Genomic DNA, 47614 nt, shown 5'->3' with positions numbered 1-47614 from the left:
GGCAGATCACGAATGTGCCCCACGGAGGCTTCGACCAGGTAGTCGTTACCTAAGTAGGGTTGGATCTTTTTTGCTTTGGTTTGTGACTCGACGATAACGAGCGTCTTGCCTGCCACGGGATCACGTCTCTTTCGTGCTTAATTAGCGTGCGGAGTACTAGTGCGCTACTTCGTTTACACAGTAATATATGGTGCTTCTACACTAAAGCAAAAACCCAGCATGCCTTGTGGCAATGCTGGGTGATGTTTTTCTTGCTTATTCGGCAAGATTTACCGAGGCTACATGCCGGGGAATCCCGACGTTATTTTCCCGGTGTTTGCGTGACCTTACAGGCCACCCAAATTAGAGGGCTACAACCTGCTGAGCCTGTGGGCCCTTAGCGCCTTCGCCGACTTCAAATTCAACCTGCTGGTTTTCTTCCAGGCTACGGAATCCGTTGCCCTGAATCTCGGAGTAGTGCACGAAGACATCCTTCGAGCCATCTTCCGGAGCGATGAAGCCGAAACCTTTTTCAGCGTTAAACCATTTAACGGTTCCTTTTGCCATGTTAAAACCTTTTCTTTTGGCGACGGATCTGCAAAGTGTCCGCGAATCTAACCTTGCTGCGAGCACTTCTCGAACTAACCTAGAAACCGCGTTCAGGAATTAGTCTCGCACGATTTCGGCGCAGAAGATACTCTTAAGAAATATATTCAAGAAAACCCCGTCAAGCACACCCACAAGGGGGTAGAAATGGGCGCTTTTGAGCAGCCGGATACAACTTTTGGTCGAGAGCTTCTCGACGAACTCGTATCCGTATTCCCCAATTCCACCCTGACCCACCAGCGTGTGATCCCGGCGCGAACTGCCCGCTATGCGGAATGGCCGGATTGGGTCAGCCCGGCATTGCGCACGGCACTCGAGGATCGGGGTATTACGCGATTATTTAGCCACCAGGCGGAAGCCGCTGAGGCAATTCACTCCAAGCAAAATACAGTGATTGCCACCGGCACATCCTCGGGAAAATCACTCGGCTACCAACTTCCGGTGCTTTCTCGTTTAGGCACCGACCGCACAGCATGTGCACTGTATCTGACCCCAACAAAGGCGCTGGGGTCAGATCAGCTGTTATCGATCCAACGCTTACTTCGTGCAGCGGCGGAGGGATTGCCGTACTTATCGACAATCGCCCCAGCGCCGTATGACGGCGACACCCCCGCAGAATCCAGGGCGGGAATCCGTGAGTCTTCGCGTTTTATCTTTTCCAATCCGGATATGGTGCATGCTTCCTTGTTGGGTGCTCACCAACGCTGGGCGCGGGTATTACGACATTTAGAATTCATCATCATTGACGAATGCCATACCTATCGCGGAGTGTTTGGCTCCCACGTCGCCTTGGTGCTTCGCCGACTTCTGCGGTTATGCGCCCACTACGGTTCAGAACCGACGATTATCTGTGCTTCCGCAACCTCAGCAGATCCAGTCGCCCAGGCTCAGCGTCTCACCGGGCGGGCTATGCAGGGGGTTACGGACGACGGTTCCCCGCAGGGAACGCGCACCGTGGCTTTATGGGAACCGGGTTTCCGCGACGATATCTCGGGCCAGAATGGCGCACCGGTCCGGCGCGCCGCTTCGACGGAGGCCGCGGCGATCATGGCGCATTTGGTCGCCGCGGGTGCCCGCACATTGACGTTCGTGCGTTCTCGAAGACAAGCAGAAACCACCGCTTTGCGTTGTGCTGAAGAACTCAGTGCACGTGGTCGCATGGACTTCGCCGCCCGAATCGCTTCTTATCGCGCCGGTTATTTAGCCGAGGATCGGCGAAAATTGGAACACGATTTAGACAACGGCCAGTTGTTGGGCGTGGCTACAACATCTGCTCTCGAACTAGGCATTGATGTAGGCGGGCTTGATGCGGTAATTGGGGCTGGTTTTCCCGGCACTGTGGCCTCTTTCTGGCAGCAGGCAGGCCGGGCTGGGCGCCGGGGGCAAGGTTCCTTAGTTGTGCTCGTTGCCCGCGATGACCCGATGGATACCTATCTGGTTCATCACCCAGCAGCACTTTTGGAACGTCCAATTGAGACCAGCGTATTTAATCCAACAAATCCCTATGTCCTGGAAGGTCACGTTTATTGCGCGGCCGTGGAAAAGCCTCTTTCCGCCTTCGATATTGAACAGTGGCAAGCCCATGATGTCGTACAGCGTTTAACGGACAGCGGTTTTTTGCGAGCGCGGGCACAAGGTTGGTTTGCCGCGCCGCTTCCGGAAGGCCGATTGCGCCCTGATACTGCACACTCGGCTGTCGATATCCGAGGTGGTTCCGGCCAACAAGTCATGATTGTGGATTCGTCTGACGGACGGTTGTTGGGCACAGTGGATTCCGCACGCGCTGCCAGCCAGCTGCATCCCGGCGCGGTGTATTTGCACCAAGGGGAAAGTTTTCTTATCGACGATTTGGATTTCGACGATTACATCGCTGTTGCCCGTCCAGAGCAACCTGATTATTCCACGCAAGCACTCTCCGATACCCAAATCCGTATTGTCTCCAGCCCACCCAATGATCATGTACGACAATTGTCTCCTGATGTTTCAGTCGCATTGGTGGATGTGGAGGTCATTGACCAAGTCACCGGCTTTATGGTGCGGCTTCCTGATGGTTCCATCGCAGAACAAGTACCTTTAGATTTGCCGCGACAACGCCTGTTTACGCAGGCAGCGGCTTACACCATTAGCCCACGAGCTTTGGCTGCCGCCGGGGTGGAAGAAGCCGATATTCCTGGTAGCTTGCATGCTGCCGAGCATGCCGCTATTGGTTTGTTACCGCTGCTGGCCACGTGCGACCGCTGGGATATTGGCGGTGTTTCCACTGCATTGCATGTTGATACCCAGTTACCAACGGTGTTCGTCTACGACGGCTATCCAGGCGGAGCGGGCTTTGCCGAGGAGGGGTTTCGCCGCTTCCGCAACTGGATTGCCGCTACCTTGCAAGCGGTATCCGCGTGCACTTGTGCCCACGGCTGTCCCTCCTGCGTGCAATCACCGAAATGCGGTAACGGTAATGAGCCGCTCAACAAAGCCGGTGCTATCAAGGTGCTGGATGCACTGCTCATTTCCCTGGATGCCAGTGCAGCCAGTTAACTTAACTCGCAATTTGCACTGCATTACCCGATATTAAACAGGCCCGGCACGCGCTTTCGCATGCACACCCGTGACGGATACGCCTGCGGTAACTTCTAAGAGCACATCGCGGTTATCTGTCCGACAAGAAACCACACTGGCATGGTTTAGCCCTGCGATGCGTTGTGCAACAGGGCACGGCAGATCACCTCGTGACAAACCTTCGGCTGCAGCAACCGCCGCCATATCCGCCGCCAGCTGGGCTTGGTGCCGTGCGACGACATGGCTTGCCACGCCAACCAGTGCCAAGGCCACGGCCGCAATGGCCAGAATGATTCCGATGGCTGCTACGGTCGCATAACCATCATCATCGCGAGCATGCCGGAACCGGCGATAAAGGCTGCTGTCACCGTGGTTGTGCATCGTCATCGCGTCTCCACAGGGTATATTGCGCTAGCGCTGCGAGTTCCGAATACCGCGGGAACCTCCGCAGTTACTGTCACCAACCCGGCTGACTCCTGCACACTGATCTGTGCATTTCCTGACGGTTGGTAATCCACCCCAATCGCGTGCGCACGAGCAGCCGCGCTTGCTGTATCCAGTGCCGAGATGTGTGCACTGACCGTTGCAATCGCTCCAATGATTAGTGCTGTCACAATCACCAGCGCGGCCAATGCAAACGCGGCTTCAATGGTGACTGAACCACGGTCATTGCCGAAAGGCCCTGCCTGCGGCCAGCCTGCGCGTCGTCTCGGATTAGGACGGGGTATCAGACAGCGCATCAGTGATAATCGATTCGATTGCATCAGTCACTCCCCCACTGCTGACCACAAGGTACAGTGCCGCAGCCAGTGCGGCAGCAGCTAACGATCCCATGGCGTATTCAATCGTGCTCATGCCGGAATCGTCGACGAGCATTCGCACTCCGCCCTTCGTTTTCCGTGTCGTCGTGTGTGCTGCGAGATCGTCGTTTCCAGCACACTGAGCGCCTTGGTTAGGCTGCGATGTGGCATCGAGAATGTTATCTGGTTGTTTCGTGTGGGAAGTCCGAAATCGTGTAGTCATTTTGTCTCCTTTGAGTCAGATGAAATGGTCTTCTGAAATGGTCTTTTGCTTCACCCCGGTGTGGTGGCGAGCAGGTCTGTTGCCAAGCTGATAACGACTGGGGCCAGGCCAAGGACAATGAACGCGGGCAAAAAGCACACCGCGAGAGGCAAAGCAATTAACACCCCTGCACGTTCTGCAGCTGCCCGGGCATGATCTGTGGCATCCGCACGCAAGTTGGCAGCTAATTCACGACAACGTGGCGCGATACGCGCCCCGGAATGCCGAGCTGATTCAATAATCGCCGCCAGATCTGCGAACCCCTCATGCGCACGCATCCCACGAAAAGCTTCGCGATCAGCAATGCCCACGGCTTCCAGCTGGCTGACTGCCTGCCATACCGGCGCAGTATCATTGGCTGCAGCTTCTGCTACCACACTGGTAGCAATATGCAGCGCTAACCCGGATTCCACGCAGGCCGCAAACAGTTCGATATCAGCAGCGATGTGCATAGGGTGCAGTTTTTTCGGTGGCTCTCGCGGGTTTTTCGTTGTGCTTGTCCCACATCCCACTCTGCCGGTGACAGGCGCAGCGGGAATGCACAAGGCTGTAGCCAGAATGACGAGCGCTGTAGCGAGGATTACGGGCTCCGTCATGACGTCTCCCCCACCGCTTTCGCGGTAATTTTCCGAGACCAAACGAATCCTGTGCAAGCCAATCCGACACCAGTAACCAGGGCAATACCGCCTAAGTTCGTCGTAAGCAAGAACCTTAGTGGGGCTGCACCCATGGCGATTCCCATGAGGATTCCTGCCAGTGGCAAGCACGTGAGAATTACCGCTGTCGCCTGTGGTCCTTGCAGACTCGCCTCAGTAGCGCTGCGATGCCGGTTGGCACCATCGATACTTCGATGCACAGAATCTAATAACCCGGACAGTGCGATGCCGTGACGTCCTGCCGCGTGCCACAACACCGATAACCTCTGTAATTGCGGTAATTCAGAAGAACTGTGCTGGGCGAAAGCATACGCCGGGCTGTGGCCAAATCTGGCTTGCGCGGCTGCAGATTCTGCCACCGTGCGTACTCGTGGGGAGGCATCTTCCGGTAGCTGGGACGCTGCGGTTTCCACTGCGTGAAAGTGGTGTGCTCCAGAATCAATATCTGCTGCCAATTGGCCAATATAGGCCCCCAATGACTTGGTATCAGCGATAATCCGGCGTCGACGCATGTGCTGTCGCATAGTGATGATCACCGTTGCCGCTGCCATCGCACCGGCAAGCGCCAATGCTATGGTGCCAACTGCCATAAGCACGGTCACTACCAGGAAAACCACAGCGATCATTAGCAAAAATTCTTTCGAAACCAGCGCTGTGGATGTCGTACCGATGCGCGCACTTGCCGAACCAGGATGCAAGGCCACCGCTACTGCGAGCACTATTATTGCTGCGCTCATGCTGGCACCTCAGCAGAAATACTGTCATGAGTATCCACGCCACACGGATCGGCGTCCTGCAGATGATCATCGTTATCCGAATCGTTGTCGCCGTATTCCCAGATAGTCTCGATCCGTAAAGGATCTGCCTGCAATTGACCAATCTGCGCTAGCCGGCGGGTTCCATCGGGGCGGCGCTGCATCACCAGCACCACTTCCACGGCAGCAGTGAGCTGCGAATGCAAAGCCATACGTTCTAACCCACCAAGAGCGCCCAGTGCTTCCAGTCGTGCAGGCACTTCTGTGAGCCGGTTAGCGTGTAAAGTTCCACCGCCACCGTCGTGGCCAGTATTCAGCGCAGCCAACAAATCTACGACCTCAGCCCCACGAATTTCGCCAACGATAATTCGATCTGGCCGCATACGCAGAGCCTGTTTCAACAGGTCAGAAATGCTGATCGCACCACCCCCTTCGCTATTAGCACCTCGTGCAGTCAGGTTGACCACGTGCGGATGGTTGGGAGTCAGTTCTGGGGTATCTTCAATGCAAACCAGACGCTGTTGCGGGGCAATTTCGCTGAGCAAAGCAGAAAGCAAGGTAGTTTTCCCGCTACCGGTTCCACCAACGATAAGAAAAGAACGACGCTGTGCAATAACCTCACGCAGATACTGTCTGGAATATTCGTCCAAGCTGCCGTGCTGAAATAACGAGTCCAAGCTTGCAGAATGCGAACGCAAAACTCGCAAACTAATACAAGTGCCTTGTTGCGCTGGTGGGCTGAGCACTGCATGAAATCGCAGTGCAATACCTTCTTCCCGACGAATCCTGCCGTCCACACACGGTTGGGCATCATCCAATCGCCGACCGCATAGGCTAGCCAATCGTACTGCTAGTCTTCGGACTTCTTCATCGTCGCAAAACTCAATTTCAGCTTTTTCTAGACCGTCGCCTCGATCAAAAAATACGGATTCGGGACCATTCACAACAATGTCGGTCACTCCAGCTAGCGATAATAAAGGTTCCAAAACGCCGATGCCGACGGTGTCATTTTTCAGTTTCCGTAGAATTTCTAATACGTCGAAATCGCTTATCACTCCCGATTCTTTACGGATCAAGCGGGCTAGCTGGGCAGGGTCGTCGACAAGACTGGGTTCGGTAGCAACCCGACGCTGGATTGTCTCGACTATGTGCGGTGCAACGGACATAATTTCACTTTCAGTTCATAGAGGTTTTGGTCTTCGAGAACACTCACGCCTGCAGCCGACGGCTGATGTCTGCGCATCTAATAGATGAGATGTGGAGTTAGTGAGTCTCGGCGGTATTCCACCCGTATTCCGCGAGTACAGCGCGAGCGACGATCGACAGTGGTTTCGGAATTCTGTCTGGCAGCCCACCGCTCTCAGTGCTTTTTGTCAGACGTTTGATGGTGCCAATTTCTGCAATGACCTGGCTTCGTACAAGGTTTTCCATTTCCTCGATACTGAGTGCTGACCACTGGCGGTGCCGGACCACCAGGCTGTGTGGGGTATGCGTTCCAGACAACTGCGTGCTTAAATGTGCTGCTCGGGCCGCGCAGCGTAGCTCTGCCGGGCAGATCAACACTGCCGCATCAATCGAACGCGGAATGTGCCAGGGATTAGCATCGATAACGGAAAGCCCGGGTTCGCTGTGCAGCGTGGAAAGCACAGTTTCAATTTCTTCCCGGTCGCCAAAACTTGCTGTTCCGTCATTAGTGCGTCGTTCGGTCAACACGGCGATACCGTCATCGGTAGTAGGCAAACAGGCACGGAGGTCGCTGGCATTGACGCGGCCGTCACCCAAGTTCAAATCTGGCCACCGCAATCCATCATGTTTTTCAATCCCCAACAGCAGGTCCAAACCGCCAGAATGATCAATTGCATCAATCAGCGTTACTGCACCAACGTTTTCATGTGCAGCCACCCGGGAAATCGCTGCTGCCACCGTCGAAGCTCCAGCTCCGCCGCCGGATGAGAGCACCGCGATGGTCAAGTGTGGGTGGCGTTGTGATGCAGACTGCGGCGGTGCAAACTGTGCTGGATAATGTTGCTCAGAAATGCGGTTGGACAAGGGGCGCTGCAAACGTGCGGAATTGGGCAATGCCGTAGCTGCCCTGGGGCGGGGTGCGGGTGTCTGTGCCTCTGCGGGGCGCGATTGTTCTCCTAAAGTAATGAGAAATTCTTTGTTTTGTGAAGGAATCACGTACCCGACTTCCGCGCCACAATCGCGGACTAGTTGTTCGTCGACCGGCCCCGGATCTAAACACACCAGATAAATAGGGCTGCTCTGCTGGTCGCGGCGTGCAGCAGATTCCGTCAAAAGATCGGCGTAATCAGCATCAAGAATGATTGCTTCGGCCCGTGCACCAAGCCGGTAGATATCGCGTTCATCAGTGGCTGTGACCGCCCGATGACCGGTGGCTGCCGCAATATGAATCGCCTCAGTACGCAGAGTGGGATCTGCAATGGCGATGACGATGGATGAATCTTGTGCGCTCATGGTCTCTAGCCAAGCCGGAATGGAATAGAAGCTCAATGACCTGGGGTGATTCTGTGGACAACCCGCCGAATTTGTGGCCTTATCAACTAGATAACTGTGAATAACCCTCAAAAACCCTGCTGCTTCCCCCTAAAATCCTTCACCCCACCATCCAATCTGTAACAAGCCCAAACATTGCAGAGATAAGCCAACTAAGATAGTTCTTGTAACAGCAGGCAACAATTGTTAACTTTTACCCCAACAATCACATACGTTTTACGGCAGGTCTTCATGGACAATTCTCACAGCACCGCCGCCAGCGACACCGAGGCGCAGCCCGGTCAAGTGGCAGCGTTTTTTGACCTGGACAAAACGATTATTGCCACCTCTTCTGCGTTTGCTTACGGCCGCGAATTCCTGCACAACGGACTGATCACCCCGCAGGATGCACTGAGCCTATCTTTAGCAAAAGCCAGCTATATGCTCGCTGGGCAATCCAGCACGCAAATGGACTCCACCCGCGACCAACTGACCTCCATGATCACCGGTTGGTCAGAAAAACAAGTCCGCGAAATCGTACGCGAGACCATGCACAACGTGCTGACCCCAGCGATTTATAGCGAAGCCCGGGAACTGGTCCAAGCTCACAAAAAAGCAGGCCACGAGGTCATTATCATTTCAGCATCGGCCCGGCAGCTCGTGGAACCGATCGCGGAAGAGCTTGGCATCACCGAGGTCATCAGCACCGAACTGGAAATTGTTGACGGCACGTTCACCGGGGTAGTCGAGTTTTATTGCAAAGGCACGGCAAAAGCCGAAGCGATCACGACGCTTGTCGACAAACACGGCTATGAACTGCAACAAAGCTTTGCTTATTCCGACTCTGTGACGGATGCGCCCATGCTGGAACTAGTGGGTAACCCGGTTGCAGTTAACCCGGACCGCCCACTAAAAAAGCTTGCCCTAGAACGTGGCTGGGAAATCCGCAGTTTCAAAGATCCGGCACCACTGTTCCAAATGCCCGGAGCAAAAGAAATCGGCATCGGCGCTGGCCTGCTCGCTGGAGTCATCGCATTAATCACCGCAGGGACCCTGCTTAGCAAGTGTTATGCACCAAACAAGCAGGAAGCATCTGTCCTGGAGACAGCGCAAGCACTCACAGAAAACACCGGGAGATACCTAAACTCCACAGCTAGAGCCATACGACGTACAATTATTAACCAACACACGATTTCTGCGAATATTCTGCGAAAAGCAAGGGAAGGTATAGCGTGAGCAAGCAAGGACTTTTCACCGATGGCACCGATGATTTTAACCCAAAAGTGGATTCAATCCCTTTAAGTGATGCTGATACCGCCAAACCAGGGGAAACTTCTATCGGCGATTTAGTTTCTAATGCCACTACCCAAATCTCTAGCCTGGTACGCGCAGAGATTGAGCTTGCCAAAACGGAGCTTGCCGGTGAAGCAAAAAAGGGCGCTATCGGCGGTGGCATGTTTGCCGTAGCAGGCACCGTCGCCTTGTATAGCTCGTTTTTCTTGTTCTTCTTCCTCGCAGAACTGCTGGCCCACCTGTGGCTGCAGCGCTGGGCAGCATTTCTCATCGTCTTCCTGGTGATGTTGGTTATTGCAGCCGTCGTCGCGCTGATTGGTGTAAAGAAGGTAAAGAAGATCCAAGCGCCAAAAGCAACCATTGAATCAGTAGGCGAGCTGAAGAAGCTTCGTCCGGGTTCGGCCAGCAAATCGCTGGAAGGCCCATCGGGAATGTACACCTAATCTCATAAACCCCAGCTATGCCACCACCCCAGGCTTAGGTGCCTGGGGTACAGTGTGGGCATGCCCAAACGTTCCGCTAAGCTTTCGCCGTCCATCGTTGAATTAGACGGTCCATTCCAGCACGGACACGTTCATACTCATGGCCTCCGTTTGCACACCGTCAGCGCCGGTTCCACTACTGATCCGCTGATTATGTTGTTACACGGGGCCTTTAGTGGTTGGTTTGAATACCGCCACATCATCGCAGAACTTGCCGACGCCGGCTTCCACGTCGTCGCTGTGGATTTACGTGGCTACGGCATGTCGGACCATCCACCGGTTTCCGCAGGCCAAGATATTCGCAGCGATTCCGGGCAAATTTCTGGCATCATTTCGGCGCTGGGATACGATTCCGCTTATCTCATAGGCTACGACGTTGGCGGTGCTCTAAGCTGGGCGCTTGCTAGCAAATATCCAGACCAGGTCCGTGGTCTCATCGCCATCGCCAGCCCGCACCCGGTCGATCTTCGAAAAACCGTGCAAACCCAACCCTGGAATTTTTTATGGATTCTGCTGCGCGCCGCGATCATGCGTTTGCCATCCTTTTTCTACCTGCCGTTTCCCCAACGATTCGAATGGTTATACCGGCGCAATTTGCGCAGCGAAACCACCGCAGAATTCCACGACACTCCGGAATTTGCTAGCGAATTAAACCTGCGTGTGCGGGCATCTAAGATTGGCCACACCCGTGCGGTGGCTCTACAGCATAACCGGCACTTGCTCAGTTTTGGTTCTGGTAGTTGGCTGGATCAGCCGGTAAAGGTGCCCGTAACCATGGTGCACGCGGATCAAAGCCTGTGGAAAAAACTCACGGCACGCAGCGCACAACGCATGCGCGCTCCTTGGACCGCCGTGACTATGCAGGGAACAAAAAACCTACCGCATATAGAGCGCCCCCAAGCATTCGTGCGGATGGTGCGTGAACAAATTAAACAGTGGCAACAGGCAGAGCTAACCAGTACTGGCAGCAGCCAGGACGGTCGTTAATAAAGCATGAAAACTAAAACGGCATACCTGCCAACCGGCTACTGAGCAACACAAGCACCGGTTTCTACTGGTGCGCGCAAGGCACCGAACTCGCCAACTTGCTGGCGCACTTCTTCAGCGGTCAGGGCATAGCCGGTATCTGAGTTATCCACTGCAGCACCAAAAACCATGCCGATCACGCGCCCGTCATCAGTGGTGACTGGCCCGCCAGAATTTCCCTGTCGAATATTTCCGCGCAGTGTATAAACTTCACGTTCTACCCGGCCTTGAGCATAAATATCAGGGCCGGAAATCCGGATCTGGTCCCGCACACGTGCAGGCGAAGCCTCAAAGGGCCCGGATTGTGGAAAGCCCATCACCACTGCATCGTCACCGCTTAATGCTGGCTGTTCTGCCCATGGCAGAACTGGTAACCCTAGGTTCGGAACATGCAGTACCGCAATATCAATGTCTGGGTTGTAGTAAACCACCTCAGCATCACGGAGCCCGACCACGGTATCAGCGCGTACGCTCTGGGTTCCGGCAACTACATGGGCGTTGGTGAGAATATAATCATCCTGCGCCACAAACCCCGTGCCCATCAACCGCCTGCGGCACTGATCGGATTCTCCCATCACATGAATGACCGAAGGGCGCACAGCATGCACCATCTGTTCATTGTCGACGTTGATACGTGGGGCTTCAACTTCGTGGGGTTCCGGGTGGTTTTCAAACGGAGACACCAGTGGCGGCAGCCCAGATTCGTTGAGCATCGCTGAAATCTGGGCTGGCAGTTGCCCCGCGCGTTCTGGCGCTAGCGAATTCATCGCACTAAGCACCGCAGAGCTACGTAACATCTGGCTAAACGCACCGCTAGTACCGGTCACAAGCGGGATCGACACCAGCCAGATCAAGACTGAAACAGCCACGGCTTGGGCCACCGAACCGATCGCAGAATCCACCGTCTGTAATGATTTCAGGCGCATGCTTTCGCGCAATTTCAGCCCAAGCGAAATACCTACTAAATGGCCAATACCAGCACTCACAACTAGACTGCCGATCGCCAAAACAAAGCGCGCCAATGTGTGCTCAGTCAGTCCCATCAGCATCGGCGCGGCGGCGCCTCCAATGATTAATCCGGAGATCACTCCGATGAAAGACAGGATGGACGCAATTGCGCCTTGCCGCCAACCGATGCCAATACTGGTCACAATGACCAGAAGAATAATAAGGTCAACGAAAATTGATTCTGCCACGGGGAAATCCTACTCGCTTCCTGCGCCAGCCACCGCTAACGAAGCGCTTCATTATTACGCGATTTTGCTAAGCTTTCGCGCAAGTCGAAAACATCTGTCTTATTCCAATCTCGTTCCCACCCCGAATAGTGGAAAACCGCATTCAATAATCCTGCGGTAAACCCCCAGATCACATAATCCCGCACCCGGAAGGCCGGACTGACCCAGTTCCCGTGGCCAATGACAAACCGATTTTCCGGAGTTAATAGTTCGCCGACGTGGACAGTGAAAACATCATCTGCTTCTTCCGGGCTAGTCACGGCGACTTCGGATGGCTTATCCCAGTAGCTCAACACAGGGTGCACCTGGTTTCCTGTCACTGGAATAGCCAGCTCATTAAATTGCTTCAGCGGGGTCACGTTGTTCCGGTTCAACCCCGTTTCTTCCCAGGCTTCCCGCAACGCAGTATCAACCGGCGAAAGATCGGTGTTATCAATCCGGCCACCAGGAAAAGCAATTTGGCCTGAATGGCTACGCATCCCGGGGTGGCGGTGGGTCAATAAGACTGTGGCATCGTCCGGGGCACCACCGTCGCCAGCAGGGGCTTGGGAGCCCCCAAACAGCATTAACACCGCAGCCTTTTTGATGGTTTTCGGCTTTGGCAGATTGAATTCCTCTGCACTTCGGTTTGGCAGATACTTCTGCAGGCTATCTTCGTGCAGCCCGGCGAGTTTCCCTAACCATTGTGGAGCTTGCTCTGGCTGGACTGCAATGTTGCAGCCAGGATGATCAGAGTTCGCTATCACTACAAAACACCTTCTATGCTTTCGATAATTTCCTCTGTTGAGCGGAATGGTTGGACAAACACTTTCCTCTGCTCGTTTCCTACATACACAATGGTAATCGGAATCACGCCAGGTAAACCGAGTTCGGAAGCAAAGGTATTGTGAGAATCCTGGTAACTGACAAAATCTACGCCCATTTCATCCAGCATCCCGGCGCCGTTTTTCGCGTTTTTATCGGCGTGCACGCCGACGACCTGCCATTCAGGGTGCTTATCTTGGACTTCCTGCAGATAAGGTATTTCCTCCCGGCAAGGCTGGCACCACCAAGCCCACACATTCACAACAGTAATTTCGTCGCCAGCCGCACCGGCATCGCCGCCAATGGCCTCGTTCTTCTCATCAGTTGAGAGTTCATCATTTTTGTCAACGTCGGTCACTGCCTGCTCCGATAAACACGGCAGCTGCACTTGCGCACCAGGAATTTCCAAGCTCGGACAGGCCGGGCGTCGTAAGCCCGCCCCCTCATCCTGAGACACGGAACCCTTCATTGCCTCGCCAGCTGGGCTCTCAGCTTTATTACTTACAGCCGTTTCTCCCGCGACGTGACCTGTGGAACTATGCAGCATGGCATAAGCACCAAAGCCCACCGCGACGCTAAGCACAAGGCCAATAACACTAATAAGTGCGATCTGTTTATTCATCATGCACTAGACTAATACAGCCACGTCACACGGGCCCCAGACAAAGCCATAACCTGCCGAAACAACACCCGACCACGAGAATGTGCGATGCGAGCACCACAAAAGTAGGTCGCGTTTACTAGAATGAAGGCATGATTGCTCTCACTATAATCGTTCCCATCGCCTTAGCTGTTTTTGCTATGGCAATGGAAAAGCTAGAAGCGGGGGTTTTGGCTAGCGCAGCGGAGAACCCTAGCGGTGTGACAAAAGCGTAAATATAATCAATCTTCGCATTTGCACCCGCCAATGCAGTCAGCCCACTAAGGTGGGGTATATTACTACAGCTATTTCAGCTAACCGAAGCTAGTCCAAGGAGTCAGAAGTGGAAGAAGTACACGAGATTCTCTCGCGCGCGGGTATTTTCCAGGGTGTCGACCCAGAAGCAGTCGACAACCTCATCGAGCAGATGGAAACCGTCAAATATCCGCGGGGAACCACCATTTTTGAGGAAGGTGAGCCGGGCGATCGCCTGTACATCATCACTTCCGGCAAGATTAAACTCGCGCGCCACGCCCCAGATGGCCGCGAAAATCTACTGACGGTCATGGGGCCTTCCGATATGTTCGGCGAGCTGTCCATCTTCGATCCTGGCCCACGTACTTCTTCCGCAGTTTGTGTTACCGAAGTCCGCGCGGCCACGATGAATTCAGAGATGCTGCAGAAATGGGTCTCTGACCATCCGCTGATTGCACAACAGTTACTGCGCGTACTCGCTCGCCGTCTACGCCGCACTAACGCTTCCTTGGCGGACTTGATCTTCACCGATGTGCCTGGTCGCGTGGCCAAGACCCTATTGCAACTGGCTAACCGTTTCGGTGTCCAGGAAGGTGGAGCACTACGCGTGAACCACGACCTGACCCAGGAAGAGATTGCGCAGCTGGTCGGTGCTTCCCGTGAGACAGTGAACAAAGCTCTCGCGACATTCGCACACCGTGGCTGGATTCGCCTGGAGGGCAAGTCCGTGCTCATCGTCGATACCGAACACCTCGCACGTCGCGCCCGTTAAGCAGAATTCGCTTCCCAAGCCTCGTTAAGCAAGTTCGGGCGGGAAAAACTAAGCACCTAGCACCTAGCCAGAGCTTGCAGAAAAAAGCGCTAGCGGAAACACATCCGACTAGCGCTTTTCTTATTTTTAACTTCAGCAGCCCCGGCATGGCGTGTCCTATGGCCACAGCTGCACTTCCAGGAGTTAAGCCTGCGCCTCGGCGCTCTGCTCATCCAAATACCGCAACGCAACCCTGGTCGACTGTTCTGCTGCATGCCGCAACACCGGATCCACATCCTGGTACATGGCATCAATCAACGTCTGTAATTCCACATCATTACCATGCTCAGCGCGCAGTTCTCGGATTTGTTGCAGACGGTACTGCCGACGTTCCAAATATTTTTCGGCCCACTCAGCCACATTGTCTTGGTCCGGCCCATGCCCTGGCAGAAGTGGCACCCCTTGCCCTCGGTTCTGCAACATACGCAGCGTATCCAGGTATTGTCCGAGGTCGCCATCCGTCTCGGAAATCATCGTAGTGTGGCGCCCAGCGATGGTATCGCCGGTAATGATGCCTTCAAGTTGGGATTCGTGTGGGGTGGACGACCACACAAAAAAGCACACACAATCCGAGGTATGCCCCGGTGTGTGCACAACTTCTACCTGCGGAGTTACTCCCTCAATAGAAATGATTTCGCCGTCTTGCAAGGCTTCGCCGCCAATGCAGTAGCTTGGGTCAAAAGCACGTACTGGCTGGTTGGTCAGCTGCCGAAACCGATCAGCGCTGTCGGCGTGATCGTAATGACGGTGGGTCAGCAACGTCAGCCCCACCTCGCCGGCTTTTCCACGAACCACATTGAGGTGACCTTCATCTTCTGGCCCAGGATCGACAACAATTGCTTTATCGTCTTCACCTGCGCGAATAATCCAGGTGTTAGTGCCTTCCAATGCCGCGTAACTCGGGTTAGCGCATAGCACCACGCCCACCGAAGGGGTTACGGGACGAAGCTGACTATAAGCAGGATGCTTCATGCCTCCTACCGTACTAGAACTTCCAGTTTTCCCGGCTATACGCCACCGTTGCCGGCTGCGCTGTTGGTCACGAAAAGCTAGCGCAGTTCAACAACCATCTCTACTTCAACCGGTGCGTTCTTCGGCAAGACGGCCACGCCGACGGCGGATCGAACGTGTTGGCCTGCATCACCAAAAATCTCACCCACCAGATCGGATGCACCATTGACGACGGCTGGTTGCTCGTAAAACCCCGGCGCGCTGGCAACAAAGCCGACCAGCTTAGAAATGCTAGCGACGTTGTCCAACCCTACTTCTGCATCCACCGCTGCCAATGCATTAAGAGCGCAGATACGCGCCAACCCATAAGCCTCGTCAGCAGAAACTTCGTCACCAACCAGCCCGGTTACCGGCAGCTGACCGTCGACAAGCGGCAGCTGGCCGGAGGTCCAGACTTGCTTTCCGACGCGCTTCGCGGGCACATAGGCAGCCAACGGCTTGGCCACGTTTGGCAGTTCAATACCGAGCTCTGCCAGCCGCTCATTAATGTTCACAGCATCGCCGGCCATGTTAAACCAGCTCGCGCTTGAAGTAAGCGACCAGATTTTCTGGGTTTGGCCCCGGAATGATGGTCACCAGCTCCCAACCGTCTTCACCCCAGCTGTTCAAAATCTGCTGGGTAGCGTGGACAAGGACAGGTGCAGTTGCGTATTCCCATTTCTTCATGGGCCCAATTCTACCGCCTGCTCCGCGCCGACGACTAGGTCACGGGTGCACAGTGTGACGGGTGCACAGTCGGTCCTAAAACTCGCCACCGTTGGAAAGGTAACTCGCCCAATCCGTTACATGCGGGTTTTTGCGCAAAATGGCCCGACGCTGGCGTTCGGTTAGCCCACCCCAGACACCGAATTCCACCTCGTTATCCAGCGCATCGGCGCAACACTCCAAGACCACGGGGCAGTGACGGCAAATCAGCGCAGCTTTGCGTTGTTCTGCTCCGCGCACAAATAATGCGTCAGGGTCACCATTGCGGCACTTGGCCCGGGCTACCCACTCACCACGCTCGACAGTTGCGGAGGAAATTTTCGCCGTTTTCTGGCTGTAGGCGCCACGGTAGCTTGAGTTGTATTGGTGGTTGCCTGGAGTGGCGGGCATGAATCGACTCCTCATTGTTGACAGCGAGGGCGTGATTTTTCGCTGAGGTGTTCCAGATAGTTTAGGGCGCGTGACCAATCTTGTCGAATGCGTCACACTTCCAGGGGGTGTGAGTGCTTTTGCCACACACCTTTACTGCGTAAAGTATCTATCGTGTCTTATTCCAAATCGATGATCACCATGTTGCTGGCGACGCTCGGTGTGTCTGCGGTTTTTGCCGCGGCCATCGCACCGGTTGCCGGCATCACTGGGGCGAGTGCAGCACGTGCCGAAAAGGCTATGGAATCTGATCTCACCGACATTCAGGAGGGCGGCGCCCCGGGCGTGTCCACCATGTATGACAGTGAGGGCAATGTGTTGGCAAATTTTTTCAGCCAACGCCGCCATGAGGTTCCGCCAGAGGAAATCTCACAGGCCATGAAGGATGCCATCGTCGCGATCGAAGACAACCGTTTCTACGAACACGAGGGCGTCGATTTTCAGGGCTACCTGCGTGCGCTGGCCACTAACATTGCAGCCGGCGGCGTACAGCAAGGCGCGTCGACGATCCACCAGCAATATGCCAAGAACTGGGCTTTGCTTGTCGACGCCGACACCGACGAAGAGCGTCGAGAAGCAATTGAACAAACAATTGCGCGTAAATTGCGTGAGATCCGTGTCGCTGCCGATTTGGATGACCGCCTGAGCAAAGAAGATATTCTGGCTGGTTATTTGAACCTGGTACCGTTTGGCAACCACGCATACGGCATTGAATCCGCTGCACGCACCTACTTTGGTATTTCAGCTGCTGAATTGTCGGTGCCCCAGGCCGCCATGCTGGCTGGAATGGTGCAGTCTTCGGAATATTTAAATCCGTACACCAACTCAGACGGTGCAACCGATCGCCGGAATACCGTCTTGCAGGCAATGGTCGATCATGGATATTTGGATCAGGAAGCAGCCGATGGCTTTAAGAATGAGCCTCTTGGGGTGCTAGAAACCCCCGAGACTTTGGCCAACGGTTGCATCGCGGCAGGCGATGCCGGATTTTTCTGTGATTACGCCTTGAAGTATCTAGACGAGCGCGGAATTACTACCGACGAACTGGTTGCCGGAAAATATGACATCCACACCACTCTAGATCCGGGCGTGCAGCATGAAGCGCGGCGGGCGGTCTCCAGCTATACCGACCCGCAGGCGAACGGCGTCGCCGAGGTCATGAATGTCATTGAACCCAGCAAAGATTCTCGTCGCATCCTAGCGATGACGTCGTCACGCAATTACGGCCTGAACCAAGAAGCCGGGGAAACGATTCTCCCACAGCCGTACTCGCTGGTCGGCCACGGCGCAGGTTCTGTCTTCAAAGTTTTTGCTGCTGCCGCTGCTATCGAAGACGGCATGGGCATCGAACAATACATGTCGGTTCCATCGCGCTACGAGGCAGAAGGTTTGGGTCACGGTGGCGCACCAAACTGCCCGGCCAACCGCTACTGCGTGGAAAACTTCGGTGAATTTGCCGATTCCATGACTCTGCGCGACGCACTAGCGCATTCACCAAACACACCGTTCGTCCAGCTGATGGAACGCGTCGGGGTACCTGCCGTGGTAGATCTGTCGGTAAACCTAGGACTGCGCAGCTACGCAGAAGAAGGCACGCACGACGGTGAGCGCTCCATCGCGCAGTTCCAGAAAGACGCCAACCTTGGTTCCTACGTTTTGGGCTCCACCCCGGTCAACGCATTGGAACTGTCCAATGTCGGTGCTTCGTTGGCCTCCGGCGGAACCTGGTGTGAACCGAATCCAATCGACGCCGTCTATGACCGCAATGGGCAGGAAGTCTACCTAGAGCGCACCCCGTGCGAAAACGTCATGGACTCCAACGCAGCCGATGCGTTATCACAGGCAATGACCGAGGACGGTAAATCCGGTACCGCCGCCAACGCTCGTAATGCCGAGGGCTTCCCCGGCACGATGGCAGCCAAAACGGGTACCACCAACGAGAACTATTCCGCTGCTTTCCTGGCCTTCAACTCTGGCATCGCAGCGGCACCGTATATCTTCAACGACAGCACCACCACGATGTCGCTATGCACCAGCCCAGTGCGCCAATGCAGCAACGGAAACCTCTTTGGTGGTACTGAACCGGCGCGTTCGTTCTACAACATGGCCAACAACCTACCACCGGCGCTCAATGGTGGTGTTTCAGAAGACTACGATCCAGCTTTTAATGAAGGCCTCGACGCCGCCAAACTCAACGAAGTGCGCGGATTGCGTGAATCCGTAGCGCGGGATCGTTTGGCCGAGGCCGGTTTAGAAGTGCGTACGGAGCGAGTGGCTGGCAATGGAATGCCCGCCGGCCGAGTAGTCAGTGCGGATTTCGCAGGACCAGCTAATAGCGTGGTAATTTTGCGAATTTCCGATGGCTCAGCCCGCAGCACCCCGCCAACACGCCGCCAGTCAAACCCAGGCACCCAGACAGAAAACAACACCGGTGGCGGCAGCCAACCACCGGCGCTGGAGTTCAACCTAGAACAGGAAATTGAAAACGCCACCGAAGAGTTGCGTAACCTGTTTAACTTTTAGCCCTGCAGGCGGTCTTTTACTGCCTCCGAGATGCGCTTACCATCTGCGCGTCCGGAGGCTTTTGCGTTTGCAGCCTTCATCACTTGGCCCATGTGCTTCATGCTCAATTTTTCGCCAGCAGCAGCCGAAACTTCAGTAATAACGCCATCTACTAACTCGGCAAGTTCGGAATCATCCAACTGCTGTGGCTGATATTTTTCGAAGACTTCGACTTCAGACTGTTCGGCGTCGGCAAGCTCATCGCGCCCATTGTCGCGGTAAATCTCTGCGGATTCGCGACGCTTTTTGATCTCCCGAGCAATAACCTTGAGAACGTCATCGTCGGTGAGCTCGGTGCGGGTACCGGTGGAAGTCTCCTCGGCCTGGATAGCTGCCAGCAGCATACGCAACGCAGACGTCGTCGCCTTGTCCTTGGACTTCATAGCGGTAGTCAGATCCTGGCGGATGTGCTCTTTTAATGATGCCTGGGCGCTGTTCTCGCTTGTCATGTTGTTCTCACTCATAGTCCCAAAGATACTCGCTTGGCCCGACCGGGCAACGAGATCACGGCAAGATTCCACCTAAAGTCCGTCTAGACTAGGCGGGGTGAATATTTCGTGGAAAACTGCACTAATGACCACCACCGTGACCACCCTCGGTGCGGGTGCGGGCACACTGGCCTGGGCGGTTTCGGAACTCAATCGCTTTGAGCTCAAAGAACACACCGTTGCGCTCCTACCCAAAGGCACCTTGGGCAAAAAGCGCAGCGCGCACGGCCAGGCAGAGTTTCGGATACTGCATGTCTCGGATCTGCACATGATCCCCGGCCAGGACAAAAAAATTGCGTGGGTACGCGATCTAGCCCGATTGCAGCCTGATTTAGTGGTTAACACCGGAGATAATCTTTCTGACCAGCACGCAGTTCCTGATGTGTTGCGCGCACTGGACCCGCTATTGAACACACCGGGGTTGTTCGTATGGGGCACTAATGATTACTGGGCGCCCCAGCCGGTCAACCCCTTCCAGTACCTGACGGGCAAGAAACGCACGCCGTCGTATGTGGATTTGCCGTGGCGGGATATGCGTGCCGCGTTTATTGAGCGGGGCTGGTTTGATGCGAATCAGCGGCGCCACGAATTCCGGGTCGGTAACGTGCGCCTGGCGGTGGCCGGGGTAGATGATCCGCATCATGATTTTGATGACTACGACGAGATCGCTGGTGCCCCAAACCCGGATGCGGACCTGGCTCTGGCGTTGTTGCACTCCCCTGAGCCACGCGTGTTACAGCGCTTTGCTGCCGACGGCTACCAGCTCTCGTTGTCTGGCCATACGCATGGTGGGCAAGTGTGTTTGCCGGGTTCCAAAGCGTTGGTGACCAATTGTGGTATCGATCGCGAGCGGGTGCAGGGACTCCATGACTTCGACGGCATGGCAATGCACGTCTCCAATGGCTTAGGGACCTCAAAGTATGCCCCATTTCGTTTGTTCTGCCGCCCGTCGGCAACACTGCTACGAATTATCGAAAAAACAACTTAATACTTGGCGACGTTTCCCGCCATACGCTGGGGATTCTCCCCTACAGGACCCTCGATTTGTGTTCTGCAAGCTCGATATAATAAGATATCCAAGTCGCAGAAATTAATACTTCATCGCGATGGCGGGGCGTAGCGCAGCTTGGTAGCGCATCTGCTTTGGGAGCAGAGGGTCGCAGGTTCAAATCCTGTCGCCCCGACAATAGAAAAGACCGAGAAGCTTTTGCTTCTCGGTCTTTCTTCGTATGCAGGCTAACCCGACCCCTGAAACCCAGACACACTTTTGAGGCTTAACCCAGGTTTAACCCACGCTTTTTGTCGTTTAGGCCGCATAACCCTCGTATACCCCTACATCTCTGAAGGTCGCACCCAACCCTTAAAGAGCAGAATGCGACCGCATGCACAATTGGTGTTCTAAGCTTTTATTGCCACCCACCGGGGGCGCACACTTCCCCGTGTTTTCACTAGGAGGTTTCGCTGGTAGATTTCACCAGGAGGCTTGACTAGGAGCAGGCGAAATCAGTGATTTAGATCCGCATACCGCTTAGGGTTTTCAGCAGATCCATGATTTTGCTGAAGAAGCTGCCCAGTAACGTCGGCCCGGTAAACAAGCTCGCCAGCGTCTTCAGGATGGAGCCGAAAATACCGCCAGCGCTTGACGACGACACATCGGACTGATCTTCCTGTGGGTTCTTTGGTGCTGGTTCGGCGTCCTTGCCGTCTTTACCATCCCGGCCATCCTTACCGTCTTGTCCATCCTTGCCATCTTTCGGCAGCGGGATTTCGACAGTGCTGCCATCCGAGAACTTGACGATGACTTTCCCGTCTTTAATCTCCTGGCCGACGATGGTCAACGGCTTGGCATCTTTGCCATCTTGACCCTTTTCACCGTCTTTACCAGCAGCACCATCCTTGCCTGTAGCGCCATCCTTACCCTTCGGGATGACAATCTTTTGGCCGTTAGTGAACTCTACGACGATGTTGCCTTGTGCATCATCGTACTGCTTTTTGATCTTCAGGTCTTCACCTGCAGGGCCTGCCGGTCCCCGCTGTCCAGGCTCGCCTTGTGGGCCCCGCGCACCTGGCTCACCTTGTGGCCCTGGCTTACCTTCACTGCCCGGAGGGCCCGCTGGACCTGCTGGGCCACGATCACCTTGTGGGCCGATTGGGCCACGAGGTCCTTGCACCCCCTTCTTTTCTTCCTCGGTGCAATTTTCTTTGCGGATTGGCGCAAGTTCGCCATATACCGTGAGGGTTCCAGACAAAGCGGCTTTCACGTCATCGGAAATATTGCTCAAGAAATCAAGCTTATCTACCTGGCCCTTGAACAACACTGTATGGCTGTCGAGCACTGGAAGAGTGTCAGCTTCTTCCTTCGTCAAAGTGCCTTTAGCTATCGTTTGCGAGGTGCCGTTGTAGCTCGCATTCAGAGAGACCTTTTTGTCATGCGAAACGGTCAGCACAAGAGAATTGATGGTCTCGTTACCCACAGAAAACAAACCGTCAGCAGTAATTGACGCGCTAGTGATTCGATTGTCCGCATCCAGCTTTACTGATGTCTGGTCTTGGTTACCACGAAAGGTAGCCGCAATCGCTTGGCCGTTCTCGCCACGGGCTACAGCACTACCTTGGTAATGATGTTTTGCTGCTTGCTCCGGCGAAATTTCCCAAGAAAACGCCGCCGAGGAGACAGCAAAATCGACGACTGGACAGAGTTGGGTTTCAGTCGTTGCGGTGGGCTCAACATTTTCCTGCGCATGAGCAGTATTGATTGGGGTCAGCAGCCCCAGGCTCAGGGCGAATACTGCGCATGCAGTTACGCCGACTGACTTCTTTCTAGCCACAGTGTGGTCTCCGAGTTTCTCTTCAAAAGCCAAGTGCAACACCACTTCTGTGGGTACACAAAATCTATTTTGTGCAAGCAAAATAGATTTGCAAACAACTAAACACTTAATCGATTCAGAAAACAAGACAATCGACAATGATCTTCACTACATAATTCCACCGTTATGCATATTATGCGGAATTTTTAAAGCTCTCCACAGCTTCATAAGCCACTACCAACATCCCACCTGATGTAGCGAAGATCACGCTGTAGCACTAAGCTAACCCCATGGAATCTGCAAATGCACTGAGCTTCTACGACGCTGCTAAATGGGTCTATCAACGCCGTGGCAAACTTTCCGGCGCTGCGGAAACGGAATCCTGGTGGCTTTTCGCACCCGCATCACCTGAGCCCGGCAAGGGACCGATCATGATCAACCGAAAAACCAATGAGCTCGAGCAATTCGGTTCGCTCCCGAAAGAATGGAAGCCCCGGCTGGAAGCATTCAAAAAAGAAGGGCCCACCCCACTCTCCATTCCAGAAGAGTTTTATGGTGAGCCCGAAGATATATCTTTGTGATTCACTAGCGCTGTAGCGCAGCAATTCAACAGCGGCAAGTGCAGTACTGCCTTGCCACCATGGCTGCTAGCAACTAGCAAGCAAGCATTAATTCACGCGGCGGCGGTTAAGCAGTGGCGCCACCACCAGGCCTACAAATGCGCTCACTGCCAGTACCGCGAGCGCTACCCAAAGTCCCAGAATTGCACCGTCATTCGCGGTAGTGCTCAAAGCTGTCGTCGCCCAGTGTAACGGCAAAAAACCAGCCAGGGCCGACCATGCTTGAGAAATTTCCGCACTCGCAGCAGCCTGCCAGACCCATCCAACCACAGCGACCTGTCCAATACCCGCAATAGCTGCAATCACAAGGCCACTACGCAACCCAGCCAACTGCATCAGTACCGAAGTAAACCCGGCAGCTACCCAGGCACTCAATGCAGAAACACTGGCCGAAATCGCGATCGTAGCGATGCTTAGCCCGTCCCCCAACAGGCCGACAAGCACAGCGCCGCTAGCGGCAGCTAACAGACCACCGCTTAACTGCACAGCCCAACGAGTCGCAAAGAAGTTGCTCATCGCTGCCATCACTACGCCTGCCAACATAACTAGTGCTGCGACTAACATTGCCACCACTGGCGGCAAAACCCCGCGGGCTGGTTCTGCGTCGCCAGGTTCTGCCCCACTCGGGCCCGCTGGGATAGCGCGATTCACTGCATCAGCTTTTTGCTTGGTGCTTTGCGCCATAGCTTCCAGCCGTTCTGCACCACCATCAAATTCGTCTAGACCTGCCGTAGCTTCGTCAATCCGAGCTCGCAGTTCCTGTAAACCAGCAGACAAATTCTTGGAGCCATTCGTCAGCTCATACACGCCGTCGTGGAAACCATAACCAGGGACATTTAGTTGATTCGCCAGGTCCCTGGATCCGTTTTTCATAGCCAAAAGATCATCAGCAACTTCGCGTTGGAAGTTAAAGTTGTCGATTTGCTGACGCAGACTTCTCAGATCGCGCACTGCTTGTTCTGCTTCCGGCCCTTGCACACCGCGCAGCTCTTCAATCGCCCGGTCCGCAGCCTCTAGTAACTGCCCTTGTACCGCACCAAAGCCAACAACTTGATCCACTGCTTGCCCGACGCCGTCAGCCAGCTCATTAGCGCCACGACCCAGCTGACCAGTACCCGCTTGTAGCTCCACCATGCCTTGGCGCAGTCGATCCGCGCCATCCGCAGCTTCGCCAACTGCACCCACCAATTCTTCAGTATTGCCGTCCACGCCTTCCAAACCAGAAAGCAGTTCGTCGATTGCACTGTACAAAATTCCCGCTTGGGACGAAGCTTGTCCAGCGGCGCGACGGGCATCAATCAACTTACTGTTGTCCACCCCTGGGTTTTGCACGGCCGGAGCACCAGTTGGTTCTTCTGGCGCTGACCAACTGTCACTCGGGCTTAAAGAAGCTGCAGCGGCAATCACCGCACCAACTGCTAGCGGCAACACCACCGCTAGCAGCGCCACGATGCCACGCATGCGGGATCCCGGCACGCGTGGTTCACCGAACCGAGATTCCCCTAATCCCATCGATGCATGTGACGATGCACCATCTGGCGTGGCAGCTCGGTTATTCACCACTGACGAAGAATCGTTCATACGACGGCACTTTAGTGCTAAATCCGCAGCTTATGGGACAACGTTCTCGGCGAGTCACATAAACAACACCAATCACAAACACCAAAAGAGGCCGCACCGATTTATCGGTGCGGCCTCTTTGCCCTACAGGGTTGCTGGAAAGCACTGGGGCTGTGGTGCTGCTAGCCGGCACGCACATTGAATACCGGCAACAACCAGCAGCTACAAAGCCTGAGAAAATTAGTTCTTGTACTTCTCAGCAAACTTCTTGCGTACGGCTGCCCCCAAGTCCTCGTGAACGTTGTCCCAGTACTCGTAGACACGCTGCTCGACGCCCTCAGAAACACCAGCCATGGCGTTGGTGATGTTGTGCGCCAGGCGGTCCTTCTCTTCGTCGTTCATGACTTCTTCGTACAGCTTGCGTGGCTGGGTGAAGTCATCGTCCTGCTCGTGCTTGACGTATGCCGCACGAACCAAGTCGGTGCCGTGAGGATCAGGGTTGACGTAGTAATCAGAAGCCTGTCCGTAGCTGGTGTGGTTCGACGACGAAGTCTCGCCATCATCCAGGTAGCCAGCGCCCTTGTCGAAGCGGTTCGGCGTGTATACCGGCTGGTCTGGACCGTTAAAGTTGTACTGCATCGAGCCCTCGTGATTATAGGTATTCACAGGGTTGATTGGCTGGTTGATCGGCAGGTGACGGTAGTTGGTGCCGATGCGGTAACGGTGCTGATCCGCGTATGCGAATGCGCGGGCCTGCAGCATGCGGTCTGGCGACAGGCCTGTACCTGGAACGATATTGGATGGATCCAGGGCGATCTGCTCGATCTGTGCAAAGTGGTTACGAGGGTTACGGTTCAGCTCGAAGTAACCAACCTTCTGCAGTGGGTAATCCTCGTGGTACCAGACCTTAGTCAGATCGAATGGGTTGAACTTGTAGTTCTCTGCATCCTCGAACGGCATGATCTGTACGTAGACGTCCCAGCGTGGGTAGTCGCCATTCTCGATCGCGTTGAACAGATCCTCACGGTGGTAGTCAGCATTCTGACCTGCCATCTCGGCAGCTTCTTCGTCAGTGAAGCACTCCCAACCCTGTTGGGTCTTGAAGTGGTACTTCACCCAGAAAGCCTCGCCCTTGTCGTTAACCCACTGGAAGGTGTGGGAACCGAAGCCGTCCTGGTGACGGGAGGTCTTTGGTGTGCCGCGGTCACCCATCAGGTAGGTTACCTGGTGTGCGGACTCAGGGGTACGAGTCCAGAAATCCCACTGCATATCAGCGTCGCGCAAACCGGAAGCCCCGGTGCGCTTCTGGGAGTGAATGAAATCTGGGAACTTGATGCCGTCGCGAAGGAAGAATGTCGGGGTGTTGTTACCGACGATGTCAAAGTTGCCTTCTTCGGTCCAGAAACGCAGAGCGAATCCGTGGACGTCACGCCAGGTGTCAGGGGAGCCCTGCTCACCGGCAACGGTGGAGAAACGGATACCCATCGGGGTGACCTTGTTCGGCTGGAACAGGTCAGCCTTGGTGTATGCGGATACGTCTTCGGTGACATGGAATTCACCGAATGCTCCGTGGCCTTTAGCGTGAGGGTTGCGCTCTGGAACACGCTCACGGTTGAAGGACTGCAGCTTCTCAATCAACTGCAGGTCATTCAGTACATTTGGACCCTGTGGTCCAGCGGTGATGGAAATGTTTTCCGAGGCGATTGGCTGTCCACCCTGGCGAGTGGTGGTGCCTGGGGCGTCCTCCCGCTGGCCAAGATCCAGCTTGTCATCAATGTTCTTAGTCATGGAATGCTCACTCCTGTTGGGAATTAATTAGACACTCTTATGGGGATGAGGTCAATTGATAGTTTACTTGCATACATCAGAGTGCGCAATCGCACTGGCACACCACAAACTCTGCTCAGGAATAAAAATCAGCGCTGGTAATCTCAGCTAAGTGAACGCACAACGACACTCTGCGAGCCGCGATGCACGCACCACCCAGCTGGCCCTGAAGGCCGGTCGTGGTGATCGCACAGCCCTGAGCGCGTTCGTGAAAGAAACCCATGACGACGTCTGGCGGTTTCTCGCTCACCTAGCCGGGCCCGAACTTGCCGACGACCTCACCCAAGACACTTATGTACGCGTAATGGGGGCACTCCCCCGGTTTGCCGGACGCTCCACTGCACGCACCTGGCTACTTTCACTCGCGCGTCGCGTGTGGATCGACAACATTCGCCACGAACGCGCCCGCCCCCGGAAGTCACATTCAGAACTAGAAGACTTAGACCCAGTACACGAAGATTCGTCGGTATGGAGCGAATGGATCGATGCCCGCACCATGATCGCTTCGCTACCCGACGAGCGTCGCGAAGCACTCGTTCTGACACAGATACTGGGTTATTCCTACGAAGAGGCAGCGGCAATCGCGGGGGTGCGTATCGGGACAATTCGCTCTCGAGTAGCCCGGGCCCGGAAAGATATTCTCGCAGAATACGACAATTAATCACAGAAACTGTTATATTCCGTTAAAAGTTCATAGATTTTCGGACGCGCTTTCACAGCGTGATCACAGATTCGGAGTTGTTGTCTTCATGCTCAAACGATCGTTAGCCATCTCGATGGCGTTCGTCGGAACCCTCGCCGGTGCCGGTTTTGCATCCGGGCAGGAGGCCATGACGTATTTCGTAGCCTTCGGTAACTGGGGAATTGTCGGAGCATTACTCGGCTCCGTTGTCATGATCATTTGCGGTATCGCCATTTTGCAGCTCGGTAGCTATTACCAGGCACGCGAGCACACCGCGGTGATCGACCGCATCACTAACAGCCCAATCATCGCCAAGATCCTTGACTGGGGCACCATTGCGACCCTATTTTCTATCGGCTTTGTTATGTTCGCCGGTGGTGGCTCGAACCTGACGGAAGCCTGGGGCTGGCCGACCTGGATCGGTGCTGCCCTCATGTTGGTGCTGACCATCCTGGTTGGCTTGCTTGATGTGGAAAAAACCACCGCGGTGATCGGAATGATCACACCATTTTTGATCATCATGGTCTTGGGCACCGCGATCTACACAATAATCACGGTGGACCCGAACTGGGAAAACATTCAGCAGGCTTCTACCGAAGTCCAAACCACACTACCCAACTGGTGGGTATCTGCCATCAACAACATCGCTTTCCAGGTGATCGTGGCAGTGTCCATGGCCATCGTTATCGGCGGTAGTTTCATGGATACCCGCGAAGCAGGCATTGGTGGAGCCATCGGCGGCGGAATTTTCCTTTCCTTGCTGCTCTTGCTGGTAATGAGCATGTACTTCACTGTCGAAACCACCAAAGATGCCGACATGCCAATGCTGGCGCTGATGATTAGCCTGCACCCGGTGCTGGGACACATCATGACCGTGGTTCTCTACGGCATGGTCTTTAACACCGCCATCGGTATGTTCTATGCGCTGGCTAAGCGTCTGACCCGTAATTCGCCAGAGAAATTCTTCCGCGTCTATGTGATTGCGTGTTTGGTCGGCTTCGTGCTTTCCTTCGTTGGCTTCCGCCAACTGGTCAGCTACGTCTACCCAGTACTGGGATACATCGGCATGTTGCTGATCATCGTCCTGATTTGGGCCTGGGTACGCAATTTCCGCACCATGCGCACCGAAGGCCAGCGCCGTCGTCGCGGCCGTGAATTGATGGCCCGCAAAGTGGATCCACGCGTGCGCTTTAGCAAGAAGCACGACCGCGAGCTCACCACCCTAGCTGCCCAATCCAATATGAATTCCGAGGAATTCTTAGAAAGCATCAAAGAAGAAATCGACGACGAGCTAGAAAACGATCCCGATGTGGATTATGACCGCACCACGCCAGCTGGCAGCGTAGTATACGTCGAGCACACCAAACCGGAATAAACTCCACCAGCGAGGCACCGTTCCAGGACGCCTCCCGCCCGCCCATACTGACTGCGGAAAGATACGAAAAAGGCACCCACCGGGAAATCGGTTGGGTGCCTAGCCTATTTTATTTCTCTAACAGCAATTCAGCGATCTGAATCGTGTTCAGCGCAGCGCCTTTCCGCAGGTTGTCACCAGAAACTACCAATACCAAGCCGTTGTTACCCTCCAACGACTGATCCTGACGAATACGCCCCACCAGGCAATCATCAATACCCGTAGCAGCCAACGGGGTTGGTACATCGACAACCTGCACGCCAGGAGCCTGCTCGAGTGCTTCCACAGCTTGGTCTGGAGTAATGTCCTGGCCAAACTCAGCGTGGATCGTCATGGTGTGGCCGCTGAAAACCGGCACACGCACGCAGGTTCCAGAAACGCGCAGCTCTGGCAAACCAAGAATCCGGCGCGATTCATTACGCAGCTTCTGTTCCTCATCAGTTTCTAAAGAACCATCGTCGACAAGGTTTCCTGCTAGTGGCAACGCATTATAGGCGATCGGAGCTACATAAGGGGCAGTCTCCAAACCATCGAGCTTGCGGCCGTCATAAGTCAGGTCAACCGCGTGTTCGCCTGCCTCATAAATCTGGGCCGCCAACGCCTGCACACCTGCCAAGCCAGAACCAGAAACCGCCTGGTAAGAAGAAACATTCAAGCGTTTCAACTCTGCAATATCGTGCAGTGCCTTAATCACCGGCATCGCAGCCATGGTGGTGCAGTTCGGATTCGCGATGATTCCCTTCGGCACCTCTTTCACAGCCTCCGGGTTGACTTCGGAAACCACCAACGGAACCTCAGGATCCTTACGGAATGCCGAAGAGTTATCAACCACAGTTGCACCAGCTTCTGCAAACACCGGCGACCACTGCTTCGAGGTAGCGCCACCAGCAGAAAACAGCGCAATGTCGACGTCGGAGACAGACTCAACAGTCACCTGCGACAAATCTTCTACTGTGATGCGCTCGCCGCGGTAATCCAGTTCAGTGCCAGCCGAACGCGGAGAAGCAAAAAAGCGCACCTTTTCTGCAGGGAACTCGCGCTCCTCCAGAATTTGGCGCATCACCTGGCCTACTTGGCCGGTAGCACCAACGACGGCGAGTGTGGTCATAGTTGTGGTCTCCTCCCAGAGCGGTTGAGCGGTCAAGCTGGTAATTAGCGTCCAGTTCCAGCATAGACGGTGACATCTTCGTCACCGCCAAGATCAAAACGATCGTGCAGCGCGCGGGTAGCTTTTTCCAAATCCGATTCACGCAAAAGTACGGAAATCCGGATCTCAGAAGTCGAGATCAGCTCCATGTTCACGCCAGCATCACGCAATGCCTCGGTGAAATCCGCGGTAACACCTGGGTGCGATTTCATTCCCGCACCAACCAGAGAAACCTTGCCCACCTGATCGTCATACAGCACCTGTGCCCAGTTGCCTTCGCGGCTCAGCTTCGACAAGATTTCAACTGCTCGTGGGCCATCTTCGCGTGGGCAGGTGAAGGTGATATCGGTGATGCCATTTTCCACGGTTGAGATATTCTGCAGCACCATATCGATGTTGATCTCTGCATCCGCAATGGCACGGAAGACCTTCGCGGCCTCGCCCGGCTTATCGGGAATTCCCAGCACGGTTACCTTGGCTTCGGACTTGTCGGTGGCAACACCAGTCAATACTGCATCTTCCATTGGGATATCCTCCATTGAACCGGACACCAAAGTGCCGGGGTCATTGCTATAAGACGAACGTACGCGCAAAGCGACGTTGTGGGCACGGGCATATTCGACGCTGCGCAGCACCAAAATTTTGGAGCCGACGGCTGCCATTTCCAACATTTCTTCAAAAGACAGCTGCTCTAGCTTGCGGGCATTGGGCACAATACGCGGATCAGCGGTGTACACGCCGTCGACGTCAGAATAAATTTCACACACATCCGCGTTCAGTGCCGCAGCAAGCGCCACTGCAGTGGTGTCTGAGCCGCCTCGGCCCAGGGTAGTGACGTCCCGGGTGTCTTTATTGACGCCCTGAAAACCAGCGACGATGCAAATCTTGCCTTCGTCCAGTGATTCCTGCAGACGTCCGGGAGTGACGTTAAGAATGCGAGCATTACCGTGGCGTTCGGTAGTCAGCACACCGGCCTGCGAACCAGTAAACGATTGCGCCTGCGCACCTAGTGAATTCACGGCCATCGCAACCAGTGCATTGGAGATTCGCTCGCCGGCGGTGAGCAACATATCGAGTTCGCGCTGCGGTGGAACTGGGTTCACGGAAGCTGCCAGATCCAGCAACTCGTCGGTAGTATCACCCATCGCCGAACACACAACGACGACGTCATTGCCAGCCTTTTTCGTCGCAACAATACGGTCTGCTACCGCCCGGATCCGCTCCGCGCTTTCTAGGGATGAACCCCCGTATTTCTGCACAACTAGTGCCATGAGGCCAGCTGCCTTTCCTGATCGTTCGTTTCTGCTGTCTTTGCGGCTCAAAAACGCAGGTTAATGCTTATTCATACCATAGTATGTGCCCTGTCACCCAGACTTAAATGCAGCCCAAGTTTCACACCAACCCCAGAAATTGTGTAGTCTATACCACATGATTTCCGGGGCGCGTTTTCTTCTCCTTAGCAGCCGCGGCGGGTTTTAGAGCCAACGGCAACAGTTTGGTCGGCACCCCGTCGCGGTAATTCGCGTAGCTTTTGCTTCTCGCCCCGGCACGCACTAATCGCCGACCGAACACACAGTGCTAAACCCATAAACGCTAAACCCATAAACACAAGGAATCATCATGTCTCCTAACGACGCTTTTATTTCCGCGCCCCGCCAACTGAACAAGCCCAACGGCCCACGCAATGAAAATCAACCGGCCTGGAATAAACAAAAAGGCTCTACTATGCCGGTGGATCGTTATTTACCGTTCGCCAAAGAAGTTGAAGATATTCAACTGCCGGACCGCACCTGGCCAGATAAAAAAATCACCACCGCCCCACAATGGTGTGCAGTCGATCTGCGTGACGGCAATCAGGCACTGATTGACCCCATGAGCCCAGAACGGAAGCGCCGCATGTTCGATCTTCTGGTGACCATGGGATACAAGGAAATCGAGGTAGGTTTCCCGTCGGCATCGCAGACAGATTTTGACTTCGTCCGCGAAATCATTGAGCAGGATCTAATCCCAGACGACGTCACTATCCAGGTGTTGGTCCAGGCACGTGAACACCTGATTCGCCGGACTTTCGAGGCCTGCGCAGGAGCAAAGAATGTGATCGTGCACTTCTACAATTCCACTTCGAAGCTGCAGCGCCGCGTCGTGTTCCGTAAAGACCGCCCAGCCATCAAGGCCTTGGCCACGGATGCCGCACAGCTGATCAAAACCATCGCCCAGGATTACCCGGATACCAATTGGCGCTGGGAATACTCCCCGGAATCTTTCACCGGCACCGAACTGGATTTCGCCAAAGAAGTCTGCGATGCCGTCGCAGAAATCATGGAACCGACTCCAGAAAATCCGCTGATCATTAACCTTCCTTCCACCGTCGAGATGATCACGCCGAATATTTACGCTGACTCGATTGAGTGGATGCACCGCAATTTAAACAACCGTGAGTCATTAATCATCTCGCTGCACCCGCACAATGACCGCGGCGAAGGCGTAGCAGCCGCCGAGTTGGGCTACCTGGCCGGCGCTGACCGTATCGAAGGTTGTTTATTCGGTAACGGCGAGCGCACAGGCAACGTCGATCTGGTGACTTTAGGCTTAAACATGCTGACCCAGGGCGTAGACCCACAGATTGATTTTTCCGATATCGCACAGATTCGTCGCACCGTCGAATACTGTAACCAGCTGCGTGTACACGAACGCTCTCCCTACGGTGGCGAGCTGGTGTTCACCGCTTTTTCTGGTTCCCACCAAGATGCCATTAACAAAGGCTTGGACGCGATGGCCGCCAACGTGCATCCACAGGCCAGCAGCTCCGATGTGGCTTGGGAAGAATTGCGCGAAACCACATGGGAGGTTCCGTACCTGCCTATTGACCCGAAAGACATCGGCCGTGATTACGAAGCCGTCATCCGAGTAAACTCCCAATCTGGCAAGGGCGGGGTGGCTTACATCATGAAAACTGACCACGGCATCGCCATGCCTCGCGCCATGCAGGTTGATTTCTCCCGGGTGGTACAGACCGTCACGGATGCCGAAGGCGGCGAGGTTGATTCGAAGACCATGTGGGACATCTTCACCAATGAGTATTTGGAGACGAAGTCCCCCGTCGAACAACTTTCAGTGAGTGTGCAGAATGCAGAAACCGAGGACAAAGACGCTACGGTAACCGCCAAGGTTATCCACGATGGCGAAGAGCGCAGCATCGAAGGCAACGGTAACGGCCCAATCGCTGCATATGCTGACGCTCTGGGGAATCTGGGCATAGACATCGAGGTTCTGGAATACTCCCAGCACGCCCGCAGCGCCGGGGAAGATGCCGAAGCTGCTTGTTATATCTTGGCGGCAGTCAACGGCTCTAGCGTCTGGGGCGTCGGCATTGCCGGCTCTACGACGTATGCTTCGTTGAAGGCTCTGGTCTCCGCTGCCAACCGCGCACACGCCAATCTTTAGCATTGGCACGAGGAACTGCGATTAGTTTTATACCGCAGCAGCGGATGGTTTTCTGTGCCACGTTGGCGTTGCTGAACTATCCGCAAGCTAAATCGGTGAACTAGACTGCTGTACTAATGACCTCGCATACCGATACCGATGACCGCGCCGCAACCAGCGAGCGCAACGACAACGGCACGAAGAACAAAGAAGCCTCCGGCGAGCTGCACCCAAAAGAAGTAGCTCGTCGCGAGGCTGTTGCGGAATTTCCGTATCTTGCGCTGACTGTGCAAACTTCCGGTATTCACCCTTCAACGGCGCGTCTGGTTGCCGTCGACGCCGTTACTTTTAATGATGCGGGCGAGACTAGCGAGACTTTCCACGCTGTACTCAACCCCGGAGAAGATCCAGGGCCGCGCCACTACCACGGGCTTTCCCGCGAAGAAGTGGACAACGGCCAACGCTTTGCAAAAATCTTGAAACCGCTGGATCGGCTTATCGACGACCGCACACTAATCGTCCACGATTTGCCGTTGACATGGGGCTTTCTGGTTTCAGAAGCAAAGCGCGCGATGAGCGCTGCCGCCCGCGCAAACCGGAAACGCTCCCGCAAGGGCAACCGCAAACGGCAGCGTGTCGGCCATATTCCGCAGCCTGCACGCATCGTGGATACGCTGGCGACTGCGCGTCGACAAGAAATACCTTTTAGCGATATCCGACCCGCTGGCGTGGCGCGCGCCAGTGGCTTGTCTGCTGTCAGTCCAGTGGCTTCTGTCGTTCGTGCTGGCCGTAGCCAGGAAGAAACCTCACGCGAGACTACACAGTTGGTCTGGGATATTTACCAGCATCAGCAACGAGCCGCAGAAAAATCCTTAATCACAGATCATGAGCTAATCGCCAGCTACCATCCGGGTGATCTGCGCGCGGACCGGTTTGGTTTACAGCGCAGCCATGTCCGGGTGCAGGCCGCCGAAGCCGAGCTCAGCCTGGCAAACCCCGGGAAATATGTTCCGGGGCGATCCCTGATCGAAGGCATGGAAGTGGTAGTGGCTGATGAGATTGGCTACAGTCCGGATACCATCATCGACGCTTTGCTCGAAGCGGGGCTGGTGTATCGCGAGCACCTGCATCGAGGGGTGTCGGTAGTCGTCTGCAACAAAACTACCGATCTACGTGGCAAGGCGATGCATGCGGTACGCAAAGGTATCCCCTTGTTGGGTGATACTGCATTTTTAGATGCACTGACCCGCGTCAAGCCACACCCAGATCCGGATGCGCCAGTCGAGCAATCCACCCACCCCCGCGGTGTCTTGGGCGGATCATCGGGGCTCAAGGCCAGCTCCAAACCCGGGAAAAAATCTGCGCTTAAATCTGGGACGAAGTCCCCGAACAAACCTGCCGCAAAAACCAGCGGAAAATCTGGCGCGAAGACCGGAAAGCACCCTGCAAAACAAACCGGGGCACAGTCCGGTACACAACCTAACGCCAAGTCCGGCGCACAACCTAACGCCAAGTCCGGCGCACAACCTAACGCCAAGTCCGGCCGCCCCAACAAGACGAATAAACGTCGCCGGAGCCGCTCCCGCCGGGCCAGCGCACAGCCCCAGGCCGACTAGCCGTCCAACCTTTTACTATCCTAGGTTCCTATGACTAAGCCTTCTGTGTCATCTTCTGAGCCGTCGTCTTCCAAGCCGTCGCCTGCAGATTCCTCTTCTGCAAAATCGTCTGCTCTTTCCCTACTGTCGCGCGCCCGCACGCAGGTTGCTACTTCCGTTGCTCGTTTGGCGACGGTGGCTTCACGCGCAACCGGCCGGGGTGCGGGTGGCATGATTGGTGGGCTGCTCGCGGACAAAATCGACCCACACGTCATGCATAATCTTGCCGACGGACGCCCCGCGGTGCTGGTCACCGGCACCAATGGTAAATCCACTACCACCCGCATGTTGGCAAATGCGCTGCGCAGCGAGTATTCCGTCGCCACGAATGAGGGCGGCGACAATATGGATGCTGGAATCATCTCTGCACTGCTGGCCGGACGTAGTGCCGAGGTCCTCGCCTTGGAGGTCGACGAGCTGCACGTGCCGCAGGTGGCGAACAAGATCAACCCACAGGCACTGGTTCTGCTTAATCTGTCACGCGATCAGCTGGACCGTGTCGGCGAGATCAACAAGATTGAGCGCACCTTACGCGGGGCCATTGAAGCGCACCCAGAAATGATGGTCATCGCTAACTGTGATGATGTATTGATTTCTTCCGTCGCCTACGATGCTCCGAATGTGGTGTGGGTGGCTGCTGGTGGCGGCTGGCTCGGTGAGTCCACCACTTGTCCGCGCACCGGCGGCGCGATCGTGCGCGACGGTGAGCATTGGTATGCGGCGAAAAAGCTTGCCGACGGCTCGACCTTCGAACGCCCTACCCCAGATTGGACGATCACGGGCGAGGGCATTACGCGCAGCTCATCGCTGGACGACGCCGCGCACCCGCTGAACCTGGCACTGCCGGGCCGGGCCAACCGCGGCAACGCTACCCAGGCTATCGCCGCTGCGGTGGAAGCTTTCGGCGTCGGTTTCGAGCAGGCTGTTTCTGCCACTGAGCAGGTTGATGATGTCGCCGGTCGCTATTCCACAATCACCCGCGGCGAACACGAAATCCGCCTGTTATTGGCCAAGAACCCGGCCGGCTGGCAAGAAGCATTGTCCATGGTTGATCGCAGCGCCGAAGGTTTGGTGATCGCGGTCAACGGCCAGGTTGCCGACGGTGAGGATTTGTCCTGGCTGTGGGATGTCACTTTTGAGGATTTCGCCGAGCAGTCCGTCAAGGCCGCCGGTGAGCGCGGCACGGACCTCGCTGTGCGTCTGGTGTATGCCGATATCCGCCACGAATTGATCGCTGATCCGCTCAAAGCCATCGATGCGTGCCCAGCCGGGCGCATTGAGGTGCTGGCCAACTACACCGCATTCCGTGATCTGAAGAAGGCTCTGGAGCGTGGCGAACCTTCGCAGTTGCAGCGTTCCACCAGCCCAAACTCGGCCTCAAGTAATTCGACCACGAAAAATTCCACCGCAGATTCTGCGGAAGCTTAGGAGATGGCAGCAAATATGGCACACGATGAGCACAGCGCTGCGGCTAACAAATCCGCGGCTGCGAGCACTGCCGAAGCCAACCAGGCTGCTAAGAATGCAGAGTTGAATATCGGCTTGGTTCTACCGGATGTTTTGGGCACCTATGGCGATGACGGCAACGCGCTGGTGTTACGCCAACGTGCGCGCATGCGTGGCATTTCGGCGCAGATCCACCCAATTAAGTTGGGTGAGCCGGTGCCTAGTCAGCTCGACGCCTATACCTTGGGCGGTGGTGAAGACAGCGCGCAGATCTTGGCCGTGGAGCATTTGCTTGCCGACGGTGGCTTGCACAAAGCCGCCCGCACTGGCGCACCTATTTTCGCGATTTGTGCAGGATTTCAGCTGGTTGGCGAAACTTTCCGTGCCGCGGGACGCGAGATCGAGGGCCTCGGCCTAGTTGATGCCCGGACTGTCACGTTGCAAAAACGCGCGATTGGTGAAGTAGCTTCGCAACCCACGCAAGCAGGTGTTACTAGTAGCCTCACTGCCCCGTTAACTGGCTTTGAAAACCATATGGGTGCCAGCTTGCTCGGCCCAGATGCGCAGCCTTTAGGCGCAATTACCACTGGTATTGGTAACTGTGATGCCGATGCCGCCCGTGCCGGGGCAGCAGAAAACATCGATTCCCAAACCCGCGCGGAAGGCGCGGTGCAAGGATCGGTCATCGCTACGTATATGCACGGCCCTGCGCTCGCGCGCAATCCGCAGTTAGCAGATCTGGTGCTGTCCATGGCTTTAGGGTGCCAGTTGGATGAGCTAGCACCACTGGAGATCCCTGCGATCGAGCAACTACGCAAAGAACGCCTGCGCTAACCAGGCAACACCCCCACGCTAGGTTAGGCTGAGCTTTGCCCTAAAATATGGGTATGGTTGCCAACCACTCCATGTTTCTCGATACCAGATTGTCCACCCCACCCGGCGATGCGCGCCACGATTTCTTGCGCTGCCGGGTGGAATCTACAGAGGTGCTTGCTGAAGAACTCGTGCGGGTGCATCTGCATTCTCCAGCATTCGCAGATCTGCGCCTGACTGGCCCAGATGAATTTTTCGGACTCGTCATGCCTACCTCCGACGCTAGTCTGGACGGTTTAGCGGATGCGCTTGCCACCGGCGACCGCACGAACCTCCGCGCAGTCATTGCTTCCTGCGATTCCGCGTGGCGCCCGGAGCTACGCTGGTACACTTTCCGCTCACTGAACCGCGAAAACGCAACTGCTTGTTTTGATGTGGCCACGCATGGCAAACGCAGCCGGTCGGATAGCACAAAGGACACTACCGAGGCGTTCCCGGCCCCGGGTGTGAACTGGGTACTGCGCGCACAAGCGGGTGATGAATGCGCGGTGTACACCTCGCGTGGGCTGTGGCACCACCCCAGCAGCCAGCAGCTGCTCATCGCAGACCCTTCGGCTCTGCCCTCAGTGTGGGCCATTCTGGATTATTGTCAGAGCTTCCACCCAAACACGCTAGGCACCATCCGGGTGATTGCACTCGCGGAAACCGATGCGGATATTGAGGTTCCCGCACTCCGCCAGTGGGAAGAGAAGCTGGCTGGGCTGGACGTCGTCAAGGGACCTTATGCGCAGCACCAGGAACTTTTGACTATGCAGATAGAAAAACTGGCCCAGCAGCACCCGGAGTTTCATCCGGAGTATCTGTGGGCCAGTGGGGAAATGGGAATGGCCAAAACCGCACGCAAGCTGGGAATGGAGATCTTCGGTTTGGATTCCGCAGCGATCCAGTGGTGCGTGTATTGGATCGCGGGTAAAGCACGGCCGTAGTCTGCCACTAGCGCACGGGCAGGCGGCCGGACAGCGCGCGGGATAGCGTGAGCTCGTCGACGAATTCCAAATCGCCACCCAGCGGCATACCGGAGGCCAGCCGAGAGATTTTCAAATCCGGGAAATCCCGCAGCAGGCGCACCAGGTAGGACGCAGTCGCCTCGCCCTCGGTGTTCGGATCCATCGCGAGAATCACCTCGGTGATCTCTGGGGCGTCGTCGTAAAGCGGGTTTTCCGGTGTGGAATCTGCCAGCTCACGGTCCTGCACCACGCCACCGATGCGCTGCAACAATTGGCTAATATTCAGGTCTTTTGGCCCGATATTCGCCAGTGGGTCCAACGCACCCCCGAGCACGTGATAACGGCCAGTGAATTCGCCAGTACGCTCGATGGATTGGATGTCTTTGGGTTCTTCCACCACGCAGATCATCGAGCGGTCGCGCCCGGAATCGTGGCAGATGCGGCACACGCTTTCACGGGAAATATTGCAGCAAATGCGGCAAAACGTTACCCCGTCGCGGACACCAGCAAGCGCCTGCTGGAGGCGGTCGATATCTTCCGGTTCTGTGTGCAAAACGTGGAAGGCGATCCGCTGGGCACTTTTCGGCCCAATCCCAGGCAGGCGCGAGAATTCGTCGATGAGGTCTTGTAAAGGACCTTCGAACACTTACATTCCACCCATGAGGTTGTTGATGTCGCCATCGCCCATGCCCTGTGACAGCGGGCCCATCTTTTCCTTGGCCAGCTCACCGGCCTGGCGGTGACCGTCCTGGAATGCGCCCAGGATCAGATCCTGCAGCGTGTCGACGTCATCAGCATCAACAACCTGCGGGTCAATCTTGATATCGGTGACTTCAGCACCGCCAGTCATGGTGACCTCAACCAGGCCGTTAGCTGCTTTACCGGTGACCGAGGTGGCCAGGATTTCTTCCTGGGCGCGCTGCAGGTTGGCCTGCATTTCGGCGGCTTGGGCGATCAGCTGCTGCATGTCTTGTGGCTGCGTCATTGTCGATGCTCCTTGTTTTGTTGTTTTGGTGCGTTTTGTTTGTAGCTTTGGGTTTTGGCCCGGTAGCTAGTCTTCTGTGCGAATCTGCACGCACAACGGCCCTAGTTTACAACGGACTGGCACAGACTACAGCGGACGCGCTCCCAGCTCGGTTTCTAGCAGCTTGCGCGCGGCAGCATGAATTTCTTCTGGGCTGCGTTCGCCGGGGCTGGTGTTGGCATTGGTGTCCGTGTTTGTGCTGGTGCTGGTTCCTGTGTCGTCCCCGCCGTTTCGCGCGTTGCTGTTTTCGGCGTTGTTTCTTTCAGCGTTGCCGTTTTGCGCATTGTTGTTTTGGGCATTGCTGTTTTCGGCGTTGTTTCTTTCGGCACTACTGGTTTCGGCGCTGCCCGGCGCGCCATGTGCGTTCTGTGCGTTCTGTGTGTGGCTTGCCGACGATTGTGCTGGCTGCGTTTGCGGCGGCTCGTCCGGTGCAGACTCTTCCGCAGCCGGTTCAGGTGGCAGCGGGACACCGTCGCCAAAGGTGTCGCGGCTAGATTGTGCTGCGCGCTCACGTGCGCGGTTTTTTGCCTGGTTAGCTACCTCGCGCCAGTCCTGGTTCTTTGCGCTGGCGGATGGTTTCTCATGTGGCTTCGAGGGCTTTGATTCTGACCGGACTGATTGCGCCCGCTGTGGCTCCGGTTGCTGCCGGTGGGATTGCCCAGAACCCTCGTTGCTCTCATGCACCGTAGTGTCCGTTGAGTCCACCCCGGCATTAACATCACGGCTGGTTTCTGGCCAGACGCTGTCACTTCTTGTGTGTTGAGCCTCCTGTTGTGGGCGCGTTGCTGCCTGTGATTGATCCTGCTGCGGCGGCTGGTTATTTTGCTGTGGCTGCGAATTCTGGCGCGACTGGTTATTCTGCTGCGCGGGTTTCTGTGGTTGCGGCGTCATACGTGATTGCGCCGTAAGTTCAGGTGGAACTTTCGTGCCGACGATGCACTTGACCTGTAATTTCTGGTCAACGACGGCGCTTACCGCTTCGACAATCACGGCATTGTTGCGCTCAGAATTAATGCGCTCAGCCAAAGCACCGGTGTTGTGCCCCAGCACGACAGTCTCACCGTCGATGCCCAAAACTTTTGCTTCGGTGAGCATGACTTCCGCGACGCGATTTTTCTGCCCTACCTTTGAGCGAATATTCGTCCACTGGCTGCGGATGATCTCGAGCGCATCACCTGGCTGTTCATTAGGCTGCTGTTCACTAGGCTGCTCGGCACGCTGCTGTTCAGGATCGTTTGGCTCCTCAGCATGGTCTGACTGCGCAGACTCGTCGGTGCGCTGCGCGCGGGCAGCATCGTTAGCCGACGCTGAGTCCGCGGAATCGGCAGCGCTTACTGCATCGGAGGTTCTTACTGCTTCCGACGTTTTTACTGTTTCCGACGTGCTTGCCGCCTCGGGCTTGGCTTCTGCATCGGCAACAGCACCAACCACATTTTCTTGCTCGGCTGTAGGCGTTTCTGCGTTGTGCTCACTAGTAGATGCTGCGTTGTGCTGCTCAGCAACCTGTTCACCAGGATGTTCACCAGGCTGTGCCTTAGGCGCCGGGCCGTGCGATGGCATCGACTTCGTCTGGGGTTTCGCCGCCCCCATCGCCGCCACAGCAGCCAACGCGGCCGCCGCACCACGCGGACCGCCCTGCCCGTTGTGCTGACGACCATCCTGGGCTGCAGCACCCTGGCCCGCCCGACCAGACTGGCCCGATTGGCCGGCAGCGGCCCCCGCGCCAACACCGCTGCCTGGCCCAGCACCAGCTGCGTTACCAGCTGCCGCAACGTACGGCCGCGCCAACAAATGCGCACACAAAATTTCCAGCAATAACTGTGGCGAGGTGGCGCCACGCATCTGCGGCAATCGCTCGTTTACTACGTCCGCGTAATGCGTCAGCGCCTCCGGGCTAAACCATCCGGCTTGCTCCTTCAGAACCGCCACGCGATCCTGCGGGGCGGAAACTAGCCCCTCGGTAAAAGCTTCAGGCACAGCCTGGATAATCAACAGATCCCGCAGGCGGTCCAGCAAGTCTTCCACAAAACGGCGGGGCTCGTGCCCAGCATTGATGACGTCGTTGACGATGCGGAATAATTCGCCTTTTTCGTCGTCGGCAAGCGCGGCAATCACGCGGTCAATCAGAGCCAAATCCGTCACGCCCAGCAGCGGCGCCGCCTGTTGGTAAGTCAACAGCCCGTCTTTCGCACCGGCCAACAACTGGTCCAGTAACGAGAGAGTATCGCGTGGCGAACCACCACCGGCTTGCATCACCAAGGGATAGACCGCATCTTCTACCTGCACGTTTTCTTCTTCCACCACGTGCTGCAACAGTGCTTTCATATCCGGTGGCGTCAGCAGGCGGAACGGGTAATTGTGCGTACGCGAGCGGATCGTGCCGATGACTTTTTCCGGCTCGGTGGTCGCAAAAATAAAAATTAGGTGCTCAGGCGGTTCTTCGACGATCTTCAGCAGAGCGTTGAAACCCTGCTGCGAGATCATGTGCGCCTCGTCAATGATGAAAATGCGGTAGCGCGATTCCGCCGGCGCGTAGTGGCCGCGGTCGCGCAGCTCACGCATGTCTTCTACACCGTTGTGCGAAGCCGCGTCGAGCTCCGTGACATCCAGGTTGCCGGGACCACCGGGGGCGAGCGCACGGCAACTATCGCACTTCCCGCAGGGCGTCGAGGTCGGCCCTTCGACGCAGTTCAGTGAGCGCGCGAGGATGCGCGCCGAGGAGGTCTTGCCGCAACCACGCGGGCCCGAAAAAAGGTAAGCATGGTTGATGCGGTGGGCATCGAGCGCCACTGACAAAGGCTCAGTGACCTGCGATTGTCCGATGACCTCAGCAAAGCTTGCGGGGCGATATTTCCGGTAAAGAGCCACGCCACTACTTTACCGATATCCCCACAAGACCCAACAGCCACCGGTGCGAGTCATTACTGGCTAACATATCCAGCTCCACTACCGACCCCAGTTACCCGGATCAATGCCTTCGGTCGATAACTTGTCTTGCAGCTTGCCGACGCCATGTTCCACCGCAAATTCATATTCCGCATCGGTGAGCATGATCAGCTGGCAGATCAACGTGAGCCGGTCGTCTTCTTCCAGGCGTGGCGTTTTCCCAGACCACAAATACGGCACGGCTAGCAACCCGTGACGCACGGTGAGATGATCTTGTTGCAGTTCAGCGAATTTTTGGCCAATATCCGGCAGCAGCACGCCCGGCTGTGCTGGCAAAACACCGTTTGCCGAACGTAACAGTTCTGCAGCTGCCAAAACGGCTGTCGCAATGGCGGGCTGTTCGGCTTGCGCCACGGCAAGTAGCTCGCAGCGCACGGATTGACCGGATTCATCGCTGGTCAGTCCAGTATCAACCTCGCCAAAGTTAGCGGTTGCCGCTAACGCTTGTTGCTCGTCTATCTGTGCGCTGGCAATACGCCACTGATCGAGTCTGCGAAATTCCAGCTTGGCCGGGATGAGTTGGCTGAGCCAATAGCCGGTTTCTTCGAATTGCAGGGCCTTAAGCCTCCTTCTTCTCAATCGCAGCCAGCAGCACGCAGGTGGCCACACCATCCATGGCGACAGCGACCTCATCGGCAGTAGGCATCGATGGTGCCAGGCGGATATTCCGGTTGTGCGGATCTTCGCCGTACGGGAAGGAAGCACCGGCCTTGGTTAATTCAATTCCGGCTTCTTTCGCCAGCTCCCACACGCGTGTCGCGGTGCCATCGATGACGTTGAGGTCAATGAAATAACCGCCTTCTGGGTGCGACCAACTAGCAACGTCATATCCACCGAGCTTCTTTTCCAACAGATCCAACACAGCGTCGAACTTCGGTGCCAATGATCCGGAGTGCTTGCGCATCAGCGCTTTCAGGCCTTCTTCGTCTCCGAAGAAACGCGCGTGCGCCAGCTGGTTGACCTTGTTTGGGCCGATGCCGCGGGCGCTCGCGATGGAGGAATACCACGCAATGTTTTCCTCCGATGAGGTGAAAAAGCCTACGCCTGAGCCAGCGTGCGTGACCTTGGAAGTCGACGACATTTCCCAGAAGCGATTCGGATTACCGGCGGCTGCCGCCATCTCGTGCACGTTGTAGTTTTCCGGAAATTCATTGGTCAGCGTGTGCAGCGCATACGCGTTATCCCACACGATGCGGAAATCTGGCGCGGCAGTGTCCATAGCAGCCAGCTTTTCGCAGACTTCCTTGGAGAAGCTCACTCCGGTTGGGTTGGAGAACACCGGCACGGCCCACATGCCCTTCACCTGCGGATCTTGGGCCAGCTTTTCCACGGCATCCATATCCGGGCCGTCGTCAAGCATAGGAACGGATACCATCTCGATGCCGAGTTTTTCGGTGATGGTGAAGTGGCGATCGTAACCCGGCACCGGGCAGATCCAACGGATCTTTTCTTCCTGGCTCCACGGGCGTGCAGAATCGTTGTTGCCGAAGGTATACGACCACAACAGCAGGTCAAAGGTAATGTTCAGCGAAGAAGAATCAGCCGCGATGGTGTTGTCCACCGAGCGTCCCAGGGCATTCGCCCAGATTTCGCGCAGCTGTTTAATTCCCAGCAAGCCACCGTAGTTGCGCACGTCGACGCCGTCGGCATCAATCGGGTCATCGCCAGGCAAGCTAAGTAGATCGTGGGAGAAATCGAGCTGTTCGTTCGACGGCTTACCGCGCGTCAGGTTCAGGTTCAGGTTTTTCGCCTGCAAGTCCTGGTAATCCTGGCGCACCTGCTGGGCTAGTTCGTTAAATTGTGCAGTATCTAAGTCGAGCAATGACATTGGGGTACTCGCCTACCTTCCGTTACATCTGTGCTGCTTGCCATGGTAGCGAGTTTGTGTGAGATCTGTGTTGCCTACCCAAAACAGAATGGCGATGCGGCAACGTGATCGTGTCCCATCCATCAGAATCCGCCACTGCCACTACTCATGCTCGAGCAGCGACAATAAATGGTGGCGCAGCTCATTTTTGCGCTTGCCGACGGCTGGGTCCGCATCACCGGTACGTGGGCGGGCAAGGCCGACCCGTAAATCTTCCACGATGGTTGCCTCCGGCCCCGGCGACATAACCAAGATGCGGTCGGACAGCAGGATCGCTTCGTCAACATCGTGGGTCACCATCACCACCGTGCGTCGGTTTTCTTCCCAAACGCTGAGCAGCAAGGTCTGTAATTGCCTCCGGGTCAGCGCATCCAGCGCACCGAAGGGTTCATCCAACAGCAAAATATCCGAACCAATGGCAAACGCACGCGCCAAACCCACCCGTTGCTGCATGCCACCGGAAAGCCGCGCAGGACGACGGTCAGCCGCATGTCCCAAACTGACTTCATCCAAGAAATCCTGCGTGATTTTCTTCCGCTGGGCTTTCGACAAATCCGGCCGTGCAGAGCGCAGACCAAATTCGATATTGCCGCGTGCTGTCATCCATGGCAGCAGGGCGTGATTTTGAAAAACCACTCCTCGGTCTGGCCCCGGGCCGGTGATCACCTCGTCGCGGGCACGGACCTCGCCTGTCGACGGCGTCGCCAAGCCAGCAATCATGTTCAGCATCGTGGATTTGCCTGAGCCGGAAGGCCCAAGCAAGGAGACAAACTCGCCTTCCTTAATAGATACGGAAGTCTCGCCGATGATCGTCGTCGGCCCATAGCTTTTTGTAATATTTTTAAATTCGATATGTGCGGTTTCTGCCTCAACGGCGTGAGGCACGGTATTGGTCGAAGTATTTGTCAACGTGTTGGTTGGGGTCTTAGTCATAACGCACCACTTTCTGCAATGAAGCAACCAGGTAATCCAGGGCCAAGCCGATGGCACCGATGAGAACGATGACCACGACGATGGCATCAATATCCAGGCGGTTCCACATGTTCCACACGAAAAAGCCGACGCCTTGCCCGCCGACGAGCATCTCCGCAGCCACAATCACCAGCCACGCGGTAGACAGCGATTGACGCATGCCCGTGATGATTCCGGGCAGCGCGGCAGGCCCGATGATGTAAAGCAGCCGGTCCACACGGCTGGCGCCCAATGTGGCGCCGAGGTTCTTATACGACGGATGCACGCCACGTACGGCCTCGATTGTGTTAAGCAGGGTGGGCCACAAAGCGGAGAGAATAATGACGAAGACCGCGGTATTTTCCGCATCGCGCAGCAGCGCAAGCCCCAACGGCAGCCACGCCAACGGGGATACCGGCCGCAGAATTTGCACAAAGGGGTCCGCCGCCCGGCGGAAGGTGGTGGACGATCCTAACCAAAAGCCCAGCGGAATGGCGATGAGCATCGCGATGATAAAACCGAGCAGCACACGGCGCAGCGATGCCACCATGTGCCAGAATATGCCGACAGAAGCTGGACCATCCCGGTAAAAAGGATCAGCCAAGATTTCAGCACCGCGGCTGAAGGTGCGAGCAGGCGTCGGCGCGATATCCGACAGCCACCCCGCAGCCGCTATTAATTGCCATACAAGAAGGAAAGCGAGAAACAGGCCGACGCCGAGGGCAACGGGTTTCCACGGGCCGGACTTTTCCCTTGGCAGCGTTCGGCCGGTGGAAGTTCGGCCAGCGGACGCTTGGCTGGTAGACGTTCGGCCAGCGGAAGTTCGAGCAGCAGGCGTGGAAGTTTGAGTAATAGGCGTGTGAGTTCGAGACATTGCGGGTCCTTAACGCTGGTATCCAGCCGTGGGCTTCTGTGGATCAAATATCCGGCCATTGATGTCGACCGGGTCCGTGGTGCGGTCTGCTTCAGGTGGCAAGACAGATTCTGCGGCTGCTAAGAGCACATCATCGTCCATCGTCAAGGCCGTGCCGCCGAGGTCCCAGCGCGCGATTTGCGCAGCCATCCAGGTGATCGCGGTAGCCGAAGTTTGTCCGCCGAAATTGATCATGTCCGGGTCCACCACATCAGTGCCATCCCAGGTGGTATAGGATCCGGCTAAAGCAGGCGAGATCAACTCTTCTTTCTGGTTGAGATATTTTTCTTCGGCCAATATCGACGCTGATTCGTGTACGTGATGCGGGCTGTCGACAAATTGGGCGCCTTCCTGCAAAGCCGTGACCACACGATCGCGCACCCCGCGGTCAATTTCTTTGGCTATAGCTACCGAGCAGCAGGGGTGGTTCTCCCACATCTGCCGGGTGGGAATGAACGCGCGGCCTGATCCCGTAGTCAATGCTCTTTGGTTGAACGGTTCGGGGCCAATAAAACCGTCGACGGCGCCGACCGCCAATTGCGCCACCATGTCCGGTGGCCGCAAGAGCCGCAATTCCACATCTGAAACCGGGTCAAGGCCACCGGCGACCAAATAATCGCGCAGGAGTAATGCATGCACCGAATACTCAAAGGGGATTCCTAACACCATGCCTGCAAGATCTGCCGGTTGTGAAACCGTATCCAGATAAGAAGTAGATAAAGTTAGCGCTTGGCCGTTGGTGTTTTGAGTAAAAGCCAATTCTGTTGGCCGGGAAGCATTCGTCGCACCTGCATCAATTGCCAGTGGCATTGGTGAGAGCATGTGCGCAACATCGAGGGTTCCGGTTGCATATGCCGTCCAGAGATCAGCCCACCCAGCGTATTTCCGTAGCTCTACGGTGAGTCCTTGTTTTTCAAATGCGCCGAGTGCGTCTGCGGCAACCAGCGGTGATGCACACGCAATGGGCACAAAGCCGATGACGAGTTTTTCTCGGGCGCCAGGACTAGCAGAAGATGCGGGCCCGGAATTACTGGTTTGTGGCTGTCGTGTTTGTGGCTGTGTAGAACAGGCAGAAAGCATGCCGCCTCCCAGCGCTACCCCGCCCATGGCTACTGCTTTGCGCAACATTTGCCGCCGGGACAGAATGCGATTATAGACCATGCGTTCTCCCTTAAATAGACCAATCAGTTCAGTAAGGGCTTAAACGTAAGTCAGAACACATGGCAGAGTCAATTTCTACATTCACGGCCACACAACGGGTATTGAGCACAAGTGCAGTTAACACGCCGTTCAGTCCATACAGTAACGCTGCGTCAGCTACAGAAGATTAATAGACAAGATTGTCTATCCAAGTGCCAATCTGGCAAAGCCCCAAGGATCCATACCTAGCCCCAACATGGGAAGGGTTATGCGACAAAAAGGGATGCGGGCGAAATCTTGCAGGATTTTCCGCCAGGATGGCGCGGATTCGAGGCGTGGTTGCGTACGGGCTTTCGGAATATGAACCGGGGGGTGTTTGCGGCTTTGCGCGGTGCCGGAAGCTTTGTTGGCTCGTTGACTCTCACTTTGCCCCCCTTAACCGTCTTCTGAAGTGTCCCAGGTTTTGTTCCGTTTGAGTAGATGGAAAAATCTTTCACCATGCCCAAAAAATTTGACCAGGATGC

General features: G+C 55.8%; 46 protein-coding genes, 1 tRNA gene and 1 pseudogene. 17 read left to right on the top strand and 31 right to left on the bottom strand.

Features of this window, described 5'->3' with window-relative positions:
- Together A5774_RS11895 and A5774_RS01155 are read right to left on the bottom strand one after the other, a co-directional pair.
- Positions 1–116: toprim domain-containing protein (locus tag A5774_RS11895; RefSeq protein WP_156519508.1), on the bottom strand; the 116-nt coding region annotated here is incomplete at its 3' end.
- Between the two features lie 226 nt (positions 117–342).
- On the bottom strand, positions 343–546 hold the full coding sequence (locus A5774_RS01155) for a cold-shock protein (RefSeq protein WP_021352804.1): 204 nt from the start codon (positions 544–546) through the stop codon (positions 343–345).
- 186 nt (positions 547–732) lie between these two features.
- On the opposite strand from A5774_RS01155, the gene A5774_RS01150 reads away from it, so the two are divergent.
- The gene (locus A5774_RS01150; RefSeq protein WP_064833068.1) at positions 733–3117 is read left to right on the top strand and encodes a DEAD/DEAH box helicase; all 2385 of its coding nucleotides are present in this window, start codon (positions 733–735) and stop codon (positions 3115–3117) included.
- Between the two features lie 33 nt (positions 3118–3150).
- Here A5774_RS01150 and A5774_RS01145 read toward each other — a convergent pair whose 3' ends face one another.
- The 7 genes from A5774_RS01145 to A5774_RS01115 all read right to left on the bottom strand — a co-directional run bounded on the left by A5774_RS01145 (position 3151) and on the right by A5774_RS01115 (position 8089).
- Positions 3151–3525 (bottom strand): Rv3654c family TadE-like protein, encoded by a 375-nt coding sequence (locus A5774_RS01145; protein WP_082936035.1) that lies wholly within the window; start codon positions 3523–3525, stop codon positions 3151–3153.
- On the bottom strand, positions 3522–3878 hold the full coding sequence (locus A5774_RS01140; protein ID WP_024272868.1) for a hypothetical protein: 357 nt from the start codon (positions 3876–3878) through the stop codon (positions 3522–3524). The genes A5774_RS01145 and A5774_RS01140 overlap by 4 nt, the downstream gene beginning before the upstream one ends.
- On the bottom strand, positions 3853–4014 hold the full coding sequence (locus A5774_RS10770) for a DUF4244 domain-containing protein (protein ID WP_024272867.1): 162 nt from the start codon (positions 4012–4014) through the stop codon (positions 3853–3855). Before A5774_RS10770 ends, A5774_RS01140 begins: the two co-directional genes overlap by 26 nt.
- Before the next feature lie 197 nt (positions 4015–4211).
- Positions 4212–4652, bottom strand: a complete 441-nt coding sequence (locus A5774_RS01130) for a type II secretion system F family protein (protein ID WP_021353552.1) — start codon at positions 4650–4652, stop codon at positions 4212–4214.
- Positions 4653–4792: 140 nt separating this feature from the next.
- The gene (locus tag A5774_RS01125) at positions 4793–5593 is read right to left on the bottom strand and encodes a type II secretion system F family protein (RefSeq protein ID WP_082936034.1); all 801 of its coding nucleotides are present in this window, start codon (positions 5591–5593) and stop codon (positions 4793–4795) included.
- Positions 5590–6777: a TadA family conjugal transfer-associated ATPase gene (locus A5774_RS01120; RefSeq protein WP_231892300.1), complete on the bottom strand. Its 1188-nt coding sequence runs from the start codon at positions 6775–6777 to the stop codon at positions 5590–5592. Before A5774_RS01120 ends, A5774_RS01125 begins: the two co-directional genes overlap by 4 nt.
- 97 nt (positions 6778–6874) lie before the next feature.
- On the bottom strand, positions 6875–8089 hold the full coding sequence (locus A5774_RS01115) for a hypothetical protein (protein WP_064833066.1): 1215 nt from the start codon (positions 8087–8089) through the stop codon (positions 6875–6877).
- A gap of 270 nt (positions 8090–8359) precedes the next feature.
- Here A5774_RS01115 and A5774_RS01110 point away from each other — a divergent pair, with 270 nt between their 5' ends.
- The 3 genes from A5774_RS01110 to A5774_RS01100 are packed head-to-tail and all read left to right on the top strand — an operon-like array spanning position 8360 to position 10869.
- Positions 8360–9343 carry an HAD family phosphatase gene (locus A5774_RS01110; RefSeq protein WP_082936033.1) on the top strand — a complete coding sequence of 328 codons (984 nt, stop codon included), beginning with the start codon at positions 8360–8362 and terminating at the stop codon, positions 9341–9343.
- Positions 9340–9843: a phage holin family protein gene (locus A5774_RS01105; RefSeq protein WP_021353547.1), complete on the top strand. Its 504-nt coding sequence runs from the start codon at positions 9340–9342 to the stop codon at positions 9841–9843. Before A5774_RS01110 ends, A5774_RS01105 begins: the two co-directional genes overlap by 4 nt.
- 60 nt (positions 9844–9903) lie before the next feature.
- Positions 9904–10869: an alpha/beta fold hydrolase gene (locus A5774_RS01100; protein ID WP_021353546.1), complete on the top strand. Its 966-nt coding sequence runs from the start codon at positions 9904–9906 to the stop codon at positions 10867–10869.
- A gap of 38 nt (positions 10870–10907) precedes the next feature.
- On the opposite strand, the gene A5774_RS01095 is transcribed toward A5774_RS01100, so the two are convergent.
- The 3 genes from A5774_RS01095 to A5774_RS01085 are packed head-to-tail and all read right to left on the bottom strand — an operon-like array spanning position 10908 to position 13572.
- On the bottom strand, positions 10908–12104 hold the full coding sequence (locus A5774_RS01095; protein WP_021353545.1) for a MarP family serine protease: 1197 nt from the start codon (positions 12102–12104) through the stop codon (positions 10908–10910).
- A gap of 35 nt (positions 12105–12139) precedes the next feature.
- Entirely contained in the window at positions 12140–12889 is a 750-nt protein-coding gene (locus A5774_RS01090) for a CoA pyrophosphatase (protein WP_021353544.1), read from the bottom strand.
- Entirely contained in the window at positions 12889–13572 is a 684-nt protein-coding gene (locus tag A5774_RS01085) for a TlpA disulfide reductase family protein (RefSeq protein ID WP_064833065.1), read from the bottom strand. The genes A5774_RS01090 and A5774_RS01085 overlap by 1 nt, the downstream gene beginning before the upstream one ends.
- Before the next feature lie 128 nt (positions 13573–13700).
- On the opposite strand from A5774_RS01085, the gene A5774_RS11815 reads away from it, so the two are divergent.
- Complete coding sequence (locus A5774_RS11815) at positions 13701–13823, top strand: hypothetical protein (RefSeq protein ID WP_021353542.1); 123 nt, start codon at positions 13701–13703, stop codon at positions 13821–13823.
- A gap of 107 nt (positions 13824–13930) precedes the next feature.
- A complete protein-coding gene (gene glxR, locus A5774_RS01080; RefSeq protein WP_021353541.1) occupies positions 13931–14614 on the top strand; it encodes a CRP-like cAMP-activated global transcriptional regulator GlxR in 684 nt (227 codons plus the stop codon).
- 183 nt (positions 14615–14797) lie between these two features.
- On the opposite strand, the gene A5774_RS01075 is transcribed toward glxR, so the two are convergent.
- From A5774_RS01075 to A5774_RS01065, 4 genes are all read right to left on the bottom strand, one after another.
- The gene (locus A5774_RS01075) at positions 14798–15625 is read right to left on the bottom strand and encodes an MBL fold metallo-hydrolase (RefSeq protein ID WP_021353540.1); all 828 of its coding nucleotides are present in this window, start codon (positions 15623–15625) and stop codon (positions 14798–14800) included.
- 77 nt (positions 15626–15702) lie between these two features.
- Positions 15703–16173: a RidA family protein gene (locus A5774_RS01070; protein ID WP_023018847.1), complete on the bottom strand. Its 471-nt coding sequence runs from the start codon at positions 16171–16173 to the stop codon at positions 15703–15705.
- A gap of 1 nt (position 16174) precedes the next feature.
- Positions 16175–16330, bottom strand: a complete 156-nt coding sequence (locus tag A5774_RS11145; protein ID WP_021353538.1) for a DUF4177 domain-containing protein — start codon at positions 16328–16330, stop codon at positions 16175–16177.
- A 75-nt stretch (positions 16331–16405) separates the two neighbouring features.
- A complete protein-coding gene (locus tag A5774_RS01065) occupies positions 16406–16759 on the bottom strand; it encodes a WhiB family transcriptional regulator (RefSeq protein ID WP_197490208.1) in 354 nt (117 codons plus the stop codon).
- A 153-nt stretch (positions 16760–16912) separates the two neighbouring features.
- On the opposite strand from A5774_RS01065, the gene A5774_RS01060 reads away from it, so the two are divergent.
- Entirely contained in the window at positions 16913–19321 is a 2409-nt protein-coding gene (locus A5774_RS01060) for a transglycosylase domain-containing protein (RefSeq protein ID WP_064833064.1), read from the top strand.
- On the opposite strand, the gene A5774_RS01055 is transcribed toward A5774_RS01060, so the two are convergent.
- Positions 19318–19824 (bottom strand): GatB/YqeY domain-containing protein, encoded by a 507-nt coding sequence (locus tag A5774_RS01055; protein WP_021353535.1) that lies wholly within the window; start codon positions 19822–19824, stop codon positions 19318–19320. The two genes, A5774_RS01060 and A5774_RS01055, sit on opposite strands and share 4 nt — an antisense overlap.
- A gap of 109 nt (positions 19825–19933) precedes the next feature.
- On the opposite strand from A5774_RS01055, the gene A5774_RS01050 reads away from it, so the two are divergent.
- Together A5774_RS01050 and A5774_RS01045 are read left to right on the top strand one after the other, a co-directional pair.
- The gene (locus A5774_RS01050; protein ID WP_064833063.1) at positions 19934–20836 is read left to right on the top strand and encodes a metallophosphoesterase; all 903 of its coding nucleotides are present in this window, start codon (positions 19934–19936) and stop codon (positions 20834–20836) included.
- 122 nt (positions 20837–20958) lie between these two features.
- Positions 20959–21032, top strand: a tRNA-Pro gene (locus tag A5774_RS01045).
- 327 nt (positions 21033–21359) lie between these two features.
- Here the strand turns inward: A5774_RS01045 and A5774_RS11620 are convergent.
- Positions 21360–22676, bottom strand: coding sequence for a collagen-like protein (locus A5774_RS11620; protein ID WP_231892299.1), 1317 nt, complete (start codon positions 22674–22676; stop codon positions 21360–21362).
- A gap of 269 nt (positions 22677–22945) precedes the next feature.
- Between A5774_RS11620 and A5774_RS01035 the strand changes: the two genes are divergently transcribed.
- Positions 22946–23236, top strand: coding sequence for a hypothetical protein (locus tag A5774_RS01035; RefSeq protein WP_023018841.1), 291 nt, complete (start codon positions 22946–22948; stop codon positions 23234–23236).
- A gap of 87 nt (positions 23237–23323) precedes the next feature.
- Here the strand turns inward: A5774_RS01035 and A5774_RS01030 are convergent, their stop codons facing one another.
- Positions 23324–24856: an ABC transporter permease gene (locus tag A5774_RS01030; RefSeq protein WP_082936031.1), complete on the bottom strand. Its 1533-nt coding sequence runs from the start codon at positions 24854–24856 to the stop codon at positions 23324–23326.
- Between the two features lie 219 nt (positions 24857–25075).
- On the bottom strand, positions 25076–26623 hold the full coding sequence (locus A5774_RS01025) for a catalase (RefSeq protein ID WP_023018839.1): 1548 nt from the start codon (positions 26621–26623) through the stop codon (positions 25076–25078).
- Positions 26624–26774: 151 nt separating this feature from the next.
- Between A5774_RS01025 and A5774_RS01020 the strand changes: the two genes are divergently transcribed.
- Entirely contained in the window at positions 26775–27323 is a 549-nt protein-coding gene (locus A5774_RS01020) for an RNA polymerase sigma factor (protein ID WP_021353529.1), read from the top strand.
- 88 nt (positions 27324–27411) lie between these two features.
- Positions 27412–28719, top strand: a complete 1308-nt coding sequence (locus A5774_RS01015) for a hypothetical protein (RefSeq protein ID WP_021353528.1) — start codon at positions 27412–27414, stop codon at positions 28717–28719.
- Between the two features lie 109 nt (positions 28720–28828).
- Here A5774_RS01015 and A5774_RS01010 read toward each other — a convergent pair whose 3' ends face one another.
- Both A5774_RS01010 and A5774_RS01005 read right to left on the bottom strand, forming a co-directional pair.
- Entirely contained in the window at positions 28829–29866 is a 1038-nt protein-coding gene (locus A5774_RS01010; RefSeq protein ID WP_064833061.1) for an aspartate-semialdehyde dehydrogenase, read from the bottom strand.
- 44 nt (positions 29867–29910) lie between these two features.
- Positions 29911–31176, bottom strand: coding sequence for an aspartate kinase (locus A5774_RS01005; RefSeq protein ID WP_023018821.1), 1266 nt, complete (start codon positions 31174–31176; stop codon positions 29911–29913).
- Positions 31177–31525: 349 nt separating this feature from the next.
- Here A5774_RS01005 and leuA point away from each other — a divergent pair, with 349 nt between their 5' ends.
- From leuA to A5774_RS00980, 5 genes and pseudogenes are all read left to right on the top strand, one after another.
- Complete coding sequence (gene leuA / locus A5774_RS01000; RefSeq protein WP_064833060.1) at positions 31526–33349, top strand: 2-isopropylmalate synthase; 1824 nt, start codon at positions 31526–31528, stop codon at positions 33347–33349.
- A 116-nt stretch (positions 33350–33465) separates the two neighbouring features.
- Positions 33466–34587 (top strand): annotated as a pseudogene (locus A5774_RS00995) (DNA polymerase III subunit epsilon); the annotation flags it as partial.
- A 387-nt stretch (positions 34588–34974) separates the two neighbouring features.
- Positions 34975–36411, top strand: coding sequence for a Mur ligase family protein (locus tag A5774_RS00990; protein WP_197490207.1), 1437 nt, complete (start codon positions 34975–34977; stop codon positions 36409–36411).
- 15 nt (positions 36412–36426) lie between these two features.
- Positions 36427–37263: a glutamine amidotransferase gene (locus A5774_RS00985; RefSeq protein WP_082936037.1), complete on the top strand. Its 837-nt coding sequence runs from the start codon at positions 36427–36429 to the stop codon at positions 37261–37263.
- A gap of 53 nt (positions 37264–37316) precedes the next feature.
- The gene (locus tag A5774_RS00980) at positions 37317–38228 is read left to right on the top strand and encodes a siderophore-interacting protein (RefSeq protein WP_197490205.1); all 912 of its coding nucleotides are present in this window, start codon (positions 37317–37319) and stop codon (positions 38226–38228) included.
- Between the two features lie 7 nt (positions 38229–38235).
- Here the strand turns inward: A5774_RS00980 and recR are convergent, their stop codons facing one another.
- The 9 genes from recR to A5774_RS11615 form a co-directional block, all read right to left on the bottom strand.
- On the bottom strand, positions 38236–38895 hold the full coding sequence (recR, locus tag A5774_RS00975) for a recombination mediator RecR (RefSeq protein WP_064833057.1): 660 nt from the start codon (positions 38893–38895) through the stop codon (positions 38236–38238).
- Positions 38896–39234 (bottom strand): YbaB/EbfC family nucleoid-associated protein, encoded by a 339-nt coding sequence (locus A5774_RS00970; protein WP_021353519.1) that lies wholly within the window; start codon positions 39232–39234, stop codon positions 38896–38898.
- Positions 39235–39360: 126 nt separating this feature from the next.
- The gene (locus A5774_RS00965) at positions 39361–42141 is read right to left on the bottom strand and encodes a DNA polymerase III subunit gamma and tau (RefSeq protein WP_064833056.1); all 2781 of its coding nucleotides are present in this window, start codon (positions 42139–42141) and stop codon (positions 39361–39363) included.
- A 78-nt stretch (positions 42142–42219) separates the two neighbouring features.
- Entirely contained in the window at positions 42220–42798 is a 579-nt protein-coding gene (locus A5774_RS00960) for a suppressor of fused domain protein (RefSeq protein WP_064833055.1), read from the bottom strand.
- Complete coding sequence (locus A5774_RS00955; RefSeq protein WP_064833054.1) at positions 42779–44047, bottom strand: aminotransferase class I/II-fold pyridoxal phosphate-dependent enzyme; 1269 nt, start codon at positions 44045–44047, stop codon at positions 42779–42781. The genes A5774_RS00960 and A5774_RS00955 overlap by 20 nt, the downstream gene beginning before the upstream one ends.
- Positions 44048–44188: 141 nt before the next feature.
- On the bottom strand, positions 44189–45019 hold the full coding sequence (locus A5774_RS00950) for an ABC transporter ATP-binding protein (RefSeq protein WP_231892298.1): 831 nt from the start codon (positions 45017–45019) through the stop codon (positions 44189–44191).
- Positions 45012–45911: an ABC transporter permease gene (locus A5774_RS00945; RefSeq protein ID WP_156519507.1), complete on the bottom strand. Its 900-nt coding sequence runs from the start codon at positions 45909–45911 to the stop codon at positions 45012–45014. Before A5774_RS00945 ends, A5774_RS00950 begins: the two co-directional genes overlap by 8 nt.
- Before the next feature lie 9 nt (positions 45912–45920).
- The gene (locus A5774_RS00940; protein ID WP_064833053.1) at positions 45921–47111 is read right to left on the bottom strand and encodes an ABC transporter substrate-binding protein; all 1191 of its coding nucleotides are present in this window, start codon (positions 47109–47111) and stop codon (positions 45921–45923) included.
- 245 nt (positions 47112–47356) lie between these two features.
- Positions 47357–47614, bottom strand: a 258-nt coding sequence (locus A5774_RS11615) for a hypothetical protein (protein ID WP_231892297.1), incomplete at its 5' end; no start/stop codon positions are given.

It is taken from the genome of Corynebacterium sp. EPI-003-04-2554_SCH2473622, from assembly GCF_001665955.1.
Lineage (GTDB): Bacteria > Actinomycetota > Actinomycetes > Mycobacteriales > Mycobacteriaceae > Corynebacterium > Corynebacterium pseudodiphtheriticum.
The sequence above is the reverse complement of the archived record's forward strand: the minus strand, read 5'-3'. Positions and strand labels throughout refer to the sequence as shown.

Bases quoted from the DNA above. Each gene is read 5' to 3' on its own strand.
- A5774_RS01115 (WP_064833066.1), bottom strand. From the start codon at position 8,089: ATGAGCGCACAAGATTCATCCATCGTCATCGCCATTGCAGATCCCACT.
- A5774_RS01055 (WP_021353535.1), bottom strand. From the start codon at position 19,824: ATGAGTGAGAACAACATGACAAGCGAGAACAGCGCCCAGGCATCATTA.
- A5774_RS01150 (WP_064833068.1), top strand. From the start codon at position 733: ATGGGCGCTTTTGAGCAGCCGGATACAACTTTTGGTCGAGAGCTTCTC.
- A5774_RS01025 (WP_023018839.1), bottom strand. From the start codon at position 26,623: ATGACTAAGAACATTGATGACAAGCTGGATCTTGGCCAGCGGGAGGAC.
- A5774_RS01145 (WP_082936035.1), bottom strand. From the start codon at position 3,525: ATGACGATGCACAACCACGGTGACAGCAGCCTTTATCGCCGGTTCCGG.
- A5774_RS01035 (WP_023018841.1), top strand. From the start codon at position 22,946: ATGGAATCTGCAAATGCACTGAGCTTCTACGACGCTGCTAAATGGGTC.
- A5774_RS01075 (WP_021353540.1), bottom strand. From the start codon at position 15,625: ATGAAGCATCCTGCTTATAGTCAGCTTCGTCCCGTAACCCCTTCGGTG.
- A5774_RS00940 (WP_064833053.1), bottom strand. From the start codon at position 47,111: ATGGTCTATAATCGCATTCTGTCCCGGCGGCAAATGTTGCGCAAAGCA.
- A5774_RS11815 (WP_021353542.1), top strand. From the start codon at position 13,701: ATGATTGCTCTCACTATAATCGTTCCCATCGCCTTAGCTGTTTTTGCT.
- A5774_RS01010 (WP_064833061.1), bottom strand. From the start codon at position 29,866: ATGACCACACTCGCCGTCGTTGGTGCTACCGGCCAAGTAGGCCAGGTG.
- A5774_RS01155 (WP_021352804.1), bottom strand. From the start codon at position 546: ATGGCAAAAGGAACCGTTAAATGGTTTAACGCTGAAAAAGGTTTCGGC.
- A5774_RS01140 (WP_024272868.1), bottom strand. From the start codon at position 3,878: ATGCGCTGTCTGATACCCCGTCCTAATCCGAGACGACGCGCAGGCTGG.
- A5774_RS00950 (WP_231892298.1), bottom strand. From the start codon at position 45,019: ATGACTAAGACCCCAACCAACACGTTGACAAATACTTCGACCAATACC.
- A5774_RS00980 (WP_197490205.1), top strand. From the start codon at position 37,317: ATGGTTGCCAACCACTCCATGTTTCTCGATACCAGATTGTCCACCCCA.
- A5774_RS01030 (WP_082936031.1), bottom strand. From the start codon at position 24,856: ATGAACGATTCTTCGTCAGTGGTGAATAACCGAGCTGCCACGCCAGAT.
- A5774_RS00945 (WP_156519507.1), bottom strand. From the start codon at position 45,911: ATGTCTCGAACTCACACGCCTATTACTCAAACTTCCACGCCTGCTGCT.
- A5774_RS01005 (WP_023018821.1), bottom strand. From the start codon at position 31,176: ATGGCACTAGTTGTGCAGAAATACGGGGGTTCATCCCTAGAAAGCGCG.
- A5774_RS01070 (WP_023018847.1), bottom strand. From the start codon at position 16,173: ATGGCCGGCGATGCTGTGAACATTAATGAGCGGCTGGCAGAGCTCGGT.
- A5774_RS11145 (WP_021353538.1), bottom strand. From the start codon at position 16,330: ATGAAGAAATGGGAATACGCAACTGCACCTGTCCTTGTCCACGCTACC.
- A5774_RS00955 (WP_064833054.1), bottom strand. From the start codon at position 44,047: ATGTCATTGCTCGACTTAGATACTGCACAATTTAACGAACTAGCCCAG.
- A5774_RS01015 (WP_021353528.1), top strand. From the start codon at position 27,412: ATGCTCAAACGATCGTTAGCCATCTCGATGGCGTTCGTCGGAACCCTC.
- A5774_RS01130 (WP_021353552.1), bottom strand. From the start codon at position 4,652: ATGCACATCGCTGCTGATATCGAACTGTTTGCGGCCTGCGTGGAATCC.
- A5774_RS10770 (WP_024272867.1), bottom strand. From the start codon at position 4,014: ATGCTCGTCGACGATTCCGGCATGAGCACGATTGAATACGCCATGGGA.
- A5774_RS01050 (WP_064833063.1), top strand. From the start codon at position 19,934: ATGACCACCACCGTGACCACCCTCGGTGCGGGTGCGGGCACACTGGCC.
- A5774_RS00970 (WP_021353519.1), bottom strand. From the start codon at position 39,234: ATGACGCAGCCACAAGACATGCAGCAGCTGATCGCCCAAGCCGCCGAA.
- leuA (WP_064833060.1), top strand. From the start codon at position 31,526: ATGTCTCCTAACGACGCTTTTATTTCCGCGCCCCGCCAACTGAACAAG.
- A5774_RS00985 (WP_082936037.1), top strand. From the start codon at position 36,427: ATGGCACACGATGAGCACAGCGCTGCGGCTAACAAATCCGCGGCTGCG.
- A5774_RS00990 (WP_197490207.1), top strand. From the start codon at position 34,975: ATGACTAAGCCTTCTGTGTCATCTTCTGAGCCGTCGTCTTCCAAGCCG.
- A5774_RS01100 (WP_021353546.1), top strand. From the start codon at position 9,904: ATGCCCAAACGTTCCGCTAAGCTTTCGCCGTCCATCGTTGAATTAGAC.
- A5774_RS01085 (WP_064833065.1), bottom strand. From the start codon at position 13,572: ATGATGAATAAACAGATCGCACTTATTAGTGTTATTGGCCTTGTGCTT.
- A5774_RS01125 (WP_082936034.1), bottom strand. From the start codon at position 5,593: ATGAGCGCAGCAATAATAGTGCTCGCAGTAGCGGTGGCCTTGCATCCT.
- A5774_RS01110 (WP_082936033.1), top strand. From the start codon at position 8,360: ATGGACAATTCTCACAGCACCGCCGCCAGCGACACCGAGGCGCAGCCC.
- A5774_RS01120 (WP_231892300.1), bottom strand. From the start codon at position 6,777: ATGTCCGTTGCACCGCACATAGTCGAGACAATCCAGCGTCGGGTTGCT.
- A5774_RS01065 (WP_197490208.1), bottom strand. From the start codon at position 16,759: ATGCCCGCCACTCCAGGCAACCACCAATACAACTCAAGCTACCGTGGC.